At 56.9% G+C, this 57552-nt stretch carries 52 protein-coding genes, 1 pseudogene and 1 CRISPR repeat array; of the genes and pseudogenes, 11 read left to right on the top strand and 42 right to left on the bottom strand.

Annotation, left to right across the window (positions count from 1 at the left end):
• Positions 1-149 precede the first annotated feature (149 nt).
• Positions 150-1448: a CRISPR direct-repeat array (repeat unit 30 nt; unit sequence GTTTCAATTCCTCATAGGTAGGCTAAAAAC).
• A gap of 368 nt (positions 1449-1816) precedes the next feature.
• Genes cas2 through cas6 form a run of 8 tightly spaced genes read right to left on the bottom strand, consistent with a single transcriptional unit; the run spans position 1817 to position 10803 of the window.
• A complete protein-coding gene (cas2, locus tag VB144_14465) occupies positions 1817-2080 on the bottom strand; it encodes a CRISPR-associated endonuclease Cas2 (GenBank protein ID MEA4884832.1) in 264 nt (87 codons plus the stop codon).
• A 10-nt stretch (positions 2081-2090) separates the two neighbouring features.
• Entirely contained in the window at positions 2091-3086 is a 996-nt protein-coding gene (gene cas1b, locus VB144_14470; protein MEA4884833.1) for a type I-B CRISPR-associated endonuclease Cas1b, read from the bottom strand.
• A gap of 15 nt (positions 3087-3101) precedes the next feature.
• Positions 3102-3608 (bottom strand): CRISPR-associated protein Cas4, encoded by a 507-nt coding sequence (cas4, locus tag VB144_14475; protein ID MEA4884834.1) that lies wholly within the window; start codon positions 3606-3608, stop codon positions 3102-3104.
• A gap of 55 nt (positions 3609-3663) precedes the next feature.
• Positions 3664-6153, bottom strand: coding sequence for a CRISPR-associated helicase Cas3' (gene cas3 / locus VB144_14480; protein MEA4884835.1), 2490 nt, complete (start codon positions 6151-6153; stop codon positions 3664-3666).
• Positions 6153-6866: a CRISPR-associated protein Cas5 gene (cas5, locus tag VB144_14485; GenBank protein MEA4884836.1), complete on the bottom strand. Its 714-nt coding sequence runs from the start codon at positions 6864-6866 to the stop codon at positions 6153-6155. The genes cas3 and cas5 overlap by 1 nt, the downstream gene beginning before the upstream one ends.
• Positions 6860-7822, bottom strand: coding sequence for a type I CRISPR-associated protein Cas7 (locus VB144_14490; GenBank protein ID MEA4884837.1), 963 nt, complete (start codon positions 7820-7822; stop codon positions 6860-6862). Before VB144_14490 ends, cas5 begins: the two co-directional genes overlap by 7 nt.
• Before the next feature lie 22 nt (positions 7823-7844).
• Entirely contained in the window at positions 7845-10055 is a 2211-nt protein-coding gene (locus VB144_14495) for a hypothetical protein (protein ID MEA4884838.1), read from the bottom strand.
• Complete coding sequence (gene cas6, locus VB144_14500; GenBank protein ID MEA4884839.1) at positions 9991-10803, bottom strand: CRISPR-associated endoribonuclease Cas6; 813 nt, start codon at positions 10801-10803, stop codon at positions 9991-9993. The genes VB144_14495 and cas6 overlap by 65 nt, the downstream gene beginning before the upstream one ends.
• A gap of 477 nt (positions 10804-11280) precedes the next feature.
• Between cas6 and VB144_14505 the strand changes: the two genes are divergently transcribed.
• The 5 genes from VB144_14505 to VB144_14525 all read left to right on the top strand — a co-directional run bounded on the left by VB144_14505 (position 11281) and on the right by VB144_14525 (position 14387).
• A complete protein-coding gene (locus VB144_14505; GenBank protein MEA4884840.1) occupies positions 11281-11406 on the top strand; it encodes a hypothetical protein in 126 nt (41 codons plus the stop codon).
• 59 nt (positions 11407-11465) lie between these two features.
• Positions 11466-11591: a hypothetical protein gene (locus VB144_14510; protein MEA4884841.1), complete on the top strand. Its 126-nt coding sequence runs from the start codon at positions 11466-11468 to the stop codon at positions 11589-11591.
• Positions 11592-11862: 271 nt separating this feature from the next.
• Complete coding sequence (locus VB144_14515; GenBank protein ID MEA4884842.1) at positions 11863-12939, top strand: DUF3298 domain-containing protein; 1077 nt, start codon at positions 11863-11865, stop codon at positions 12937-12939.
• A 313-nt stretch (positions 12940-13252) separates the two neighbouring features.
• Entirely contained in the window at positions 13253-13387 is a 135-nt protein-coding gene (locus VB144_14520) for a hypothetical protein (GenBank protein ID MEA4884843.1), read from the top strand.
• A 7-nt stretch (positions 13388-13394) separates the two neighbouring features.
• Complete coding sequence (locus VB144_14525; GenBank protein MEA4884844.1) at positions 13395-14387, top strand: radical SAM protein; 993 nt, start codon at positions 13395-13397, stop codon at positions 14385-14387.
• Positions 14388-15120: 733 nt separating this feature from the next.
• On the opposite strand, the gene VB144_14530 is transcribed toward VB144_14525, so the two are convergent.
• The gene (locus tag VB144_14530) at positions 15121-16032 is read right to left on the bottom strand and encodes an HNH endonuclease (protein MEA4884845.1); all 912 of its coding nucleotides are present in this window, start codon (positions 16030-16032) and stop codon (positions 15121-15123) included.
• A gap of 290 nt (positions 16033-16322) precedes the next feature.
• On the opposite strand from VB144_14530, the gene pepF reads away from it, so the two are divergent.
• On the top strand, positions 16323-18122 hold the full coding sequence (pepF, locus tag VB144_14535; GenBank protein ID MEA4884846.1) for an oligoendopeptidase F: 1800 nt from the start codon (positions 16323-16325) through the stop codon (positions 18120-18122).
• Between the two features lie 126 nt (positions 18123-18248).
• On the opposite strand, the gene VB144_14540 is transcribed toward pepF, so the two are convergent.
• The 11 genes and pseudogenes from VB144_14540 to VB144_14590 form a co-directional block, all read right to left on the bottom strand.
• Entirely contained in the window at positions 18249-19661 is a 1413-nt protein-coding gene (locus VB144_14540) for an FAD-linked oxidase C-terminal domain-containing protein (GenBank protein MEA4884847.1), read from the bottom strand.
• A 5-nt stretch (positions 19662-19666) separates the two neighbouring features.
• A pseudogene (locus VB144_14545) lies at positions 19667-19948 on the bottom strand (electron transfer flavoprotein subunit alpha/FixB family protein).
• Positions 19924-20160, bottom strand: coding sequence for a hypothetical protein (locus VB144_14550; protein MEA4884848.1), 237 nt, complete (start codon positions 20158-20160; stop codon positions 19924-19926). The pseudogene VB144_14545 and the gene VB144_14550 overlap by 25 nt, the downstream one beginning before the upstream one ends.
• Positions 20157-21104, bottom strand: coding sequence for a MurR/RpiR family transcriptional regulator (locus VB144_14555; GenBank protein MEA4884849.1), 948 nt, complete (start codon positions 21102-21104; stop codon positions 20157-20159). The genes VB144_14550 and VB144_14555 overlap by 4 nt, the downstream gene beginning before the upstream one ends.
• Positions 21105-21107: 3 nt before the next feature.
• A complete protein-coding gene (locus VB144_14560; protein MEA4884850.1) occupies positions 21108-21908 on the bottom strand; it encodes a 2-amino-3,7-dideoxy-D-threo-hept-6-ulosonate synthase in 801 nt (266 codons plus the stop codon).
• Between the two features lie 51 nt (positions 21909-21959).
• Positions 21960-22994 carry an alcohol dehydrogenase catalytic domain-containing protein gene (locus VB144_14565; protein ID MEA4884851.1) on the bottom strand — a complete coding sequence of 345 codons (1035 nt, stop codon included), beginning with the start codon at positions 22992-22994 and terminating at the stop codon, positions 21960-21962.
• A gap of 39 nt (positions 22995-23033) precedes the next feature.
• Complete coding sequence (locus VB144_14570) at positions 23034-23825, bottom strand: sugar phosphate isomerase/epimerase family protein (protein ID MEA4884852.1); 792 nt, start codon at positions 23823-23825, stop codon at positions 23034-23036.
• 132 nt (positions 23826-23957) lie between these two features.
• The gene (locus VB144_14575; protein MEA4884853.1) at positions 23958-25253 is read right to left on the bottom strand and encodes an ABC transporter substrate-binding protein; all 1296 of its coding nucleotides are present in this window, start codon (positions 25251-25253) and stop codon (positions 23958-23960) included.
• Between the two features lie 115 nt (positions 25254-25368).
• Complete coding sequence (locus tag VB144_14580; protein ID MEA4884854.1) at positions 25369-26253, bottom strand: carbohydrate ABC transporter permease; 885 nt, start codon at positions 26251-26253, stop codon at positions 25369-25371.
• Between the two features lie 25 nt (positions 26254-26278).
• Entirely contained in the window at positions 26279-27163 is an 885-nt protein-coding gene (locus VB144_14585; protein MEA4884855.1) for a sugar ABC transporter permease, read from the bottom strand.
• Between the two features lie 74 nt (positions 27164-27237).
• Positions 27238-28254, bottom strand: a complete 1017-nt coding sequence (locus VB144_14590) for a DMT family transporter (GenBank protein ID MEA4884856.1) — start codon at positions 28252-28254, stop codon at positions 27238-27240.
• A 1062-nt stretch (positions 28255-29316) separates the two neighbouring features.
• On the opposite strand from VB144_14590, the gene VB144_14595 reads away from it, so the two are divergent.
• Positions 29317-29529, top strand: coding sequence for a hypothetical protein (locus tag VB144_14595; GenBank protein MEA4884857.1), 213 nt, complete (start codon positions 29317-29319; stop codon positions 29527-29529).
• 326 nt (positions 29530-29855) lie between these two features.
• On the opposite strand, the gene VB144_14600 is transcribed toward VB144_14595, so the two are convergent.
• The 13 genes from VB144_14600 to VB144_14660 all read right to left on the bottom strand — a co-directional run bounded on the left by VB144_14600 (position 29856) and on the right by VB144_14660 (position 42538).
• Positions 29856-31352, bottom strand: a complete 1497-nt coding sequence (locus tag VB144_14600) for an aldehyde dehydrogenase family protein (protein MEA4884858.1) — start codon at positions 31350-31352, stop codon at positions 29856-29858.
• Between the two features lie 26 nt (positions 31353-31378).
• On the bottom strand, positions 31379-32668 hold the full coding sequence (locus tag VB144_14605) for a glycine/sarcosine/betaine reductase component B subunit (GenBank protein MEA4884859.1): 1290 nt from the start codon (positions 32666-32668) through the stop codon (positions 31379-31381).
• 33 nt (positions 32669-32701) lie between these two features.
• Complete coding sequence (locus tag VB144_14610; protein ID MEA4884860.1) at positions 32702-34009, bottom strand: glycine/betaine/sarcosine/D-proline family reductase selenoprotein B; 1308 nt, start codon at positions 34007-34009, stop codon at positions 32702-32704.
• A gap of 65 nt (positions 34010-34074) precedes the next feature.
• Entirely contained in the window at positions 34075-34716 is a 642-nt protein-coding gene (wrbA, locus tag VB144_14615; GenBank protein ID MEA4884861.1) for an NAD(P)H:quinone oxidoreductase, read from the bottom strand.
• 237 nt (positions 34717-34953) lie between these two features.
• Positions 34954-35526, bottom strand: coding sequence for an XRE family transcriptional regulator (locus VB144_14620; protein MEA4884862.1), 573 nt, complete (start codon positions 35524-35526; stop codon positions 34954-34956).
• 292 nt (positions 35527-35818) lie between these two features.
• Entirely contained in the window at positions 35819-37549 is a 1731-nt protein-coding gene (ptsP, locus tag VB144_14625) for a phosphoenolpyruvate--protein phosphotransferase (protein MEA4884863.1), read from the bottom strand.
• Positions 37550-37559: 10 nt separating this feature from the next.
• On the bottom strand, positions 37560-37826 hold the full coding sequence (locus VB144_14630) for an HPr family phosphocarrier protein (protein MEA4884864.1): 267 nt from the start codon (positions 37824-37826) through the stop codon (positions 37560-37562).
• Complete coding sequence (locus tag VB144_14635) at positions 37819-38238, bottom strand: PTS sugar transporter subunit IIA (GenBank protein ID MEA4884865.1); 420 nt, start codon at positions 38236-38238, stop codon at positions 37819-37821. The genes VB144_14630 and VB144_14635 overlap by 8 nt, the downstream gene beginning before the upstream one ends.
• Before the next feature lie 36 nt (positions 38239-38274).
• Positions 38275-38748 (bottom strand): PTS sugar transporter subunit IIB, encoded by a 474-nt coding sequence (locus VB144_14640; protein ID MEA4884866.1) that lies wholly within the window; start codon positions 38746-38748, stop codon positions 38275-38277.
• Between the two features lie 163 nt (positions 38749-38911).
• Positions 38912-39769 carry a class II fructose-bisphosphate aldolase gene (locus VB144_14645; GenBank protein MEA4884867.1) on the bottom strand — a complete coding sequence of 286 codons (858 nt, stop codon included), beginning with the start codon at positions 39767-39769 and terminating at the stop codon, positions 38912-38914.
• Positions 39770-39805: 36 nt separating this feature from the next.
• The gene (locus VB144_14650) at positions 39806-40864 is read right to left on the bottom strand and encodes a zinc-binding dehydrogenase (GenBank protein MEA4884868.1); all 1059 of its coding nucleotides are present in this window, start codon (positions 40862-40864) and stop codon (positions 39806-39808) included.
• 92 nt (positions 40865-40956) lie between these two features.
• Positions 40957-41793, bottom strand: a complete 837-nt coding sequence (locus VB144_14655; protein ID MEA4884869.1) for a PTS system mannose/fructose/sorbose family transporter subunit IID — start codon at positions 41791-41793, stop codon at positions 40957-40959.
• Complete coding sequence (locus tag VB144_14660) at positions 41783-42538, bottom strand: PTS sugar transporter subunit IIC (GenBank protein ID MEA4884870.1); 756 nt, start codon at positions 42536-42538, stop codon at positions 41783-41785. The genes VB144_14655 and VB144_14660 overlap by 11 nt, the downstream gene beginning before the upstream one ends.
• Positions 42539-42808: 270 nt before the next feature.
• Between VB144_14660 and VB144_14665 the strand changes: the two genes are divergently transcribed.
• Entirely contained in the window at positions 42809-43756 is a 948-nt protein-coding gene (locus tag VB144_14665) for a sugar-binding domain-containing protein (GenBank protein MEA4884871.1), read from the top strand.
• Between the two features lie 56 nt (positions 43757-43812).
• Positions 43813-44082 (top strand): hypothetical protein, encoded by a 270-nt coding sequence (locus tag VB144_14670; GenBank protein MEA4884872.1) that lies wholly within the window; start codon positions 43813-43815, stop codon positions 44080-44082.
• Here VB144_14670 and VB144_14675 read toward each other — a convergent pair.
• The 6 genes from VB144_14675 to VB144_14700 form a co-directional block, all read right to left on the bottom strand.
• The gene (locus VB144_14675) at positions 44056-46017 is read right to left on the bottom strand and encodes a cellulase family glycosylhydrolase (protein ID MEA4884873.1); all 1962 of its coding nucleotides are present in this window, start codon (positions 46015-46017) and stop codon (positions 44056-44058) included. The two genes, VB144_14670 and VB144_14675, sit on opposite strands and share 27 nt — an antisense overlap.
• 47 nt (positions 46018-46064) lie before the next feature.
• Complete coding sequence (locus VB144_14680) at positions 46065-46913, bottom strand: carbohydrate ABC transporter permease (GenBank protein MEA4884874.1); 849 nt, start codon at positions 46911-46913, stop codon at positions 46065-46067.
• 15 nt (positions 46914-46928) lie between these two features.
• Entirely contained in the window at positions 46929-47831 is a 903-nt protein-coding gene (locus VB144_14685) for a sugar ABC transporter permease (GenBank protein MEA4884875.1), read from the bottom strand.
• A 59-nt stretch (positions 47832-47890) separates the two neighbouring features.
• Positions 47891-49159, bottom strand: a complete 1269-nt coding sequence (locus VB144_14690; protein ID MEA4884876.1) for an extracellular solute-binding protein — start codon at positions 49157-49159, stop codon at positions 47891-47893.
• Between the two features lie 7 nt (positions 49160-49166).
• On the bottom strand, positions 49167-52796 hold the full coding sequence (locus VB144_14695) for a DUF5060 domain-containing protein (GenBank protein ID MEA4884877.1): 3630 nt from the start codon (positions 52794-52796) through the stop codon (positions 49167-49169).
• Between the two features lie 107 nt (positions 52797-52903).
• Entirely contained in the window at positions 52904-53929 is a 1026-nt protein-coding gene (locus tag VB144_14700; GenBank protein MEA4884878.1) for a LacI family DNA-binding transcriptional regulator, read from the bottom strand.
• A 340-nt stretch (positions 53930-54269) separates the two neighbouring features.
• On the opposite strand from VB144_14700, the gene VB144_14705 reads away from it, so the two are divergent.
• Positions 54270-54929, top strand: coding sequence for an alpha/beta hydrolase-fold protein (locus VB144_14705; GenBank protein MEA4884879.1), 660 nt, complete (start codon positions 54270-54272; stop codon positions 54927-54929).
• 134 nt (positions 54930-55063) lie between these two features.
• Positions 55064-55711 (top strand): lysoplasmalogenase, encoded by a 648-nt coding sequence (locus VB144_14710; GenBank protein ID MEA4884880.1) that lies wholly within the window; start codon positions 55064-55066, stop codon positions 55709-55711.
• A gap of 117 nt (positions 55712-55828) precedes the next feature.
• On the opposite strand, the gene VB144_14715 is transcribed toward VB144_14710, so the two are convergent.
• Genes VB144_14715 through VB144_14725 form a run of 3 tightly spaced genes read right to left on the bottom strand, consistent with a single transcriptional unit; the run spans position 55829 to position 57413 of the window.
• Positions 55829-56266: a TRAP transporter large permease subunit gene (locus tag VB144_14715; GenBank protein MEA4884881.1), complete on the bottom strand. Its 438-nt coding sequence runs from the start codon at positions 56264-56266 to the stop codon at positions 55829-55831.
• On the bottom strand, positions 56226-56657 hold the full coding sequence (dctP, locus tag VB144_14720) for a TRAP transporter substrate-binding protein DctP (GenBank protein ID MEA4884882.1): 432 nt from the start codon (positions 56655-56657) through the stop codon (positions 56226-56228). Before dctP ends, VB144_14715 begins: the two co-directional genes overlap by 41 nt.
• Before the next feature lie 33 nt (positions 56658-56690).
• The gene (locus tag VB144_14725; GenBank protein ID MEA4884883.1) at positions 56691-57413 is read right to left on the bottom strand and encodes an aldolase/citrate lyase family protein; all 723 of its coding nucleotides are present in this window, start codon (positions 57411-57413) and stop codon (positions 56691-56693) included.
• Between the last annotated feature and the right edge of the window lie 139 nt (positions 57414-57552).

Below are 57552 nucleotides of genomic sequence, written 5' to 3' on the forward strand. Positions count from 1 at the left end.
CCGTCAACGCTCAGCAGTTTCGCAGATGTGACGCACATACCGGAAGAGCTGGGACAAGCGATGAGACTAGAGGAGATTCGGGAGTCTGGATCTGAGGAGAATCACAGCGGCAATTTACACCACTTGACAAGACGTGACCGCCGATGCCAGTTTCAATTCCTCATAGGTAGGCTAAAAACGTTGCGCGCGTGTCGGCAGTATCGCCGCAGATTGAGGGTTTCAATTCCTCATAGGTAGGCTAAAAACCTTGCTGAGGATGGAGCAAGGTACACCCAATGCTCCAGTTTCAATTCCTCATAGGTAGGCTAAAAACCGTAGTGGGGCAAGTCTGGGGGCGTAAACAAGCAGAGTTTCAATTCCTCATAGGTAGGCTAAAAACGCATCTGCCGCGGATAGGCTGGAGTGCGGATTACCGGTTTCAATTCCTCATAGGTAGGCTAAAAACCAGGGCATCCAAGACGGTTCTCGTTGCCCTTGCGATGTTTCAATTCCTCATAGGTAGGCTAAAAACCCAACATATCCGGGCTGCACAACGCGCATGATCGGCGGGTTTCAATTCCTCATAGGTAGGCTAAAAACCGGACCGGCGCGACTCTCTACATCAGAGAGGAGGGCAGGTTTCAATTCCTCATAGGTAGGCTAAAAACCTGTAGAGCGTCCTGCGCTCATCCATATTGAGCACGATGTTTCAATTCCTCATAGGTAGGCTAAAAACCTGCGAGAACGACCCATACCACGAAACGATGTCCCCATGTTTCAATTCCTCATAGGTAGGCTAAAAACGACTCCTCCTTGGGGGCCAGCTTGCGCCAGCCCCCACAGTTTCAATTCCTCATAGGTAGGCTAAAAACTCGTAGTAGGGCCGGCCCGACAGGGCTCGCCATAGCGTTTCAATTCCTCATAGGTAGGCTAAAAACGATCATACGGGAGGCGACCACGATGAGCATTCAAGAGTTTCAATTCCTCATAGGTAGGCTAAAAACGTCTTATCGCGCCGGTGGATCTAGGCTAGTGTGGGCGTTTCAATTCCTCATAGGTAGGCTAAAAACTCATCATCAGCTTCGGGACGCGCCAGGGCCTTGCGAAGTTTCAATTCCTCATAGGTAGGCTAAAAACTCGTTGATGCCGTAGCTCTTGTGCGGGTTGTTGGTGTGTTTCAATTCCTCATAGGTAGGCTAAAAACCTCATTGGCTAGGCGCACAGCAAGGCGACGTGATTGGTTTCAATTCCTCATAGGTAGGCTAAAAACCATATGACGAGCTCGTGCACGGACGCAACATCCGCGTTTCAATTCCTCATAGGTAGGCTAAAAACACTGCGCTGTAAGAGTCATATCCAATCCCCATACGGAGTTTCAATTCCTCATAGGTAGGCTAAAAACCCACTGCCGGCGGAGTGCATTGAGGCCCTCTACCATCGTTTCAATTCCTCATAGGTAGGCTAAAAACCGATTTGAGCAGGCATTCGCCGCTGCACAGTCTCCGCATTCTGCGTTTAATCCAGCAAAGATACCTGTGAAACCCTGCTAAAGCGATATTAGCATTCGGTTCTTCAGTTGTCGATCCCCGGGGGTTTATACGCTACTACAGGTCGACAGCACAGCAAATCGCCGCCCTGCACACCAGTAGAAGACCACAGCACTGGCGTACGTCATCTGCAGGCGGCGCAGACCGCATTTCTGGCGAGACGGCCTCAAGAGCCACCTCAGTGAGCCCGGAGTATGCCACTACGTGACTACCTGCATTATCGCTAGCTTACAATCTGCTACATGCCGCACCCTCGCTGGCCCACTCAGTCAGCGTTCAGCGTTGCTTCCTCAGATTATCTGATCCATCCCGCCCTTTTCCACGCCCATGATCTCGCGGGAGTAGTACTTGGTCGTCCTAAGATTGTAGATAATCACGGAGTCCTCCTCTGGGTGCATGATGTGCCCAAGCTCCATTTTCAGCTTCTTAAGGCCGGCCCCGGTAATCTCACCTTCGAAGACGGAATTCTGGACCCAGTAGAGATACTCTCGGCACTTCTTCAGCACCTTGGTGACCCGTACTTGTTTGATGTCGTAAACGAGTATCACAAACATTAATCTGCACCTACCAAGCAGCAACATAGGGGTCATACTGCTTTTCACCCATGAGGTGCTTCTCCAGCTTGTAGAGCTCCAGCCGAATGAGATGTCTGTACGACACCTGGCGGTTGAGGCTCTTGTAGTTCTGCGTGGTCTGGAGTTTCTGGTCGAATTCCTCAACAAACATCTTGCGAGCGTTTTCCTTCATTACTACGCCCTCAGTGCCCTTCACGAAGTCGTTCTCAGATAGTTGCCTTCTCCCAAGCAGAGTGAATATGATACGGTCCACTATGATGGGTTTGAAGATCTCGGCAACGTCCAGGTTCAAAGTGAACCTCCTGAAGTTCGTTGCATGAAGGTACCCGATTCTCGGGTCGAGATGTGTGCGATAGATCTGGCTCAGAACTACTGAGTACATCATCGAGTTTCCGAAGCTGATCAGTGTGTTCATGTAGTTCCTCGGCGGCCGTCTGGTTCTGGACTCAAACGCGAACGCAGGCTGGCCAACTATGGCGTCGAACGCTTCGTAGTAGGTGTTCCTGACATTGCCCTCGATCGCCATCAGCGTTTCGCCGTTATCGCAGTCAGAGATGTCCGCCCGACGCCGTTCGATCTCCTCCCGTACATTACTGATGTCCTTCTCACGTTTCTCGTAGTATTTCACCACGCGGAGCATGTTGTCCGCCGCGCCTTTAACGAACCTCTTGGCGAGATCCAGCCTCTTAGAATCATCGAGATAGTGCTCGGCCTGCCGCAGCGTCATGTATCCGGAATTCATGTGCTCTCTAGGATAGAACGTGCCCATGTAGTATCCGTAGTAGTTGAAGTAGTGAACGATGATCTCACTTTGTGACAGGAACTCGAGGAGTCGCTTGTTCAGGCTTACCTCGCCGAAGGCCATGATCTCGCTGATGTCCTCCACAGGCAGGAATCTCTTTTCACCGTTCTCCGTCTCGAAGTAGATGGTGTTGTCTTTCCGCTTTAGCTCGCCGTTTGAGAAAAGGTAGAAGGTGCGCTTCACTGAGCAACCCACCTTTCATGACCAGCACAGTTCCGCATAGCCACAGCCCCGGCAGTACCTGATCTTCTCCGGCGCCGGCGGTTCCGAGAGATACATGATCCGGAATATGTCACGTCGCGCCCTGTCCAACTCTGTGTGACTCGCCTCGTCTAGGGTTACGCGTTCCCGTTTGCGCTGTTCAGGAAATCGAAGCTCCCCGACAGCGCTGACACCGGCGCGGTCAAGCTCGTCCAAATAGAACAGCAACTGCATCCTAGCACTCTTCTCGCCGCGCATGCTCTTCTTGATCTCCCCTACCACGAGCCTGCCATCCTTTTCGGACAAGACATCAAGCCTCATCCCTGGAAGGGAGATCTCCTTCTTCTCACGCTCGTACACGTGCTCATGAAGGAACCTGCCTAGGTCTATAGACGGGTTGTCCTCATCCGGATTCACCTGATGGGCCATGAGCCACACTTGGCGTTGGCAGATGTAGTAATACCATACTAGCGTTCCAGTAACGTGCATGTCATCACTTGCCATCTCACCCACCCATGTCGCCTCCGTTTCAGGTACGAGCACAACCGCTGAGCTCTTGTCAGATCATGAACCTGCCCGATGGATCCTCCTCGCCGGGCGCCGCCTTGAACTGAGCGAGGCCGGTGGCCCGGGAGTAGCTGTTCACATCGGACAGGATGCCAATGGGATGTTCCCTGTCGAACGCGACCCGGCCTACGGTGGCTTTGGCATCCAACGGGACTATGAAATGCTGCAGCACGGCCATGAACTGTTTGCGCTGGCGGAATGACAGGCTATTGCGGTAGTGCGGATCCAGATATCGCTCATAGAGCTGCATCAGGCCTGACGGAGCGAAGAAATCGAGAAGAGCCCTTACACGACTCCCCAGGAGACTCACGCCGAAGGGCACGAAAACGCTAGCTTGTGGGTAGTCTTGGCCAAAGGGGTCCGGGCGGCCTAGAGCCGACCATTCTCCGAGTGCAGCGTCCACCAGTCTATCGAGCGGACCGGTAGCAGTAGTCCGTGCCATTAGCTCTGCGTAGTAGTCGCCCACTATCTCCCTAGACTCAGGTTCGTCCCAGCTCGAGTGGGATTTGGTGCATGCGTCGGTGGCCTGCAGCAGTGCCCTGGGCCGATAAATGAACTCCCGAGTATCCTTGCCATCGGAGCTACGGGCGAACGGAAACACCGTAACCACACCTCCTGCCATCTCCCCATGGCGGTTCACTCGCCCGGCGGCCTGAACTATGGACGGGATGATGGGAAGTGCCCTGATGATCCGGGGGAAGCTAAGGTCCACACCGCACTCGATTATCTGAGTGCATACGGCCAGCAAGGGTTTGCGGCGGCTGAGGTCTCGCTGGAGTCTCCGTATTTTCGAAGCCTTGTGGGGGCCCGTCATGCATGCGGTGAGAAGCCGACACGACCGACTTCCGACGAGCTTGCATGCCTCGCTATACACTCGATAAGCGTCACCCACGGTATTCATCACAACTGCCACAGCAGGGAAATTGTTCTCTTCCATCAGCTTACGAAGGGCTTCAGCTGCCATGCTTGCTGCACCAGCCTCATCGACCGCGATTTCACTCACCTCGATCTTGTATCTGTTATGGCTCGGCAAGTCTATGGCGTCAGGGGCTAGCGCAACCGCTGGCTCAGAAAGGCCAAGCTGGAGGGGAGGCAGAGTGGCGGTTGAGAGCAGCACTCTCGCGTCACATGATCTAGCTGTTGCCTCCAGCATGGCCAGGAACACCGTCCAAGAAGCGTGGTCAATGACCTGCGGTTCGTCGATGACTATGAAGGCTCGACGGAGGGCCTTGATCCGCATGGTTTGCTGAGCCCTTGATGGGAAGAGGGCGCGGAAGTACTGATTGAAGGTGGTGGCCACCACGGACGCCGCCCATGAATCCAACATCACGGCGCCTTCATCCTCGGAGACACCTTCTTCGTATGCACGTTCCTTTCCATCAGGTCCGATCACTGAGAGATGGTGATGCTCCATGGCTCGTATGCCGGTGGCCCTGCGTATCTCTCTGGACGCTTGAGACAGTATCGACATGTACGGAGCCACGTATACTATCCGCTCGCATAGCCCATCCTTACAGGCTTCGAGCGCAACACGCGTGGACGTGACGGTCTTGCCCATTCCGGTGGGAAGCACGAGGGTGAACACGCGAGCATCAGGCTTATCGGCTAGGGCGTGGTGGAATCGCTGGACGCACTGATCCTGGAGGGCTCCGCGGGTATCCACTATGGACTGCGAACTGCCGCCAAACGCCAGCGCTTCCGCTCGGGAAGTGCAATAGTCAGATAGAAGACGTAGAGCCTTATCGGCCTTCTTCGCTGTGATGATCGGATACTCGAAGTCCGCACTGACGCCAGCCGCGTCCAAACGATCAGCGGCTACCATAGCCGCAGTGTTCATCCTGACGCACTTCGACGCGGAGTCTACATAGCGCTGCCTAGAGTTCGACAATGCTGCCCGGCACTGTATTTGCGAGGATGCATGCCACCGGCGCCATGCATCCTCGGCCTCTTCCCGAACCCAGTCGGGGAATCTGTCCACGTCGAACAATACACCCGAGAGGCATGTGCCAACGAAATCGGCGAAACCATCTAGGTCGCATTCGGCAGCGTGTCGGTAAACGTCTATGTTGATCCAAGGGGGTTCCTCGTTTATGTCACGCAGCTCGCCGTGGTGGTCGTAGATGTCTCGGGATATCTGCAGGACGAGCCTTCGAGTGTCCGCGTCAGCGTCAATACCACTGTCCCGCCAGATTCCCCGCTGATCGATAGTCTTCATCGCTACGTAGAAGAAGAGGGCAGATCCTAGTGGGGAGTGATTGGAAGACTCCCTAGATTGCCTGCGGATGTATCTTTGCCAGCTGGCCCGGGCTTTGCCCGCATCGTGCATGAGCCCGCCCAGAAAGCGGATTCTCGACAGAGCATCGCCTTCAGGTTCTCCGCATCCACGGGCCACATAGAGCAAGTGGTCTGAAAGCAACCTGAACTCGCCCTGTTCATTACGAGGACGTGCCCAGCACTGATCGAACGGGATGATTCCTCTCATCACCAAAGCGCGGCCACCGTCCCATCATGGAGTCGCACAATAGAGCACAGCCCCTGGGCTCTCTCGGTGTTTGCGACAGGCATGAACCGGATAGGCTTACCCGACGCCTCATATACCAAGTTGACCGCGCCGCGGAATCTCCGCTGGTCTGGGTCGACGCATTGATGCAGCATTCCGCCGACACGACCGTATCGGGCGCCGCTTTCTGGGATGAGTCTGTCCACCACGTAACTCGGTAGTACTGTGCGGCATGAAAGCTCATCGACAGTAGCCAGCGGGATTTCCCGGAATTCGTCAATCACTGGGCTATCAGGAACCGTGGGGCAGAACGCACTTCCGAGGTAAGTGTGATACACGCTCTGCCCGGCGGCCATCATCCCGGCCAGCTTCCCAGCATGCTGGCCGGAGTAGTACACCCTGTAGTGGGGGTTCACCACAAACTCCACCGAAGTAGGCCTGCTGAACGTGCTCTTTGGTTCCCCCATCCACCCTTTGCCGAGGAGCGACATCTCCTGTACCACTGTAGCAGGGGGAGACAAGAGCTCGATCCCCACCACGTTCTCGCCCTCGAGGGATGGTTTACCCAGGACCGACGCCATCATGCCAAGGAGCGCGGTCCTGGAGATAAACGGGTAGGTGGCGTGGGTCACCGAAGTGTCCGGACGGCGGAAATGCGCCATCTTCCCTCTGAGTTCGAAAACGAGTACTACCATGTCGACGCGACCTCTCCTGGCAGTTCTCCTACGATACTAGTTTCCGGATTGACCCATCGCCTCACCCTTGCCACCTTGGGACAGTCCTTCAATGCCTGGCCAAGCTTGGAGATATCCAGCGTTACCTCGTTGAGTGACGTCGGAGGACGTGTCCCGAGCCACGCGTCGCGGTCAGGCGAAAGCCTTATCCGGTCCTCCAAATATCCGATACGGAAGAATGGATCGCTATACTCTACATGGACCATCATGACGGGCTGCTGAAAGCCCCGTCCCCTGGCCTGCCTGTGCAAGGTTCCGCGCCAGAGCCCCTCGAGGAGCAGCTCAACGTCGTCTTCGGTCATGCCGGTGTTGTCGGCGATAGTGGCGTTTATCACAGCCGGCATCGCAAATACTGCAAACGGAAGAGTGTATGTAGTCCAGATGGTGCCTTGAGCCTTTCCGCCCTCTTCACCCTGGTCAGTAACGCGCCCTTCGTCGCTGGGCATGACTACCGTGCCCTGGACGTACTTTGTCTCCACAGGATGCAGAGAGTGCGCCCAACCGAACTGGACAGGACCGGTCTGATGGAACCCAGCATCGCCCTTCACGCTGTACACCATTCCGAAGGTTCTGGCATCGAAGGCACTCTTCATGAGAGCTTGTCGGGCATTCTTGTCGTCGGCTCGGCCAGCACGCTCAAGTATTGCCTTGGCCAAGCTTTCCCTGCCGAGCAGCTTACCGTCGTCGCGCCGTTCCTCTCGGCAGAACACAAAATACCGTTTGCCCGGCCCGCCGTCGGAGTACTTAGCAAGTACATAGTCGCGGACGTCTCGCTTGATGCTCACATCAGACAGGGATATTCTTCCGTCTTCCTCCCCAAAGATCCGCCTGGCATCACTCTCGCCGAGAGGATCCCTGTTCGGGATCCCATCCTTAACGCTCTTCACAAACAGAATCTCACTGGTCCTAACGTTCACGATTCATCCCTCCGTTTAAGAGTCATTGATTCTGCAAACTCGCGATCGCGCTCTCTGTGGCCACATCGTCGGACTGGACCGTCTTGGCGAACCCGCACAGGTTATATCCCGACCAGAATGCTGCAATGAAGGAGTGAGGGTCTCTCGCGACAACGTCCTTCATCCTCGGATACTCCGCTAGGGCGATGCCAAGCCGGGTTCGAAAATCCTCTGACAGGTGAAAATCGAGCCTCCTCGAGAGCTCTTCCATCCTAGCGAGCCCTCTAGAGTACAGAACACTGGGGGTGAGGTCAGTTCCAAAAGTCATCACTCGGTGTTTGAGGAAGTCCTTGCCCCTATCGCCAACCTTTGTCTTGATCCAGTACTGCCGCGAGAAAAGCCCCGTTAGGTATCCACATGCGAAACCCAATTCCTCGGAATCTCCGAAGTGCATGTCCGCAGGTGCGCCCGACGACATCATTCGCACGAGTTCTCTCCAATCGCGCATGGCCTGAACGTCTCCCTCCTTCGAACCTCCAGACAGCTTCTTCTCATATTCGCCCAGGAACTCCCTGAATGCCAGGTAGAACATCACTTCATCCTGCAGTCTGGCCCTGGCCTGTTGCTGGTTTCCGGTCGACCCACCGGCCCCATGGCGCGCCGCAGCGCTCATGCGCAGTGCGCTGTTCATAATGAACCTCGACCGGCTCAGAGGTTCTCTGTGTAGGGCTCGCGAAAGAGAACTCCAGAGATACGGGCCCCCGTAGGCCGTAGCCAACATGTACGGCAGCGAGCCATACCGCGACAGTAGGTAACCCATCTCCTTATCGGTCGCCTCTCTGCCCTTCACCGCTGAGATCAATGGCTCGGCCATGTACGACGCCTTCCGCACTATCCGAGTGAGTTCGATCGCAGTGGACGGGATCACATCCTCTATCGTAGACCTTAGGTGAATGTCGCCCTTGGACACGCTCCCACTGAAGTAGGTTACGGTGAGACGGAAATCATCCCTGTCGAAGCCCTCCGGCAGGTAGCATTCGAGGCCGGTGATGGCCTTCAAATGCCTTTCCTCTCTGGACTTGGCACGGTCTCTGGAGAGCAACTCGCCTACGGTGGTGACAAACATCTGCTGCTTATGGGGATCGTCGATGAACCGGTCAAGAATCGGGAGGGCAATGGCCGAGCCCAGTATGGACTCCACATTCGCCGACTGCCGGGCAGTCTCTTTGCCTCCGGGACTTGCAGACGGCGAGAACAGCTCTTTCACGAGCCAGTTGTCTATCCTGGCAGCGAGTTTGAGAAAGACGTTGGCTCCATAAGTGAGCGCCTTATAGCAGCTGTCGCAAAGAGCAATCCCATACACCATTCGGTCGATATCGTTGCCCTTCTTCTCAGCCGCCCATACAGCGGCAAATGGAGGTTCCCATGTTGGGGACATCCATGGCCAGGCCTTGCAGTAGGACGATACAACGTGGCCGGTGCTGCCACACACCGAGCACACGGCGTCGACCCCGGTGAGTTCCCCGCCGGTGGCGCCCTCTTCGATCTTCGCTGCCCAGAAAGGCTCCACCACTTTGTCGAGGTCAGTCACGATGTATGCACCGGGATGGAGCATCGAGTTCCCGACTAGCGCTTTTCCAGATCCGGGGATGGGCATCCGGTCCATTCGGGAGAAAGGGCCATTGGGGGTTAACACCGCCAGTATCACCAGGCCATCAGGCGCCGTCTTGTCGTCTGTCGTTATACCAAGGGACCTAACGGCCTCTGCGAGTCTCTTTCCGATGATAGTCAGCTGGGAATCTGTGAGCTTCAGCGTGGATGTACGCTGGGCACGAAGGGCAACGAAGTCTCCTGCCAGTTTGGCTGCGTCGTCATCAGACTGAGCCTGAGCTATGGAGCTTACGGTGTGAGAGTAGATAGGATACACCGGCACCCCGTAAGCGCCCTGGGCGAGTGTGGGGTTCCCCCCCATCGGCAGGACAAAAGGAGCCCCGACAGCCCTCGTAAGATCCGTTACGAACCTGGTCTTCTTGGAAGTCGGACTGATTGGCTGGTACTCCCCCCATTGCTGGGTGGGAAGCGCTGCCGCGCTGAACTCCCCTGGCGACGGATCTATCTCTATCGCGAATACATTGCTGAAGAAACGTGCAGCTCTGTCCTGGGCAACATCGGTGATCTGTTTGACGATCTCATCCGCGTTGCTGCCGCCAGCCACCAGAGGCCTTCCAAGCCTTATCAGGCTCTCGATTAGCATGGGATCCCCCCTCCGGAGCGTATTCCAAACATCCGAAACCCTGGGAATTTTTAGAACCTAGCCCTGCGTCGAGCGCCATTTGAAGCAGAACGCTGGGCCCTTGAAGGCCAAGACGCCCTGAGTAGCCCTTTATGACTGTTCCTTTATAATCTATAATGCTCATCCTGAGCTGTTCCACAGGACGGACTGTTGCCTCGCCCGCAATCGATGTGAGACCGGCTAGCGCCTGGGCCTTTTTGATCAGATTAGCTGACGCCAGCCTGGCGAATTCCGGTTCGCCAGGCTGATAGTAGACAGTGTATCGCGACCCGTCAGCCTTCTGCATGGTGCTGTATGACACTACCGGAGAGAGGGTGCGCACAGCGATCGATTCAGATTGGACCTTCGGTTCACTTGCCGTGACACTGACTGTGCGGACACTGGAACTGTGTAGCCGAACGCCGCCGCCCACCAGAAGGCGAGTAGCCAGGGCATCGCAGAATCCCTTTATAGGTGAAGAGATCACAAGACGAAGCCGACCAGTGAAGACTATGGCGCCTGCTTGTGGTTGCAGGCTGAACTGCCCCATTAGCCGCGAGAACGTGAACCCCTTGAAAACGCGACCGCCAGCAGAAAAGCCTACGTTGTGAAGGAATTCTGCCTGGGCCAAGTCAAGAAGAGAGTATATCGCAGACTGAACGACGTAGTTGTAATGAATAGGAAGCACAAGCTCCGCCGATTCCGGTTCAAGGTAGATCTCCAGACGCACTGGTCATCACTCCGATCGGATGTGACTCTATGCTTGTAATGTGTGGCAATCAAATGGAGTATTATCACATGGGCATTGGGTTTACTTAGGCAGTCGAGTGGTCCACCTCTTGATCGACGCACCCGATAGACGCCTCTGGAATGCATCGGGAAATCCCCAAGATCATGGAGAAGGCCCGGGGCGCGCCCGTTTTCATTGGCGTTCAGCCTGCGGTCCCTAATCTGGAACTAATGGTCTTATGTGCATTATTCGCCAGTTTCCTTGGTTCATCCTCTGCATTTTCAGGATATCATCGTAGATTCGCGCTCCATCGCAATTTCCCAAGAACTGTGAACCCGGCATCCTGAGACATATCTGCCCCACCCCATGCCCCCCACACCGAGTGACAACTGAACTGCATGGTTAGTCCATCTGTACTGTTCCATGTGCTGATGGGAGGCATAACATGAACCACACTAGATGTGGAGGTGAAAACAGATGGCTGATGTCAAGGCGGAGAAGTTCTGTTTCCTCTGGTGGCTCAACTGGATAATCCGCATCCTGCTTATACTTCTCACGATCGCCATACTGCTGTGGTTCATCTTCGTGATCCTAGGCATATAGCCTGGTCGATAGCTGATTGACTTGACCCGAATTCACATCTTCGCGGAGGTGAGCAAATAATGTCGGATGCGAAGGCGGCATGTGTCTTCTTCGTTCCCTGGTGGCTCTGGTGGCTGATCGCGCTTGCTGTGATCTCGCTCATCATCCTGTTCATCCTGATCTTCTTCTTCGGCATCTGCATCTAGGGCGACGACGTCTTGGTCCTGCTCTCAGCCCTCTTGGCCAAAGCGCCGCCGAGGCCAGCAGCACTCCACCGTGGGTCTGGATCAACAGAGGAGGCGGACAGTCCCGCCTCCTTCTGCGTGGGCGGCGGGCGGTCCACGCCAACCCGGCCTCTGTTGCGCAGCCTCTGGATGAATGGCCTGTGCATGATGGGTTTGCCTACGGGATCTTTCCGGCGCTCGGCATCGTCTCACAATGGTGTACAGTATTCGTGAGATAGCGAGGGATGGTGGCATGAGAACACGGACGGTTCAGATCATCGCAGCAGCGCTCCTGGCCTTCATGGTGTTCGGGGCCTGCAGCGGCGCCAGCGTGGCCCACGCGGCAGCGGCTGACGCATGGACAGGCATTCCCAGAGGATGGCGCCTCGCCGGGAGCATAGGAGACTCTAAGGCCTCATATGCCATTCAGGCGGATATCAGGATCATCAACTCACAGGTCATGGGAGAGTACTACTACCTCTCGTCCGGGAAGCTTCTGGAGATATACGGAGACCTCAAAGGAACCGCATTCGACGCTTCGGAGTATGAGAGATGGGATCACGTCACTGGCAAGTGGACGGGAAAGATAGACATGGCGACGGGAAGAGTCACAGGAACCTGGACGTCGCCAGATGAATCGAGGTCCTTCAGCATCGCCCTTGAACCAGTCGCCTCATACGTATGGGATGCCCGGGTGGAGCACAGGATCGTAGATGTAGATAGCTCCCTGCCGGTATTCTCGGCGAGAACCCGGATCGCCTCATCTGCAGAGGATCTGGCGGCATCTGTATCAGCAGCAGCCCAGAAAGCCGCTTTGGCTGATCTCCCCTTGGAGTACGCCCCCGACCCCAGCGACCCTGATAGAGGCGATCAGCGCTGGGCTGTGTCCACATTTGGCAAGGTCGTCTACTGGTCGGACAGTGTGATCAGCATGATGCACGAGATCTATACATTCTCCGGCGGCGCGCATGGTATGACGGCCTACGAATCGATCAACACATGGATGCAGAACGGCACTCCCAAAAGGGTGTACCTGCAGGATGTTCTGTTGAACGGATCTGGCTATCAGAAGGCCATCGAGAAGCATATTCTTGCCGATCTCAAGGCCCAGGGCGCGGCATTCGTGGCCAGCGGAGAAGTGCAGAGCGTGCCTGAGGAGTCCCTGGAGCGGTTCGTCCTCCTCCCCAAGGGGATCGCCTTCTACTTCGGACCGTACGAAATGGGTTCTTACGCAGAAGGCGTGTATGTTTCCATCGTCCCGTGGAAGACCCTCACGCCATACCTGAATGCCAATGGGCCAGCAGCGGACCTGATGAAGGTCAAGTTCTAGTCGCTGTTCCACCCAGAGGCAGGAGCCCTAATCCCACTGGGTTAGGGCTCTTTCGGTTTTCTCGGGACGATGGGAATCGGCGCTGCCCTCCCCGCGGGCTCCCTGGGTGGAGCAATAGTCGCTCTTGCACAGTTGATGAGAGGTGTGCCAACCTGCAACGCGAATATCTAGTTGATTCGTTCAACGCCAACGAATCCGGGCGATTCCGGCAGCAGCACTTGCAGTCCTCAGACGATCTAGAGCCAAGTCGCCTTTTCGAGCAACGTCCGTCTTTAATGCATCGGTCACGGTGATGGAAAACGGGTTCACCGCAATGGAACTCACCTTGATGCTTGAAATAGCCGGGCTTACTGTAGAGCATATCTGGGGCGGCACCGCGGGTCAGTGGGGACGCAGGCCTCTTCTTATGGATGAGATGGAGCTCATGATCGTGGCCAAGCTGGGCTAGGAAGGCTGTGTGTTCAGATGGGGTGACCATACAGGAGACTTCATGCAAGTCTGCGCTGACCCGCACTGGAATCCCAGGGGTGGAGTACGCTCTCAACCCGTACGTTGGATGTGCCCATGCATGCGTGTACTGCTACGCATCGTTCATGACCAGGTTCTCGAGCCACACTGGCGCCTGGGGGAGCTGGGTGGATGCCAAGGTGAACATCCCGGATGTCCTCGAGAAAGAGGTCACGCGCCTGATCTCGCGGCAGAGCAAACGGAGGCCAGACGGCCAGGGAGTGCTTGTGAACATCCCCGAGGCATCGGCGCCGCCAGTCGCACCCACGATCACCATCTCTAGCGTAACCGATCCTTATCAGCCTCTCGAGGGCACTTGCCAGCTGACGCGCGCCTGTCTCGAGGCGCTGGCCAGGGCTGCCAACTGCAGTCCGGGAGCAGATCCTGGGGCAGATTCTGTGGCAGATTCTGTGGCAAATCCCCGGGCGAATCTCCGGGCGAATGCAGTTCGTCCCGTCATTCCCAGAGCATCCATACTGACCAAATCCGCTCTGGTCGTGAGGGACATCCCCATACTCAGGGATCTCCCCGGCAGTGAGGTTGGCATGACCATAACCACTCTGGACGATTCCCTTGCTAGGCTCGTCGAACCTGGCGCATCCCCTCCGAGCTTGAGGCTTCAGGCCCTGGAGCGGCTGTCCAGTGAATCGATTCCCACCTGGGGTTTCATCAGTCCTGTTCTTCCCTACTACAGCGATTCACTGACGGCGCTGGAGGCCATGATGAAGCGCTTGTCGGAAGCGGGAGTATCCAGGATTCTGGTAGACCGGATGAACCCGTACCCTGCGGCAGTATCGGGATTCACCAGGGTAGCGCGCCCGGAAGCAATAAGGGCCCTCGCAGGCTACAGGTCCTCACCAGAAGCCTACCTGGCCCGCCTGAAAGATGCTGCTCTCACAGCCTCATCCGGACTGGACGTGGAGATCCGGGTGCTATTCTAGCGCCTCTCTGCCTGCTGCCTGGTCGAATCCTACCCGGAGCAGACGCGCAAAGCACCGCCGCCGCGCCGCCTTCCTTCATGTCCAGCTACGCGCGTTCTGCCCATCGCGGGCATTCTTGCACTGGCGATCCACTAACGGCATTCAGTCGCGCCTCGATGGCGCGCGCCCGGAGAACGGGCGGAGTTTCCCATTTTTGAGTGTGATCCGCCGGAAAATCCTCACGGATGAGTATCTCCACCCGCCATTTCACTCAAAAATGAGAATCCCGGCGCCGTCACCCGCGACTGCTCGCCCGAACGAGTACAAGCGCATATGCGGTAGGCGGCGCCGCCGCGCCGCCCTTCCCCCGCCATTCCTTTGTGTCCAGCTACGCGCGTTCTGCCCATCGCGGGCATTCTTGCACTGGCGATCCACTAACGGCATTCAGTCGCGCCTCGATGGCGCGCGCCCGGGGAACGGTCGGAGTTTCCCATTTTTGAGCGTAAGCCGCCGCGAAATCCTCACGGATGAGAATCCGCACCCGCCATTTCACTCAAAAATGAGAATCCCGGCACCGTCACCCGCGACTGCTCGCCCGAACGAGTACAAGCGCATATGCGGTAGGCGGCGCCGCCGCGCCGCCTTTCCTTTTTCATGCCTGCGTTTGATGGGTCTGCGTCGGATGAGCCTGCGTCGCATGGGTCTGCGTCGCATGGGTGTAAAGTTGCATGGGTGTAAAGTTGCATGAGCATCATCAGTGCTGGTTGCGCGTGTCGTCGAGGGCCTGTGGCTCAGCTGCCTTGGGCAGATGTCTCAGGTCGGCGCGTGTCACGTTCAATGCAGCAGCATCTGGTCCGTTGGAGGGTGTGACGACATGTAGTGTATCTGGGTCTATGGCAAACAGCCCTGCTTCGTATGCTCTATGATGTAGTGCGCAAAGCACAAGCCCATGCGTGGGATCGTCGTCCGCCTTGCGGCGGTTGGGCTTCAGGCTGACGACATCGAGCAGCTCTGGAACTGCGATGTTGCACACAGCGCATTTGTAGCCATAACGCCTGAACACGCCAAATCGAAACCTGGTGCTGGAGGCTCTGCGCTTGCTGGAATGCGGCAGGCAGTCGCAGGCTGGCTGAGCTGGTGGAAATAGCCGTCCAGGGTCTTGGGCGACGCAAGCCATTGGCTGTTCCACCGCGCCGAACATGACAAGGAATGCCCCGCCGGCATCGTCCCAGTCCTCCACCCAGCCTATGCGCACGTCGCGAAGGGACTTGCCCGGCCCGGCCGTCGTGACCACGAAAACGGGGAGCCTCAAGAGGCCAGCATTCTTCGTGGCGCTGATCTCCTGAAGATCTCGGCCCAGTGGACGAGACGTCCTGGCATAGTGATAGATGACTCCGTCAGCAGATAGGTAGTTGCGGTGCTCACCGGTGTGGAGCAGACCTACAGTGACACCGCGTCCGTCTGGCGACACTGAGCCTGTGATTGCCTTGTCCACCCAGATGCCCTGGCCGCCGCCGTAGACTCTTAGGTCCCTGAGCAGGCCTGGATGAACGTCGTGAGGCCCACGAGCCTCTTTCAGCTTCGCCCACATTTCCAAACGGCGTTGGTATTCCGCTGCAACTGGGCCTTCATGGACGCACCTAATCGACTCTTCCAACTGCAACACCACTCAAACTCCACTGCTAGGTGGGACTATTCGTCAAAGTAGTCCACAACACCTCCGCAGTTGTGCATTCCTATCCATTGACGAAGCCGTCGATAGGCACAATTGTCACTTCTTCGCCCAAGCGCACGCTTAACCACGCTCTCTGGACCGCATACGAATATACCCCCGTGGCCATAGGAGGAGACGGCGTGAGACTCTCGAACACATCAATTGACCCCGCTGGTCAGTGATTCGCGGTCCTGAGGGCAGCCGATGCCCTGAACGTCATGGAAACCATCGGAGGTGTTCGAATGGCTGGAAGGTTAACTCGGAGAGAAGTGCCAGAGGATGAGACATGGCAGCTTGAAGACCTTTTCCCGACTATCGCCCAGTGGGAAGCGGCGTTAGCAAATGTGGACTCGGAAATCGCCACGGTAACGCGCTACCGCGGTCGACTCGCAGAAGGGCCGATTACGCTAATGCAATGCCTCGAGGCGGCCGAGGCCCTTGCTCGGCGGTTCTACCACGTGGAGTTATATGCAGAGATGCTCTTATCAGGCGACGGAACTGATCCCGCGAACCAAGCCATGGCGGGACGGGCCGCCGCCGCCCGCGCGCGCGTCGGAGCCGGGCTGTCGTTCATCGAACCCGAGGTCCTAGGGCTTCCCGACGGAACCATACAGCGATGCCTGGAGGCCGAACCCGGTCTGAAGTCGTTCCAGCGCTACCTGGAGAAGGTCCTCAGCAATAAGCCTCATGTCCTCTCCCTGCAGACCGAGGCGATCCTGGCCTCCCTCGGCGAGGTCATGGAGGCGCCATACTTGCTCTACAATCGAGCCAAGAGCTCCGACATGCAGTTCGAGCCGGTCACCGATTCGACGGGGCGCGAGGCGCCAGTTTCGTTCGCTGCCTACGAGGTTACGCTGGAGAAGTCGTCCGATGCCGTCCTCCGGCGCAACGCATTTGCGTCTTTCACGCGCGGCCTGTCTGCCTACCAGAACGTGCTTGGAGGCGCGTTCGGAACGGAGATCAAGAAGAACGTTGTGCTCGCGAAGGTCCGCGGATTCAAGTCGGCAACCCACATGTTCCTGCACCATCAGGAGAGCTCGATGGCTGCATACACCGTTCTGCTGGACGTGATCCAGCGGGACATCGCCCCTCACATACGCCGGTATGTTGAGCTCCGCAAGAGAGTGCTAGGCCTGGACAGGATCATGTACTGCGATATCGAGGCGCCGCTGGACCCCGGGTTCGACCCCGAGCTGAGCTTCGAAGAAGCGGGCAAGCAGATAGTCGAGTCAGCCAAGATCATGGGCGAGGAGTACACCCAGGTCATCCGCACCGCCCTTGCCGACAGGTGGATCGACCGCGCCGACAATGTCGGCAAATCCACAGGAGCCTTCTGCGCTAGCGCCTATGACGCACATCCTTACGTACTCACCACCTGGGGCAACCGTGCTCGCTCCATGTTCACCCTTGCGCACGAGCTAGGACACGCAGTTGCGGATGTGCTCACCGCCCGTAACCAGCGCTTCGCGAACATCGACATGTCCATGTTCATTGTGGAAGGCCCATCCACATTCAACGAGATGGTTCTGGCCAAGTATGTGCTGTCGCAGAACAACGATGGGAACGTGCGCCGCTGGGTGCTCATGCAGGTGCTGGGCACTTACTACCACGACTACGTCAGGCACATGCTCGAAGCTGAGCTGTTGCGGCGAATCTACGATCTCGCCGAAGCCGGGACCCCCATAACGGCATCAGTGCTCTCTGCGACCCAGGGCGACATCCTGAACAGGTTCTGGGATGGACTTGTTGAAGTAGACGAAGGCGCCCGCCTCACATGGATGCGCCAACCCCATTACTACATGGGGCTATACCCCTACACCTACTCCGCCGGCCTAACCTGCTCAACGCTGATGGCGCAGGCCATCGACGAGGAGGGGCAGCCCGCCGTGAACAGGTGGCTTGAAGTGCTGAAATCAGGCGGCTCCGTGAAGCCCCTTGATCTGATGCGCCGCGCAGGCATAGACCTTGAGGACCCCGACACCGTCACAAAAGCCATCGCTTACGTTGGTCAGCTTGTTGATGAAGTGGAGAAGTCATTCTGAAGTGCACCGAGATGCACGCGTAGGACTCCATGGAGTGCCCGAGGCACAGGCATGGGCAAGGGCATAGGCGCTGGACACTGAGGAACGACTTCAATGGCCCCCGCCGTTCCGCTCCATTCCCCAGGTCTAGCGCACTACCTTGCCCGGGTTGAGTATGCCGTTAGGATCCAGGGCGGCCTTGATGGACTTAGTCACTGTGATTTGCGCCGGGTTAGCGAACTTGCTCCATGAAGCAAGCCTCTTGGCGCCGATGCCGTGCTCCCCTGAGAGGTTGCCGCCGCGGCTGTATGTGGCGGTGTAGATCTCTTCCAGCAGACGGTCGCGCACACGCTCCCACGTGAGCTCGTCCATGTCGCCCCGGAGCAGCGTCGCGTGGATGTTCCCGTCCCCTGCATGGCCGAAACATGGTATGGCCACCCCATGCCTTGAAGACATGGCGGTTATCTCCGAAAGCAGACCCGGTATCTCGGATGTGGGAACAGTGATGTCCTCCATGCAGTACACCGGGCTCACCAGCCGCAATGCCTCTGCGATGCACTTTCGGGCCTTCCATATCCGATCATGTGTCGACAGATTGTCGGCCACGAACACCTCGAGCGCGCCGCTTTCCGCGCACAGCTTCCCGATGAACTCGTATTCCGACTCCACTTGGGTTTCCGAGTTGCCCTCAAGCTCGATCACGATGTAGGCGCCGGCATCGCTATACGGCAGCGACGAGTTCAGGTAACGCTCAGATGCTTTGATGGAAGGGCTGTCCATGAACTCCACGGATGTCGGGATGATGCCGCCGGCAGTCATGATCTTCGGGACGACCTCTATCGCCGTCTGCATCGACTGGAACGGGACCAGCAGAGCCACGCTGAACCGCGGAAGCGGGAGAAGCTTGAGCCAGGCCCGCGTGATTACACCGAGCGTTCCCTCCGAGCCCACCATCAGGTGGATCAAGTCGTATCCGGTGACGTCCTTAACGCATTTGCCACCCAGCCTCATAATCTCGCCGCTGGGCAGCACCACTTCCAGCCCATAGACATGTCGTGCTGTGGTCCCGTACTTCACGGCCTTGTTGCCGCCGGCGTTCTCGGCCAGATTCCCACCTATCTGTGAACTCTCTGCTGAGCACGGATCTCCTGCGTAGAGCAGTCCTTCCTCTCGTGCCTTCCTTTGGATCTCCCCCGTGGTGACCCCAGGTTCGACCACGATGAATAGGTTCTGACGGTCCAGATCGATGATCCGGTTCATTCGCTCCATGGACAGCACGATCCCGCCGCACATTGGCACGCATCCCCCGGAAAGCCCCGTGCCTGCGCCTCTCGGAGTAACGGGAACCATCTCTCTGTTTGCCAGTCTCAGTACCTCCGAGACCTCCGCGGCGTCCTGCGGCTTCACCACGACCTCGGGCATCCGAACGTAAGCCGCCTCCGAAGTCTCGTCATGAGAGTACACACATAGCCTCTCCGGGTCGGTGACCACGCCGCGAGGGCCCGTTATGCTCTCCAATTGCTTGAGGATCTCCGGCGTCACCGGATTGTAGCGATTCACCGCAGTCACCTCCCCGTCTCCTTGCGGAGTTTCTCGATCATCTCCGGGACTACGTCGAACAAATCCCCCACTATGCCGTAGTCGGCCACCTTGAGGATCTGCGCATCTTTGTCTTTGTTGATCGCCACGATCGTTTCAGACGTCTGCATGCCTGCCAAGTGCTGTACTGATCCGGATAGGCCGATGCCGACGTAAAGACGTGGCGACACCGTTTTGCCTGAAAGGCCTATCTGATGGGGATAGCTGATCCAGCCGAGATCCACTACATCGCGCGTGGCGCCAACCGCAGCGCCTTCACCGCAGGCTGAGGCCCCATGCTCATGGCGATGACTGTGGAGCCGGGTATCGACTCCCTGATGCGCAGCGCCTCTCCGAGAGCATTCTCGTCGAGCGGGTTTGCCACATTCTCATGCTCTGTCCGAATCATCGTGCCGGTCTTCTCGTCCATCTTGACGTTGGAGGTCCCCGGCACTTGCTTCATGAGAACGAAGATATTCATCGGCCACTCCCCTGTTCCTGCCTCTCGTTCTCCTTCCGGGGCAGCGCTCGATCGCTCCTATTCGACTGCGGCGAGGCGTTTGAGCAGCCCCTCAGCTTAGCGAGAAGTGCGGCCCTGGTCTTGGCGAACTGACCGGAGAACACATCGGGCCTCCTGCTGACTGTGCCCACGAAGATCAAGTCGATCACAGCCAGCTGAGCCGTGCGCGACGCCATGGCGCCTCCCTGGAAGAGCGACTCATCAGCACTGGTGCATATGACGATATCCGCCGCGTCGCATATGGGCATGTCGTGAAAATTCGTCACCGCAACCGTGGTCGCCCCGGTGTTCCTAGCGATGGTCAACGCGTCGATGGTGTCTCGAGTAGAACCTGAATATGAGATCCCGACCGCCACATCCAGCGGTGTCAGCACTGCGGCCGAAACGGCCTGCAAGTGGGCGTTGGAGTTGTACCCTGTTGACAATCCTATCCGCATGAACTTGATATACGCGTCCATTGCGACAACGCTGGAGGGGCCTGCCCCGTAGAAGTCCACTCTCCTAGCACTGGCCAGCGCATCGATTGCCCGGTTTACTGCCTCGTAATCCAGCGAGTTCAAGGTGGCCTGGAGGGCCCTGATATTGTTGGAGAACACACTCTCAGCGAGTGTTCCCATCTCGCGCGCCGTGTCGAGCTCGCCCACGACGAGCTCCGGTATCAGAGCCCCTAATTCCTGAGCTATGGCAATGCGAAATTCCTTGTATCCGTCCAGACCCAGGTTCTTACAGAATCGCACTACAGTCGATTCCGAGACGTCACACTCGCGAGCCAGTTCGGTTATTGTGGACTGAACGACTTTCCTCGGGTGCTCCAGCACGCGCAGAGCCACCCTCTGTTCACTTGGAGGCAATGTGGCCAGCACACCTTGCACCTTTAGGAGGCAAGCCCCCTCAACCTTGCCCACACATCAACCCTGCCTTCCGCAGTAGCTATCCGCCTGTTCCGCGCTCCATCCCTCATGTACGATGCCACGAAGCGCCTCTATCATCCTCGTTGGGTCGGGCTGGCCCCACACGTTCCTACCCATGGCTACGCCCGCTGCGCCCGCCTTCATAGCCGACTCGACCATCTGGAATGTCTCAATAGGCGCATCGACCTTCTCGCCTCCAAGCACCACCACAGGCACAGGGCACCCCGCGACCACCTCGGCACAACCCTCTTCGGAGCCAGGGTAGAAGGTCTTCACGATATCAGTGCCGAATTCGGCCGCAGCCCGGGCGCCCAGTTTCACTGCTGAAAGATTGGAAGGCTTATCTACATTCTTGCCTGCCGGCCACACCTCGGTCATCAGCGGCATGCCCCAGTCATAGCAATCGTCAGCAACAAGCGATGCCTGCCGCGTGAACTCGTCTTCCCTCTCATGGCCGTACTTCACAGTCACGGCGACCCCAGTAGCGCCGAGTTTCAGCGCGTGCGAAACCGAACTGATCAGCGCCTCCTCGAACTTGCCTCCGAGAACAGTGAAACCTCCAGTGATGCGGATCATGAGGCCAATTGCGGGATCGAGCGCTTCCCAGCCCCGCTCCACCATGCCGCGCGTAGTCAGTATGGCGTCGGGTTTGCCCTTGACCACGCGGCGGAACGCTTCAAGCGGGTTTTCAAGCCCATGCGCGGGCCCTATGATCTGTCCGTGGTCCATGGCGACAATGACCGTGCGCCCGGTTCGGGGGTTGATGAGAGACTTCATCCTAACGTTTTTTCCGATCATGACTATCACGCCTTTCGGTCAAGATTGCAGTTTGAGGTCGCCGGCCCCGAATCACTGAGCGTCCATAGAGAGCACCACGCGCATTGTGTCAACGGATGCATTCTCCGACAGAGCCTTCGCAACATCGTCAAGCGGAACAACTTTGGAGACCATGGATCTCACATTCACGATGCCAGACGATATGGCGCGAACCGCGGTGAGGAAGTCCAGCGGTGTCCGACTCTCGCTCCCCATCACCTGTACTTCTGAGTAATGGATCTTGTTAGGATCCGCGTCCCACATGGCGCCTTTCGGGAACATGCCGAAAAGCACTATCCTAGAGGTATTCCCCGCCACCGCCAAAGCCGAGTGAACAGCGGCGATCACTGGAGCAGTGACGATCACAATATCAGGCGATGCTCCGAATCCATCAGTCACAGTCTGCTTGAGCTCAGCATCAGGCCCAGATGCTGCGGCGAACCTGGCGCCTAACGACAAGGCTATCTGCCTCCTCGCCGGATCAGGATCTACAACACCCACTTCGAGGCCCATCGCAGCTCCAACGATGACGTGAAGCATACCCATGGGTCCCACACCGTACACCAGCATGGTCTCTGTAAAGCGTGCCCCGGCCTTGTTCAGCGAATGGATGGTGCATGCCGTGGGCTCAGCGAGGGCCGCTTCCTCGAAGCTAATGGATTCGCTTATTTCAAACACCTGCTCCGACGGCACGGAAACGTACTGGCCGAAGCCTCCGAGCAGATTCAGGTGACCCCGGTACATATACTTGCACAGATTGCCCCTGCCAGTGCGGCAGAACTCACATTCACCGCACCTGTTCAGCAGGTCTAGCGCCACTCGAGTCCCAGGCGCCAGAGTACGTCTTACCGCCTCTCCTACCTCCACGACCACGCCCGACGCCTCATGCCCCGGAACCACCGGGTACCCTATGCTCTTCTCCCCGCTGTATAGCCGCCTCTCGAAACTGCATATCCCGCAGGCTCTCACCTTTACGAGAACCTCGTTGGGCCCCACTGATGGCATCTCTCTCTCCTGAATCTCTATCTTGCCCGGTGCAAGCAGAACCGCAGCCTTCATGGTAGACATAGTAGAGTCCCTCCCTCCGTGTTCGAGCCACCCCAGAACCTAATCGAATAGCCGGGCCAACTTCCGCTTTTCATCAGCCAGGGCGTCTTCATCACCCGGTATGTAGGTCTCAAGCGAGTATATGCCCGAAAATCGATGCTCCTCGAGTGATCGCGCAATGGCCGGCAAATCCAGCGTCCCTTCGCCTATTCGAAGGTGGAGGGCCTTGTCAGTGGCGTCGCTCACATGCACGTGAGCGATCCTCGGTCCGAGGTTCTCTATGAACCGCAGTACGACCTTGGTATCCCGCATGTGCGCGGTATCGAGGGTTATCTTGAGATCCTCCACGCCGCAGTCTTTCACGACCCTCAGCATGTCGGGGTAATCTGTTACGGACGCTACACCCTTGTCGATCTCCATGTTTTCCAGGGCCAGCGTCACTCCAAGCGACGCGCCCTTGTCGAACGCACGTCCAAGTGCCTCCACCTGTGCCTTCCAGTGCTCCGTGAAGGGCTCCTTCACTGAAAACCGTCTGCCTGGGTGAACGACCACGAGTCGGGCGCCTATCTCGTGCGCGAACTCTATGCAGTCAAGGAGCTGCCTGATGGATTCGTTCCTTATGCCGATGTTGGGCGAGGTGATATTCACGTCCATGACCGGGCAGTGGACGGTGGCCCCAATTCCGGACTTCTCGAGCACCCGGCGCACGCCCTCTGCGGGGCGGCTGGGGAAGTCCCTCCATACCTGGTCCATCCAAAGCTCTGCGAAGTCGTACCCGCACCTGGCTATGGCTTGAATGGCCTCATCGAGCGGCCTTGAGTAGAACACCATTGTTGTTACGCCGAATTGCATGTGTTAATCACTTCCACGATTCCAATTCACGGTTCCGGGCGCCAACCCCGGTTGCCGGGGCTACACCCGGAACCGTGAGCATTTTGTCGAACCGACATCATGTCGGATTAGATGTTGCTTTCACCGTCAGTGCTACTTCTTGACAATGGACTTGATGGCCTCGTTGGCCTCTGCTGCGGCCTCGTCGAGCAGCTGCTTTGGATCGGCCTTTGAGAACAGGGCTTTCTCAACCGCCAGCCCCAGAATACGCGATACCTCGGGGTAGGTCTCGTTGTTAGGACGCGGCTTGGCGAATGCCATCTGGGCAGCCATCGTGGCCACCTCCGGATTGGCCTTGAGATAGTCCTTGTAGACCTGGGAGTTGACCACAGATGTCCTGAGTGGTGTGTATCCCGTCATGGTGCTCCACCTGAGGTTCATTTCCGGGCTGCTCATCCACTTCACGAACTTCCAGGCTGCAGCTTCCTTCTCGGGGGAGTTCTTGAATATGGCCAGGTTGTTTCCGCCCACTCCGGTAACCTTGTTCTTCCCAGCCGGCATGTGCGCCACACCGATGGGGAACTTGCACTTGGCCTGCCTGGTTTCTAGAGTTGATGAACTCGCCATTTCCATGGCGATTCTTCCCACCGTGAAGCCCTCGGTCGGCGGGGCCACCGGGAGGACGCCATGCTTATTAACGAGATCGACCCAGAACTTGAGCGCCTCCACACCGGCGGGGCTGTTGAACGCAACCTTGCTGAAGTCGCTGTTGTACAGCTCTCCGCCCGCCTGCCACAGGAAGGCTATGTAGTAGTAGACGGTTCCGGCGTCCGCCTTGACTGGGAATGACAGGCCCCACTCGTCGACCTTGCCGTCCCCGTTCACATCGCGGGTAAGTTTCTTGGCGCAATCCACCAGCTCCGTCCATGTGGTCGGAGGCTTCTCCGGATCCAGTCCGGCAGCCTTGAAAGCGTCCTTGTTATAGTAGAGTACAATATTGCTCATGGCATATGGCATGGTCCATATCTCGCCGTCCACAGTGGCGGTCATCCACGCGGTCTTGTTTACATCCGCCTTGTCGATCCCGTCGGAGCCGTCAATCAGCGTCTGCATCTTGACGATGGCTCCGGTGGACGCAAGTTGAGCCGCCCAGAACTGATCGATCATCGATACGTCCGGGGGCTGCTTCCCTGCTACAGCGGTGAGCAGCTTGTCCCGCATGGTCCAGGCGTTGCCAGAATAGAGCGGCTCCACCTCGATGTCGGGGTTTGCCTTGTTGAACTCCTTGATCAGCGTCTCATGACGTTTGCCCATATCTCCGCCGAGGAAATGCCAGTAGCTCAGCTTGATCCTGGCGGGTCCCGCCGCGACGGAGCCCACACAGAGCGCCAGAAGTGCAATCGCAGCGACGCAAGAGATCACGATCCGTTTCGCAGCACACCGTCTCATTGAGTCCAGCTCCTCTCGCAAGATAGTGTTTGATGCGCCTTGGGCGCCATGGTCAGCATCTCCGAAGGATCCAGGGAATACTGCCCTCCTCTCATCCGTGACAGTCGAATGCGCACTAGTACTTCAGCCCGGTGAAAGCGATACTCTCGATAAATTGCCTCTGTGCGGCCAGGAAGGCCACCAGTACTGGCACTGTTGCCAAGACCGTGGCAGCCATGAGCATCGGCCAGTTGGTCGATGCCTCTGCACGCAGCAGAGCCAGACCAACTTGGAGGGTCCTCATGGACATCTTATTTGTTACTATCAGTGGCCACATGAAGTCGTTCCATGCAAACATGAACTGGAATAGTCCTAGAGTAACCATTGCAGGTTTGCACAGAGGCAATACTACGTGTCGTAGAACTCCGAATCGGGAGCAACCATCGATGATCGCTGCTTCCTCCAAAGACCTGGGCATTCCCAGGAAGAATTGCCTTAGCATGAACGCGCCGAAAGGTCCGGCTGCAAATGGAAGTATGAGCGCGGAGTACTTGTCGACCATTCCTAGGTTCCGAACCAGTATGAACGAGGGTATGACAGTGGCCTGGTGCGGTATCATCATGGCTGAGAGGTAGATCATGAAGACCGTGTCCCGGCCGGGGAAATCCAGCCTCGCGAACGCATACCCCGCCAGAGCGCTCGTGATGAGCTGGCATATGGTGATGCCCCCTGCCACAATGAAGCTATTCAGATACATGCGCGCAAAAGATATCTCCGTCCATACCTCTTTGTAGCCGTCGAAGTTGAGTTTGGATGGAAGCCACTGGAGCGAATACGTGAACACTTCGCTATCGTCTTTGAGCGACGTAAGTATCATCCATACAAACGGCAGCGCCATGAATATCGCGCCGACTATCAGCACTGCATGCACCAGCGCCGTGCCCGCGGTCTTGGACACAACACGCCTGGCGTGGGCGGCGTTGGCTCCCCTGCTGTTGCCCATGATTGCGTTTGTAGGCATCCCTCTGGCACCTCGTCCTTTCTCTTCAGTCCTCAGCCTTGAGGAGTCTCTTCTGAAGCATGGTCAGAACAAGTATCAAAGCGAACAAGAACCAGGCCACAGCGGAAGCGTACCCGCTCTTGTAGAACTCAAACGCCTGCCTGTAGATATAGTAGACAAGGACCATGGTCGAGTTCATGGGCCCGCCGCCTGTCATCACGTAGACCTGCCCGAATACCTGGAACGACTTGATAGTGCTCATGACCAACACGAACCCGATCGTCGTGCGCATCAGCGGCATAGTCACATAGAGAAACTTCTGCCAAGCCCCGGCGCCGTCTATCTCAGCGCTCTCATAGTACTCCGCGGGCACATCCTGCAGACCCGCCAGGAAGATCACCATGTTGTAGCCGAGGTTTTTCCATATGCCAAGCATTATCACCGAAGGCAATGACCAGCGCGGATCGGCGAGCCACGCAGGCCCCGAGATTCCAACTTTCTCCAGAAGCGCGTTGAATAGGCCGTAATACGGGTCGAACACCCACATCCACACGATGGCCACCGCCACCATCGATGTGACCACCGGCATGAAGTAAGCTACTCTGTATAAGCCGCGGCCCCTCAGCTTCATGTTGAGCAATACTGCCACGAACATTGAGAGCGTTGCGCCGATTGGAACTGTTCCGATGGCGTACTTTGCGGTATTGGCCAGCGCCACCCTGAAATCAGAGCTCGCCATCATCCTCGCGTAGTTTCCGAAGCCTATGAACGTCTTCTGACCGCCCAACAACGAGCAGTCGAAGAAACTGAGATAGAGGGAGTAGATGACAGGATACACAGTGAAGAGACAGAAAATGGCCATCGACGGCAAGAGGGCCACAAACGCCGTCTTCCTCTCCTCGGAGTGCAAGCGAGCGCCGCACGTGTTCATCGACCTAGTCAACCCCCATGCAACGTTTTCCGCGCCGATCGCGGCAACCAGCGGCAGGAGCCGGCGCGGGTCCGTCAGTCGTTTTCCACCTGAGTCCACACACATGAAGACGTTACTAACAGTATCCCGACGATGCCCGTTACTGTGACCGATTCACCGAGGAAAGCCCATGAGAGTACGTTTACGATAGCTGGATATGACGCGCTTATCAACATGACCTTGGAGATGGGGCACATCGCCAGCGCCCTGTACATGAAACCCATGGCCACCACGCCCGCCAACACGCCAGCGCACATGATCATGCCTATCCTGGCCAGGCCGAGAGAGGCAAGGGGCGCTGGATCGGCAGCAGCTCTGGCCGCCAGCAGAATGGATGCTGTGAGGTACTGGACCACGAATCCGATTCCCTGATCGGCTCCCCTGGATAAGCCTCGCCTGATCAGGACGGATGACCCGGCAAAACAGAGCGAAGCCAGCACCGCCCAGGGAAGGCCGGACGACAGGAAAGCGGACACATCAGATAGACTCTGCTGCTGAGTGGATATTAAGAGTATGCCGACCAGAGACGCGGGAACACCGATCGCAAGCCGCCAGCTGCCCTTCTCTTTGAGCAGCAGTATACCCATGAGTATCGCCCACAGGCTCCATGTTTGGACGATTGCTACAGTGAACCCGACCCCTCCGAGCCTCATAGCAGTGAGGAAGCTATGGGTTCCGGTGACTGGCCCCAGAAGCCCTGCTGCCGCGAAGTGCCAAAGCTCAATGGTGCGCGCAGCGGGACGCCCCTCAGCCTTCACCGCGCTTCCTGCCCCATCCGCACGTGCCTGCAACCTGGCCTGGACCCACCGAAACAGAATCGACACGGCAGCAGTCGTCCAAACCTCGATTGATGTGACCGCTGCCGGAGGCGCCGCCGCCACAGCTACCCGTTCGATCATGTTCGCGGCCGAATTGGACAGAACATACAGGGCCATGCAAGCGCGCCCGCGACGAAACCCCTCGGCGTCTCGTTCGAGGGGCAGCGGGCCATCCAGAAAGCGGGCGCCCGTTCTGTTACGGGCAGTTGAGCTTCCCTCACCTCGTGCTGCCATGAGAGCATCACTGCTCCTTTCTGGCTTGCTCCAACCTATGTATCAAGTACAAGCTCAATTCGGCGGCGCGTTCGGAAATTCCTTCTGACACTTGGAACTTTCTTTGCACCGCGGTGAGTTTCGCGAGGAGGCGCCATGCCGACCAACCGACCGGAGGCGGTTTGCACTCATGATTGATAGACTCTCGGCGTTGGTCACGTTCTGACTTTTGGACTATAGCGTATGCCTCATCATGACCTTCAACCCTGTACCCCATCTTCGGCGCCCTTGACGGGATCGGAACGGAAGTTCTTCCACTCGAACACAGAGTCCCAGTTTCCTCCCGGATTCGCGCGCGCCGCATACCCAACACGGTATCCAGGTGCAAGCTGGACGCGGAGTGACCAAGTTCCTGCGGGAGATGGGCGCTTACAACCCAGGTTTACCGCCACAGTGCATGCCTACGGGGGATTTCGGACCCGGCAACGCCCCAAAAGCGCTCCCAGCAATCTCGTTTCGCCTAGATTTTGTCATATCCGCGTCTACTGTGGCCAATTTGAGCCAACTCGAGCCGTCATATACCCCCCCATTCCGCACGATCCAGCGTGAGAATGAGCCCAGCTGATCCGATTTCAACCACCTTGCGGGATAGCCTGGGTCAGATCCGTACACCTTAGCGGGAAACCTCACAGAAACGCGCTCGGGCCGCTTCGGGCCCTCCAGGCTTCCGGAGAGCGCCCAGGTTTGCGACCGCTGTGTGGCTCGCTTCGTCGTGATCGCCGGGGGCGTTGCTGCCAGACTGCGAGACTGCCAGGCCAGAGGCGTGTGCAGGGCTGCACGCCCGCGCTGCCTGACGAGGCGCGACCGGCACGACCGAGTCCTGGGGCGATGATATCGACGAATCCAGCAGTGAGACGAGCTCAATGTCGATGGAATCGACGTTGAAACGCCCGCAATGTCGATGGAATCGACGTTGAAACGCCCGCAATGTCGATGAATCCAGCATTGAGGCCCTCTAAACGTCAGCTCTCGCAGAATCCGGGACGGGGAGCTTTCGCGGCGAACCGCATGGCATAATGTGGCGTGGCTGACTCGCAGGTAGACGCGTTTTCAGGGATGGGCCGGGTGCGCGATGCAGTTCACGTGTACCTCGACAGCGGGAGCCGGACCGTCAATGTCGACGAAATGGACACTGACCCCGTGGTCAATGTCGAACTGAGTGGCATTCAGCTCGCGACGATGCCGGTTTGGTCGGCATTGACCGCCTGCGAGAAGACGTTGAGTTCGATGTGGTGAACAATGAGTCGGTGCATGTGGCTGATGGCGCTCGGACTCTTTCGGAATCAAAGCTGTTCCCGGATAAGACGCTCCGCGCCCTGGGAGTGTCGCCGTCCGTCTGTGTTGCGGCCCCACGGAACGTTCGTTTCCCTTGAGAAACGAGCGGTTGAATGCCCAAGGGTGCGGAATATGGGACAAAGGGAGGCTGCCGATGCTCCGGCAGCCTCCCCGAGATTTCCGTATCGCCGGACCTTAGTGCATGAAGAGTCTCGGCAGCAACAGCACAGTATCCGGCGCCAGTAGGATGACCACTACTGCAACAATCATCACTGCACCAACAGACTTCATTGGGGCGGCAGAGTTCCTTCACTCATATCCATGAACACCGTTTTAGACCTCATGTATTTCTGAATGCCGGCAATGCCGAGACCGCTCTCTTTCCAGCCGGCTCCGGGAGACTCGTTAATGGCTTTGCTGAAGTAGGTGTTAACATAGATTTGACCGGCCTTAATCGCTTCCGCTACCCGTAAAGCCCGTCGGCAATCATTGGTGAACACGGCTCCAGCTAGTCCAAAAGGCGTACCGTTGGCCAAATCTATCGCTTCTTGCTCAGTTTCAAAAGGCGTTACTGTAAGAACTGGACCAAAGATCTCTTCCTGGAAAATGGTCATTTCCGGAGTAACATCCGCAAATACGGTAGGAGGAACGAAGTTGCCCTTAGCCAGCGCCGGGTCGGTGTAGGGCACACCACCGGTAATCAGGCGGGCTCCCTCTGCTTTGCCCTTTTCAATGTAACTCCATACCTTGGCGGCATGTTGCTTATGAATGAGGGGCGGTAGGTTTACCCCTTTTTCATAGTCGAAACCGTCGCCGGGGATCATCTTCTCGCATTCGATCTTCAGTTGGGTCAAGAATTCATCATATATGGATCGATGCAAAATGAGGCGGGCGCCGGAAACGCAAACCTGTCCGGAGCTTAGGGTAAAACCGAAACGAGTCCACTTGACAGCGGATTCCCACTCAATATCCGGGAAAACGATGTTGGGGCTTTTGCCGCCCAGCTCCAAAGCAATGTCCTTGACAGTCTTGCTGGAATCAGCAATGACCTTCTTGCCTGTCTCGGTGCCGCCGGTCATGGATACCATATCCACTAACGGACTTTCAACCAATGCGCTGCCGACTTCACCGCCGGAACCGGTTACAACGTTGACAACTCCCGGCGGGAATCCGGCTTCGTGAAATAGCTCCGCCATGGCCAGGATGCTTAAGGAAGCCCAAGACGAAGGCTTGATGATGACAGTATTACCGGCAGCCAAAATGGACGCAACTTTGAAAGCGCCCATCATCAGTGGACCGTTCCAGGGCAATATCTCACCAACGACTCCCTGGGGTTGCCAGATTACATAGTTGAAGTATCTGCCTTCTCCGTCAACCGGCACGACCTTGCCTTCCAGGCAGCGAGCCTTGCCAGCACTATACTCAAAACCGTCTAGTCCCTTAACTGCTTCATAGTACAAGGAACTGGTAAAGATCTTGCCACAGTCCAACGCCTCCAGCGCGGCGAATTCCTCCAGTCGCTGCGACATTAGGTCTCTGGTCTTCAGCAAGAGCTGGCTTCTCTGGTAGTTGGTCGTCTTGCCCCAAGGACCGTGGTCGAAAGCATCCCTGGCTGCCAGAATCGCTTTTTCAACATCTGCTTTGCCGCCTCTGTAAGCTGTGGCAAATCTCTCGTTATTGACAGGGTTGATGATATCAAAAGTCTCTCCGGATGCAGACGGAACGAATTCGCCGTTGATATAAAGCTTATAGGGTTCCTTCTTAACATAATCATACGGGTTCATCGCCTGTGCCCCTTTCGAAACTGTTCTTAGTGATCACGTGCCGCAATCAAACCGAAGCCGGTCTGGTTGGCGCCGCAGTACATCTCGTGAGAGATATCAAACTCCAAACTGCCGGATGCGTCCATCCTGATCCCACCCAGTTCCCTTGCCAACCTCAGTTCCCCGCCTCCAACCGGCGTGAGCGGCGGAAGGACTATCTTCTTCTCGATACTCCCCGCACTCACTATGGCATCGGCCTCTTCCACGCTGTCCAGCAGGGCAATGGCATCCCCTTCAGGTCCACCCATCTCATAGGCAATGATCACCGCCTTGATGCCCACTTCTTCACATGCCTTGACTGTCTGCATCGCCTCAATTGCCGAGTTGCCGCCTCCTTCCCATGTTATGATGGCGCCCTGGGCATCCAGTTCCTTGGCCAGTTTGGCTGCATATTGTGCAGAACGAAGCTTCTCGTAGAATGTATAGTTATGTCCCCGGGCAATAACCACTCCGGCGAAATTGTGGTTGATCCCGTGCCCTTTGTATAGCTCCAACACCACAGGGTTGTTACAGTGTAGATAGGTCGGTGTCTTGAAACAGGCATAGGCATAGTTCCCGCTGACCAGGCCACCGTCAATCATCTCATTGGGGTTGATCACTGTAGGCAAGTTGTCGTACATATCCTTGCCATAGCAATATGTATGGGCATATGTTCCTTGCGATTGATACTGGTGGATATAGACTACATTCGGAAGATCACTTCGCCTGTTCTCAGTACTGAAAACATCCATCACATCGGGTGTTAAGCTCCGGACGGTTTCCGCCAGGTATTTCGATACCTTGATGCCCGCCAGGCGAACAGCGACATCATACTCCATATCTGACCTGCCTTCAGCCAGTTCAAAGGAGAGGACGATGTTGATCGTCTTGTGGAATGGACTGTAGTATTTTCCGGGCCCAACCATATCGATTATTCCTTCTCGGGGTATCAGCAATCCCCCAGCATCCCAGGGCAGTTCCGCGCTTTCCATCACTGCGACTCCACTTAGCCGATGCGTTGTCCCTCTCCCAACTGTTATGGGGGCGGACATGAACCCCGGAAAGGATTCCAGCCCACTGTCTAGTTTGATTCGTGGCTCAATAACATCAAGGACATGAATGATCCTTTTTCGCTCCCCTGGTTTTACGATGTCTACTCGCACACCAGCGAGATTGCCGTCCTGCACAACCAGGTCCTTGATCTCCTGTTCATTGAGCCTAAGAACACCGTCCGCGAATGCCGTTTCACTATCGAACACAACGTCTTCTACTTCGAAAGCGCCTAGATTCAGCTTCATAAGGCCCTTCCTCCTCTCAATGCCTTAGTCGTTTCATGCAGAGAATACTGTCGGCTTTTCGACTTCGGTACACAAGGCATCAAGTGCGGCCCTTACAAGCTTCCTCCTATACTCGATTTCTCGTTCCCATGGAAGAGAAGCATTACTGCACGTATAAGGAATACGACCGCCAATAACAATCCTGCTCGCTCCAACTGCTTCTGCAATTGAGCTCATCGCTGTAATACATGCCGCAGGTATTCCGGCTTTTTCTATTTCCTTGGTTAGCGTTGCACCGCAACGCGTGCCAGTCGCTCAGGTGGAGGGGATGAGAACGCCATCCACCTTTGCCTCCAGCAGTTCCCTGGCAATTTCCTCACCGAATCTCATGCTTCTATCAACCGGTGTACCGTTGCCCACAGTAGCGTAGTAGATATCATGCAGTTTACCAATATATCCTTCTCTTTCGAAATACCTCAAAGCGTCCACAGGCAGAACCCTATCTGGGTCCTCGTTGGCGAAACTGGCATCAAACCCTCCGTGAACGGCTTCATACTGTCCCTTTTCTAGATCGGTGATCCCCCTTAAGGAATATGACGCCCAGTTCGTTGCATTGGCATGCCTAATCCTATCCGGATTCCCAAAGGGGACAATTCCCGCTTCAGTCACCAAGGCGATGGTTGCTTGTGAAAGATCCTTGATCGGTTTGGCGGGCGCCACTTCCTCATATTTCTCTACTACCACCTCTGTCTTGAAGGGCTCGCCTTTCAGTTTCTTCTGCAGCATCTGCACGGCCCTCACGGCTGCAGGCTCATCTACTATCTGGTTAAGCCGTTTGCCGCGAGGGATATGGCCTTCCTCCTCGGCCGACAGAATCTCCTCGCCATTCATTATCTTTTTTCCCAACCTCGCCATATTGCGTATGGCGTCTTTCATGCCGGCTGCCGAGGCTGCCGCAGCTACGATGAGCAGGTCCTTCCTATAGATCTCCACTGCAGGGTTTTCAGGGTGCATGGCCGTAATCACGGGGATGCTGAGACGCTTGGCGACACTAGTACAGATCCCGCCGCAAGCCAGCCCATATCGTCCAGCATTGAAAGCTGGCCCTGCTGCCAGCAGATCCACACCCTTCTCACCAATTGCCTTGCAGACCTCATCAATAACTTGCTCACTATTCTCGCTATAGTAGTTATCACCGCAGATGATGGTTATCACGATCTCGTAGCCATCGCCCAGTTCTCTTTGCAGCGCTATGCCCGGCCCAATATGCCCTTCTTTGATCGTAAGCGGCGTACCAGCAGCATCTTCACCGCCAATTCCGCCGTAAAACTGGTTGATATAGTGAGCTATTCGTTTCGTCATATGGCTTTCTACCTCCGTTGCACGTTCTATGCCGGCAGCAATGGTTTCAGTCCTCTGCATTTCGCCTACATCTGCTTGCGCCCCAGTTCCAGGGCTAGGGCCACCTTTGCTATGAACTCGCCATGCAGCCTGCCCAGGTTCTTTTCGTAATCGTGCACCGGACGCATCGCCTCTCCTCCACCAACTGCGCAACTCGCTCCGTACTGGGTCCCGCCGACAACAACATCGATCTGTCTCATTTCGAATATGTCATGCCGGTTCGGCATTGGAACAACCACCATTCCAAAGTGCATCAGTGTAGTTTGCATCCCTCTGATGGTTTCTTCAGCTCCACCATTCTGGCTTGCGGTTGAGGTAAAGGCGGCCCCAACCTTGCCGATCAGATCCCCGTTCAGCCACGGCGGAGCGGCGGTATGGTCCAGATAGTCCTGAAGCTGTGATGACATCCTGCCAAAATGCGTTGGAGCGCCCAGTATTATGGCATCTGCTTCCAGGATAGGTTCCGCGTCTCCCCACTGAGCCACTGGAATATGATCAAAACGTTCGCTCTCCGAACCCAATCTGGTCAAAGTCTCTTCGTCAAAGGTTTCTGGAACACGATACAAACTGGCTTCACAACCTGGAACTCTCCTTACCCCTTCTGCTATCGCCTCAGCTAGGTCGTATGTGTGCCCGCCGATACTGTGAAAGATGATGTGCGCTCTCATTTGCTCCAGCCTCCGTTACTGATGTTGACTTCTCGATTGCTCAACAGGTTTTTCGCCGCAGTACACATCAATAAGCATTTGACGCGCCTGTTCTTGCGTCGGCGTAGTCGGCGCCAGTTTCGCGGACACCACATCAAGAGCCGGCTCATGGCCATACCCTGCCATGCTGGCGGAACTGAGCAATCCAGATTCACTCAGCCTCCTGCAATCGTCTATTGACTAGAGAAGGCTACGCCCTTACAGGAGGAAATCGCCATAGGGAGGGCTAGCTACCAAAAGGAAACGCGCTGGCAAATCTTCAGTGTAGATCGAGTGCCTCATACTCGAACTGAACATGATAGGATCTCCCTTTTCCAGCTCATACGTTGTATCCTCTACCATCACAAAGAGCTTTCCTTCTAGTACTGTGATGAACTCCTCACCTTCCTGATCGTGACAGTAGACCCTTCTTTCAGATGGGGTATGGGGTGGATGGTATACTTCCATGACCTGCATGTTCTTCGAGCGCCCTGAAGTAATGAGGTTGAACCTCAATCCATCCTGTGTGTGGTATGTCGTTGTGTCGTCTCTGCCCACAAGCGAGACAGGACCCTGACTTGCAGTTTTGAAGAAGTACACGAGGTCTACGTTGAAAAACTCCGATAATCTTTGCAGATTAGCAATTGAAATCGAGTGCTTGCTGTGCTCCAAACCCCACAGATACGAATAGCTCATGCCAGTCGCTTCTGCTGCCGCCTTCAAGGATATTCCTTTTACCTGCCGGAGCTTCTTCAGTTTGCCTCCGACATCCACATTCTCGGCATTGCTCACTTTCAATACTCCCTTTTTACAGGCTATACTGTTAACTAGCAACTGTCAACGCTATTATACTATCAATAGGATGACTGCTTGTGGCATTTGGCATTACGAGTATCTACATGTCTTATCAATGAGATAGTTCTCTGGACATAATCAACAACCTTCCCTCCTTGGTGTTTCTCGATCAGTCCGTCTCTACGCGATCTGCTCGTGAAACCGACCGCAGCGAAGCGCAATGCGCGACGGTGCGGTCGGTTAGTTATCTGTACTCGTTATCCAAGACTACCTTTGAGGACAAGCCGCGTCAGCGCATGCCCGGCAACCCTTCCAGATATGACCGTATCTCACCGCCGGTGCTCATGGACTTGATTCGTTCCCAGATCAATGACGCATTCCGGGAATCGAGGCTTCTGACAATCTGCTTTGCCTTGGGCAAGGAAGAGGATGCCATGCTGAGTTCATCTATCCCCATTCCCACCAGAAAGGGAATGGCCATGGGCATCCCAGCCATCTCGCCGCACATGCCCACGTGCATCTGGTTGTTATGACCTTCCTGAATGGTTCTGGCGATGAGCCTCAGCACTGCAGGGGATAGGGGATCGTTGAGGTATCCAACATGCGGATTTCCACGATCACATGCCATGGTGTACTGGACTAGATCATTGGTGCCAATACTGAAGAAGTCGCACTCCTTCGCCAATATGTCTGCGGTCACGACCGCGGACGGTATTTCGACCATGATGCCGACAGGAATGTCGCTCTGCACCTCGACTCCCTCGCATGACAGCTCGCGTTTAACGCTCTCCAGCACGAACTTGGCGGCTCTGAGGTCTTCGACATTCGCAACCATGGGGAACATTATCTTCAGGTTGCCGTAGACTGATGCTCGCAAGAGGGCCCTGAGCTGAGTTTTGAAAAGCCGCTCCTCCTTGAGGCACAGGCGGACAGCCCTCAGCCCCAGAAAAGGATTGGCTTCGTTGGGCATGGCCAGATACGGGATGAACTTGTCGCCGCCCGCATCTAGAGTTCTCACAATCACCGGACGGGGGTCCATCTCGCAGAGCACTTGTTTGTAGGCCTCGAACTGCTCGTTTTCATCTGGGGCAGAGGTCCTATCAAGAAACAGAAACTCGGTGCGGAACAGGCCCACTCCTTCGGCGCCTGCAGCCTTCACCATCTTCGTGTCATTAGGTCCACCGATGTTGGCAGCGAGCTGCACGCGCCTGCCATCAGCCGTGACCGAAGGCAGGTTGCAGAGAAGCATAAGCCTTCGCTTTTCCTCCCTGATGGCCTCGACTCTTACTTGGCAATCTGCGCACTCTCTATCATCAGGAGTCACGATCACCTCACCGCTGTCACCATCCACTACCACCACATCACCATCGGCTATTGCCTTCGTCGCAGCGCCTACTGCCATGACAGCCGGAATGCCTAGGGCTCTCACAAGGATGGCCGTGTGCGATGTGGCTCCACCTCTATCCAAAACCACCGCTGAAACCCTTGTTGCATCAAGGCCTGCAGTATCAGAAGGAGATAGATCATCGGCGACGATGACTGGGTTTTCGGGCATACCTGTTCCCGGAATCCCCATAGCGCCGCCCGTAAGGCAGCAGACTAGTCTTCGCCCGATGTCTCTGATATCCTGGGCTCTAGCTGCAAGATACTGATCCTCAAGCGCCTGAAGCGTCTTGGCGTTCTCCTCGCACACCATCGTGCAGGCTATCTCAGCGGAAACAAGATCATGCCGTATTCTGTCCTCAACCGACTCTTCAATAGTTGGATCCTGCACCATCAGCAGTTGTGCTTCGAAGATTGCCGACTCATGCTCGCCAACTCTAGCCAGGGTTTCCCTCTGGATCTCCGCGAGCTCACAACAGGCCCTCTGAACTGCATCCTTGAATCTTGCTATCTCGGTTTCCGCTTCCGCCTCAACTATGTGTCGTCCTACGTCATCCGCATGAATGGCCCTCAGCACAACAGCGCGACCAACGCATAGCCCTGGAGATACCGGAGTGCCCACTAGCTTCCTGCTCATCCATACCCCCCTATATCCCGTCGGCTGACTCATTTACTATTGACACGAGCTGCTGCAGTGCTTCAACTTCTCCTGTGCCGTCGGTTCGAATCACGACCTCCTGCCCGCATTGAACTCCCAAAGCCAGTACCTGGATCATGCTCCTGGCATCAGCCTTCTTCCCTGAAGCCATGAGCGTTATCTTGCACCTGTGCCTCATTGCTTCCTGAACGAGGCGCGCGGCAGGCCGGGCATGCAATCCCACCTTGCTCTTGATAGTCACCATGGCCTCAGTCAATGTGCGTCTCCTCCGTTCCTCCATCGCTCAGGTTCACAGCTTGGATTCCCTCAATGCCGGCACCACAGGCAAGCCCGGAGAGATCGTCTATGTCCACTCCTTCACGGGATAAGAGCACAGTCACAAGCATCGGAACATTGACTCCAGTCACTACGCGGCTATTTCTCATAGTTGAGGCCAACGCAGCAACATTGCACGGCGTCCCGCCCTGCAAATCAGCAAGAAAAAGGGCTCCGTCACCGCAGTCCACCGTTTCCGAGGCCATGGCCACTGAATCCCTGTAATCTTCCAGGCTCATGTCGGCCGTGAATGGAACACTAGCGACTTGAGCATGTGGCCCGACTATCATCTCGGCAGTCTCGAGGAGAGCCTCTGCCATTCGACCGTGGCACAACACTACTATGCCAACCAAGACGCACCCTCCCCCACAAATAGGATATGTGCCATGCTAGAGCTTGTGGCGAATGTCGTTTTTGGGAGACGAAGGAGTCATCTGAGAGAACACGACGATGCCCGCTCCCAGCATCTCCCTCAGAATCTCTATCTCCTCGGGATCCGCGCAAACAGACTCGTCCAGTCTGGCCCTTCCAGGGCCTGAAGGCATGTTGCCGAGGTTGACCTTCTTGATGTTGATGCCCCCATCGACAAGGCCCTTAACATCTCTTGGCGTTCGCGCTATCAGCATCACCTTGTCCCCGGAATTGTCCTTGTTGATGACGCCTATCGCCTGGGCAACAGTCAATACGTCAAGAGTCGCGATGCTCCTTGGCTTCGCCATCTTCAGAAGCGCCCTCTCCATTGGGTCATTGGCTGCTTTGTCGTTGACCACCATGAGCCTGTTGACGCCTGTGCCGTGAACCCATGCGGTAGACACTTGCCCATGAATGAGCCTGCTATCGACTCTGACAAAGACCAGTTCCATCCGTTTCATATCCTCCTATGTGAGTAGGTTCATTTCCAGATGGACCTCCATTGCACAGTGCCAGCGCGCCGTGCCCGAAGACCTGCTCACGTCATCCCATGATGATGAGCAGGTCCCACAGGCATTACGACGGCTTCTCCGATCACGCCTGGGTCATCCAATTCTAGCGGTCGAGGGCGCCGCTAGACCCAAATACCGTAATATAGTGCATTACCATCTTCTTGTATGCTTCGACGCCCGCTCCGTAAACCATGCTCAATGGCAGGAACCCAAGGGCGGTAGTCTTGCCGCTTAACAGAAGTGCTTTGATGGCATTGGCGCCCGCCGACGACAAGTCGCTGAACAGATTTATCTTGCTGATGCCTGTTCTGACCGCAAGGGCAAGCTTGTCGTCGCCTGTTGATGAACCGCCGTGAAGCACCAGGGGCACGGGTACGGCTTCGCGGAGTTCCGAAAGACGCCCAAAATCCAGTTGAGGCGTCTCCCCTTCATACAGCCCGTGCGCGGTTCCGACTGCAACAGCCAGGCAATCCACTGAAGTCAGTTTGACAAACTCAACTGCCTCAGCTGGATCAGTAAGAGGGGCAGTACGATCCTCAGCATAATTGCGGGCGCTTCCAACTCGACCGAGTTCGGCCTCGACCGAGATTCCTGCTGCGTGCGCCATTTTCACGACCTCAGCCGTGATCTTCACGTTCTCTTCGAAGGGCAGCTTGGAGCAATCGATCATCACCGAAGTGAACCCGGCTCGTATCGCCTTGGCGCAAACGTCAAAGGTGTGCCCGTGGTCGAGGTTGAGAGCAGCAGGGACCTCCGGATATCTTGCAGCGAAGAACCTGGCGATGTCGGCTACTGCCTCGAAGTCGTTCATCTCAACGCAGTCTAGGATGATCGGAGACCTCAGTTCACTCGCAGCCTGAAACACCGCGTTCACTGTTTGCATGTCGTTGACTCCCGGAGCTGCTACGCCGTACCGCTTCTGCCGCGCATCCTGCAACAACACATTCATAGTTGTAAGCATCAGATTAGTCCTCCTCAATTAGCTCATAGACGGCTACTACATCGTAATCACAATACGATAGGTGTCTGCCTTAATCGCTTCTTCAAAGGCTTGCTGAGCCTCATCAAGCGGCATGACCTTCTCGATCATCGGTTTGACGTCGATAATGCCGCGCGAAATCAGCAATGCGGCCTGATAGAGGGCCTTTCGGTTCTTGCTCGTTGATCCGGTGATCCAGATTCCTGACCTGTGTACGAAATTGGGGTCGATTGATATGGGCACAGCCGGATGAGCCGATGCAAACAGCATCATCTTGCCGTGAGGCGCCAGAAGCCTTAGGGCATCGTCATTGGCCGGCTTCACGCCTATCGCCACTATAACTACGTCAGCTCCACGCCCGTCGTTTACGGCCTTCAGTTGCTCAACGATGTCGTCGTTGATAGGGTCGAGAACAGCGTGCGCTCCAGCCTTCAGGGCATGCGCGCGCCTGTTGGGATCCAGATCGCTTACCACAACAAATGCGCCCCTCGCCCGAGCAACCAGGACATTGGCTAATCCCATGGCGCCTGCTCCGATTACCACAACTGTTTGACCCAACTCAATGTCAAGCTTATCGGCGCTGTTGACAGCACAGGCAATCGGCTCTGCCAGAGCAGCCTCCTCAAAAGGTATGCTCTCCGACATCTTGACGAGGTCATGCGGATCCACGGAAGCGTACTCCGACATGCCAAAAATGCCCGCTATCCCATCTGGCCTGCCCGTATTCTGCTGTTTCTGCAGGCGTTCTTTCTCAGCTGGGCAAAAGGAGTCTTGCCCCACAGCGCACTCATGGCACTCACCACAGGCACTTCCTCCGCCGCGAGCTACATGGTCTCCAACCTTCAGAGGAGTGTGGGTGTCTGGGCCTATTGCTTCAACGATGCCCGACACCTCATGGCCCCAGCATCCTGGATAGCGAGGAAAGACTCCAGTGAAGAACCTCTGCTCCAAGGTGCACAGTGCCACGGCCTTCTGCCTAACGAGCACCTCCCCTCGCTTTGGTGCAGGCATGTCGATCTCCCGCATTTCCACCCTTTCTTGTGCTACGATCACTGCTGCTCTTGACTTGACTAACATTGGTGAACCCCCTCTACACTATCGGACTCGGTGTGGGCCCGGCCTTCTGGTGGGGCCCACACCGAACGATACTCCGCCATGGAAAACGGAAGCTATGCCAAGATACCTAAAGCGCCAAGGATAGTGCCAGCCACGAAAACGCCCCAGATGATGTTGGTGACCTTGGCGCCCTTCTTGAGCAAATGCCATATGATCAGCACTGTCGCCAGGGGCAGGAGCCCGGGCATCAATCTGTCGAACACCTGCGTCTGGAGGCTGAAAGCGGTAATGTCTGAGATCTTCAGCTCATATGCGAACCTGAAGTTCACGTATCTGGCTGTTAAGCCGCCTGTAGCGATAAGGCCCACGAACCCCGCGGCATCGGAAAGCCGCTCGAGTAGGCCGCTTTCGTACATGCGCTCAACCAGATTGCCGCCATGTACATAGCCCTGCATGTACGCCCAATACGAGAATGCGTATGCGTACGCCGAAGCACCCACCGCGTAGATCAGTGGGCCTAGGCCGTTGCCCTCCAGGCCAAGAGAGATGCCTATTGCGAGCAGAATCGGAACCACCATGCCCTGAGTAATGGTGTCGCCAAGGCCTGCAAGAGGGCCCATGAGCGAGGTCTTCACTGAGTTGATAGTGTCATCATCCAATGGAACTCCGTTAGCGCGTTGCTCTTCCATAGAAGCTGCCAGACCTGCCGCCAGAGCTCCAACCTGAGGACTGGTGTTGAAGAATACAAGGTGGCGTTTGAGGGCAGCAGATATCTCTTCCTTGGTTTCATACAGATCCTCGATGATGGGAACCATTGCGTGAGCGAATCCAACCGCCTGCATGCGTTCCCAGTTGTAGAGACCATGCAGAAACGCCGACCAGTTGAACCAGGATTTCAGCAGCGCACGACGGGAGATTTTCTTCCTCGCCTGTGTTTTCTCAGCCGACATTCTCAGAGGCCCCCTTCCCATCATGCCTGAAGTACAGAAGAGCGGCAGTGCACATGCCTAGGATTACGATTCCGATGATGTCGAGCTTGAGATACGCTGCAAAAACGAACCCTATCAGGTAAATCGACAGATCCATAGTGTCGCGAGCCATGTAGCGGAACAGCATAGCGTAGCCTACGGCTGGCAGAAGCTTGCCAGTAACGCTCAAACCAGTCATTAGTTTCACCGGCATGGCCGAAATGAGGGCCTGAACTGGCTCGGCGCCAAACGCCACAATAAGGAATATGGGAATGGCCGGATACAGGAGCGCGGCAATCGTGCCTGGAATGAGGTTCAATCGCACAATGCCTCTGAGATTGCCCTCTTCTGCATATGCATCAGCCTTGTGAACGAACAACGACTTGACTGCCATCATCAGAGGATTCACTGCATTTCCCAGAAGTCCGATGGGTATGGCAAAAGCTAGCGCGGTCTCTACGCTCATGTTGGCGAGAATGCCCATGGCGGTGCCGACGATGCCTGCACTGGTCATATCTCCGGTAGCTGCGCCGCCAACGTTCATGTAGCCAATGTAAACAGCGTTGATAGCTGCGCCAATCCGAATTCCCTTGGCGACGTCACCGAGAATGAGGCCTACGACGGCTCCAGAGACCAATGGCCGCATGAACACCATGAAGCTTAGGTTGATGCTGAAAGGACTCGCTACCCACCAAGTGAACAGCCCGATGAGCAATGCTTGAAACAACCTCTGCCTACCTCCTTTGTGTTGTGCCTGCAGCACGACTGAGTAGACACCCTGCCCTCCTCCGCATTTGCGCTAGCTGGCGCTCACCTCCCTCGACTTTTGCCTGATAATGCACTCTATTCCACACTGGTTTTGAAATTCCTTTCTGACATTTGTTCAAACCGCCGAAATCCCGTTGATCAGCAGGGAAGGAATTTCAATGACCATGTCTAATAGTCAATCCACGAACTGCTAAAGCGTTCGCATTGATTCACTGCAGGAGGGGCTTGAGTGTCAGACAATGACGGCGCGGCTGAACACGATCTCAGCATTCTCGTGTTGATAAGCGAGATGTACTATATTCACGGAAGGACGCAGAAGGATATCGCCGACGACCTCGGATTGTCTCGACCCGCTGTATCAAGGCTTCTGCAGACGGCTAGAGACCAGGGAATAGTCAACATATCCATCGTTGACCCTTCGAAACGGCTGAAAGAGCTTGAAGAGGAGCTCATGTTGGCCTTCGGCCTCAAGGGTTGCAGGCTCTGTCCATCAGGCGAAGACTGCGGAATCCTCAAGGCACGCCTTGGCTACCGCGGAGCGGAGCTGCTTCGCGCAAGCCTGCAACCGGGTGACGTAATAGGAGTCGGAGCCAGTTCCACTGTTTATGAGGTCATCAAGGCGCTCTCCGAAACAAGGGATTGCCCCTGCCTACGAGTTGTTCCACTGTCAGGCGGCAATCTTGGCATCGACGGCCAGCCTCAGATCAACCAGGTGGTGCACGTGGCGGCTCAGCGGCTGAATGCAGAGTTCAAATACCTCAATGCTCCCCTCTATATCGGTGAACCCAGCATCGCTGAGTCCTTGATGGAGGATGCATCCATCCGGCAGTGCACTAGCCTGTGGGACCAGCTTGGATGCGCCTTGATTGGCGTCGGCAATGGCAACATTGCCGACATCCATGATCCTTACTTCATGGCGGCCCTTGAAGCAGTTGGGCACTCGCGTGTGGCAGCTGCAGTCTGCGGGTGGTTTCTTGATGCAGATGGCCACGGAATCAAGGGCAAGAGCACCACATCGGTAAGTCCTGATCAGCTGAAGAAGGCGCGCAACGTGTTTGCCATCGCAGGTGGAAAGGCCAAGGCGAGGGCGATCCTATCAGTTCTGCGAAGCGAGTTTGTAACACACCTCGTCACCGATGAAGACGTGGCTCGAGCGGTCTTGTTCATGAAATCGTAGCCTACGATGAGTTCTACACCAAGCACCATCGGGCGGCATATGAGTATCTGGGTGGCTTGCTTGCCAGGCTGGGCGAAGCCTATCAGGTTCTCTCCTCTGCGCCCCACTACTCGCTCGAGGCTGCACGGCAGGAGATGGGGTGGATGCAGGCTTTGCTCCCCGCAGTGTGCGAGCTGGAAGAGAAAGGCCTGAGGCACATGTGGGAGGCTGAGTACGGCGGCAGTTCGTCAATGGCGGCGAGGTCCTTTCCACCTGCAGCCTCTGACCCAGGCTATCCCGTCATAGGCGCCGTTCAGAGCCTATCGCGCTCTCACTCTCACCACTAGAACGCTCTTCTCACCGAGCGCCACCTTCAGCCCGGCTCCCGCCCTGATCGTGCCGAGCCGCTCCCCGGTCAAGTAGTTGTCGGCCTCCCAATCTCCGCCCCTGTTGTCTCTGGGCGCGATTTCTCCTTCCACAGGCTGCCAGAGGTGATTAACCGCCCAGACCAGGCGGCAGTCAGGGTCGTACGTGCTCAGCACGGACGTCTCGACGCCAGTTCCATACTTGGGTTTGCCGGGCCGAAACTCCCACCCCCCGGCCAGCCCCGCCTCGCGGAAGAGAGCCCGGTATATCGTCGCGCATTCCGCGCGGTTCGGGGAGTCCACCGAGGCGGCAAGGTAGTATTCGATGGGGTAGGTGCAGAAGTACACTGTTCCCTTCCCGAGCGCATTTTTCAGCAGAACCGGCCATCCGCCCTGGTCGCGAGCTATCACCCGCGCCGAAGTGGGCTCCACCGGGCAGTATGCCTGGCCGGTCCATGATCCCTCAGGGTCCAGCACACAACTGGCGCCGGGGCGGATATCGCCGAAGCCTTCTTCGAATTCCACTTCCACCGGGCGGGGCGGACTATCCACGAGTCCGTATGTCAGCCGGTGTCGGCAGCCGAAGAGCCTCTCGAAACCGAAGGCCCACATCCCGACATGCACTGGAACTGCTCCTGCGAAGTAGGAGCAGTAGAACGTGCCTCCTGCCCGGACATACTCCTCTATCTGTTTCCAGTAAGACGCTGTGAGCTTCTGCGTGCTCGGGGCCATAACGAGGCGCTTCTCACCCGGGCGGAGCGGATCAGCGTCTTCCCTAATGAAATTGGTCCGGACCCCCGCACACCTTGTCAACACATGCGCCTCGAGCATGATCGCCCTCATGGCATCTCGGTCTTGCCAAGAGAACGGGTAGTCAACGTGGTAGTATGACGGCACGATGATGTCTGCCTCAGGATCGCACACCCTCCCCCGGTCCGCCTCGACCCGCCGGACCAGGCCGGCGAACTCCCCAAGCTCGAGGCCTGCCGGCTTTGCAGTCCCGTCTGTGCGGGTGACCCCGAAGGATAGCTCGAATGGGTGATGCGAATATGGCGCCTGCTCGGGAAGGTCGAAATCGGAGTAACACCAGCCCAAGGCCCCGGACGCCCCGGCCAGCAAGGTGGAGTGAAGGCATGTCCGGTAGTACGCAGCTGCGTTGTCGTCGCTGGCATGATCACTCGAGCATCCGAACTCCTCGAGGATGCATGGCTTCCCATACCGTCTGACCGCAGCCACGAGGGAAGATGCGGTGAAAGAGTGCCTGAGCGCGTCCCTTTCCACTGGATAGGTGTGAGGCCCGAGAAAGTCAACAACCGGCGCGATCTCGTCAAGCGAGAACCCACTCTCCCGGCCCGACACCTCCGGACCCCAGGCGCCGTCGCCGGCGCCCACGGGATGAACGGGGTCGACCTTGCGTATGGCCTCCGCGAGCCTGCTGGCCCATGCCGCCACGTCTGCCCTCTCGCCCGGCCCGCCGTAAAGGGGCATCTCGTTTGAGAGAATCCAGCCGCGCAGGGCCGGGTGATTTCCGTAACGACTGGCAACACGTGTGCAGAGCAGTTCGAAGGCGCCCACTACCTCCGGATCAGAGTAGAGGCTCCGGCCTCCACGCCATGGAACGTCCCAATTCTCCCCGGACATGTGGCCCACTATCAGAGTGGGTATGGCGCCGATCCCAGTCTCTTTGCATATGTCGAGGAACTCCCCGAGGCGCTCCATCATGACCTCGTTCACCTCGACCGGAGAAGGCAAGAAGTCGGGAGTGAAAAGGAAGAACCTCACCACGTTGAGGCCCATTTCAGCCATCTGCCTGACTTCGCCCCGGATGAGGCCGGGGCGCCAGTCCCTCCACATGAACGGCCCTGAGTGCCTGGGCCAGTAATTCAGGCCCACCAGGTATTCCGCATTCTCTGCCACTCTACCACCTCGTCGCACTGCTGATCTTCCTGTGCCCTGACTTCAGTTTAGCCCTTGATGCCTGTGAGCGCGATGCCCTTTATCACCTGCTTCTGGAACAGAAGGAATATCACCACAAGCGGAGCAGTGGCTATCACGGACGCGGCCATCAGCCGCCCGAAGTACCACCCGTACTGCCCGTTGAGCACGGCGAGCACCAGCGGGAGAGTTCTCCGCTCGTTCGACTGTATCACGATGAGAGGCCAGGTGAAGCTGTTCCAGCTGCCCATGAAGGTCATGATGCCCAGCGTGGCGAGGCCCGGGCCGGAGAGCGGCATCACTACCCGCATGAAGATGCCGAACTCCCCGCACCCGTCTATCCGCGCCGCGTCGAGCAGGTCATCGGGTATCGTCAACATGAACTGGCGCATCATGAACGTTCCGAACACGCCCCAGAGCCCGGGTATTGTGAGAGCTTTGAGCGAATCTATCCATCCCAGATACTTGTAGAGTATGAACCCTGGAACCAGCGTCACCTGGGACGGAACCATAAGAGAAGCTAGAAAGGCCCCGAAGATGAAGTCTCGCCCTGGGAACTTCCTCTTGGCAAAGGCGTAGGCTGCAAGGGAGCAGAAGAACAGCTGGCCGATGGTTACGAAGCACGCAACAACCAGGGAGTTCATGAAGTATCTGCCGAAGGAGATCATGCTGAAAAGCTCAGTGTAGTTCAACAGAGTGGGGTGTACCGCGTAGAATTTGGGCGGAAATGCCATCACCTCAGCCTTGGGCTTGAAGGAGGTAATCACCATGTAGTAGAGGGGAATGAGCTCCAGTATGGCCCCAACTACCAGGATAGCGTAGAACCATCGCTTCGCCTGCCTGCTCGAGGTCCTGGCTATGTCGGTCTCGCCGGCCATGAGCACCGTCTCCCCTCAGTAGATGTCGTGCGGCTTGAGTATCTTGAGGTTGATCACCGTCATCACCATGATGATGAGGAACAAGATCCAAGCTATAGCGCATGCATAGCCCATGTTGAACTGGTTGATCCCCTGGTAGTACACGTACATGACCACCGTGAGCGCGGAATGGAGCACTCCGCCGAGGGCGTTTGAGCCGCTGAATATGTATGCGGATTCAAAGGTCTGAAACGCCCCGATCACAGATGTGACCACCACGAAGAGGAGCGTGGGCGTGAGGAGCGGGAGGGTTATGCCAAAGAACCTCTGGCTGGCCGACGCTCCATCGAGCTCAGCGGCTTCGTAGAGGTCCGACGGTATCGCCTGAAGCCCGGCCAGAAAGAGTATCATGTTCCACCCGAGCCCGCCCCAGATTCCCATAGTCATCAGTGACGGCTTAACAAGCCTTGGATCGCCGATCCAGTTGTATGGTCCGAGCCTCGCGAAGTGCAACAGGTAGTTCAGAAGCCCGTACTCCTGCGGGGAGAGGAGCCATGTCCACATCACCGACATGGCCACTGCAGAACACACCCCGGGCAGGAAGTACACCGCTTTGAAGAACTGCTTGAATCTGTCGGTGTTGTCGATGGCCACAGCTAGCAGCAAGGAGAGGGCTATCCCGATGGGAAGCCCCATCATCAGGAACACCGTGTTCCCAAGAGCAGTCCAGAAAAGCTCGTCGTGAACGAGTTCCACGTAGTTCCCGAGCCCCACCCACTCAGGAGTGGAGAGGAAGTCGTACCTTGCGAAGCTCAGAACCAGAGAGGCTATGAGTGGGCCTATCAGGAACACTACGAAATACACGATTGGAAGGGCCACGAAGAGGTATGAGTACCCGTGGTCGCGCAAGACCCTCCTCCTGTGCATGCGGCTCACCATCCTCTCACCTCCAGCAGGCAGCTACTCAGCCACTGCCGCCGCCTACGCCCCTACTGTATCTACCGCATCTCCTTGATCTTCCGGTTCATCGTGGCCGTCAGCGAGGCCAGGGTCTCGACCGGGTCGGCCCCGTTCACGATTATCTTCTGAATGGCCTCGTCGATGTATCTCTGCGCCGCCCTGAACGACAGCACAGTCACGTCCGGGCCTCGCGAATCCTTGAGCTGTCGGTATAGCGCGTCCTTCAAGGACGGGTCGGGCAGCTCTATCTCTTCCCAGGCCTTAAGATTAGACGGCAGCAGGAGCGAGTCTTTGAGCATGGCTTTGTAGTAGGCCACCTGAGCTTCGGGGCTCATAAGATACTTGATGAGTTTCCAGGCGGCCTCAGGGTTCTTAGTCTTCTTGAACATGGCGATCTGCTCTCCGCCGAGGAACGTCGTTCTCCTTCCAGATGGGCCAGCGGGCATCATGGCTATGCTCCACTTCCCTTTCATCTCGGGGAAGCCCTGGTCGAGATAGCCTGCCACCCACAGGCCGGAGATTCCTATCGGAATCTTGCCGCTCGTGAGGCCCTTTTCCATCTCAGGCCAGCCACCCTTATCCACGCCGTACTTGAGCCATAGATCGCCATATTGCTTCATGGCGGTCAGGGCCTCAGGCGTGTCGAGCGTGGCCACGGCGCCGTCCTTGCTGTAGAAATCGCCGCCTGCCTGCCAGAGAAACGGCGCGAACGACATCCAGCCCATGTTGCCCCACTGCACCGTTACGCCCTTCATGCCCTTGGCCTGCATTTTCTCGACGCACGAGTTGAACTCGGCCCAGGTGTCGGGGAACTGGGTGTAGCCCAGGCTCTTCAATATGTCTTTGCGGTAGTACATCACCATGAAAGTCCCGTCGGCCGTAGGAAGGCTGTATGCAGCTCCCCTGAACCTCGGGATACCCTGCTGCACGAGGTCGCGCGTGGCCTCTTCGAAGTCAGGGAAAGAGGTGAGGTCATACACAATCCCTTTGCGGCCGTACTCGATCCAGTTTCCCGAGGTGGCTATGTCGGGCGGGTTCGCACTTACCGCAGCCGTGAGCATCTTGGTTTCTGCGTCATTCCATGGAACCGTTCGGATCACGAGGTGGATCCCGTTCGCCTCGCACCACTTGGCCGTCACGGCCTTCCAGGCCTCGGCCTTCTCCTCGGCGTCCACCTTAAGCCAGGTGATAGTAGTTTTCGGTGCAGCCGCAGCCGGAGCCGTGGCCGAAGCTTCTGTCGCAATCGGGGCAAGGAGAAGCGTGAGAACTGCCAGGGCCGCCGCAAACCAAAGCGCCCGCTTCGTCATACCCAAATCACTCCTTGATAAGCTTAATTGCGATATCGCCGTGAATCGGCACAAGAACTACTCGGACCTCTCCCGAACTCGACCCTACACAATCCGTACCCACAATCTCACCTGTGAGAGTGTTCCAGAATTCAACCTTGTACGCCCCTGGCGCCATGCCCGAAAGCACCAGTATGCCACCTTTCACAGTGGGGAATTCCACAGCTAATCCGGCGCCTTTCTCCGCACCAGTCAATTGCCCGACCGTAGCCTGCGTAGTGCTCCCCTCCGAAGTGCTAGCCTGCGAGCCGCTCTGCTCCTGCCCTACCTTTTCCCAGAGAGCATCCTGGAGCAGGCGGTTGTATCCGTCATAGGTGTATGCCTTCGACGACACCCGAATCAGGCTCCGGCCTGGGGAGGTGATGCCGTGCGCCTCGAGCTGGTCCGTGCCGAGCACCTCAATGCGGCTCTGGGTGAACTCTTCAGTGTTCAGCGGTTCGCCCGCTACGAACCTGGCCAGGCCTGCATACTGGGGGTACAAGTCGTTCGGCTCTACGTAACTATCCCACCACCAGAGCATGCCAGTTCCGGCAGATCCCGACGTAAGGCCAGCCCAGAGCCCATCATGGAGGTGGATCCCGCTGGGGTCTATGGGCTCCTTGCTTGGAACGCCGAATTCTGCGAAGAGCACGGGCTTGCCGTACTCACTCAGTTTATCGACTGTGCCACCGAAAAAGGCGCCCCACGCAGTGTTGGAGTAATCGTGGACCTGGCAGTACGAGATCTCAGGCATATCCCACACCGATCCTCCCGAAGCGCCGGCCCCGGCGTACGACAGGCTGATGAGATGGGAATATGGATCGACCGACCTCATGTACGCGGTCATCTCTTTGACCCACGGCTTGAGCAGCGCGTCATTGGAAAGACCGTCGGTGAGGTCTACTTCGTTCCACCACTCCCAGGAGAAGAGATGAGTGGAGTAGCCCCACCTTGCGGCGATGTACCGCACCTTCTGCTCAAAGAGCCTAATTGACTCCGGATCAGTGAGGAAATCCACAGGCTGAGCGAGAGGCCCGCCATTCTTGGCGTTGTATGGGTTGCATGCCCACTCAGAGTCAACTCTCGTTCCGAACTGCCCATGGCTTATGAGGCATAGCATCAGGTAGATGCCCTTCTCCTCTGCGAGTTCAAACACGTGATCGAGCTGGTACGCCCTGTCTTGCCGGGCGTCGTAGTTGCCAAGGCGAGTATTCTGCCATTCCGGGGCGAAGCCCCATGATGCAAGCCAGATCCGGGCATAGTTGGCCCCGTTCCCCGACATCTCGCGGAACCACTTGTCGTAGGCCGCGGTCCCCCGCGCATCATACCAGGCCACGTTCTGCCCTATCAGGAAGGCTGGCGAGCCGTTGTCGAACTCGAACATGCGTGGGTTGGCGCAAGACACCCGAACGAACCCCGGATCCCAGGTATCGTTCGCCATGAACGGCATCACGTCGCTCTCCACCTGCCCCGTGCGGTCTTTCGCCCGCACAGCGCACTGCCATATTCCTACCTCGGTGGGAGTGAACCTCACCTTCCACACCGGCTGGCCGGCCTTGGTCAGGAACTCGCGCCCAGCCGATACCTTGCGTTCGAAGTCCTGATAGTAGAAGCCGGGCGCCTCTATCACTGTACCCGACGGAGATGTAAAGACCCCGATCACCTCGATTTGCCTGGGGTCATAGGGGTTATCGAAATTCGCGTCTATCTTCGCAGTGACCTCGAACTTGTGGCAGGCCTCCACGATCAGGCTGGCATCCAGGTTGTTAGCCACGGATTTGATCTCCAACTTCACATCAGCCTTCTTTGCAGGCGCGAGCTTGCTCAGCCTGACGTTGTCGATGAACAGCGAACCCGAGACGGCCCCAGACATGAAGAATTTGAACACCAGCCTGTGGACGTCCGTGGCGTCGGGAAGGTCCACTTCATTTCTCCAGCCGCTTGCGGAGTTTTTCCATGTCTTGGCCGTTATGTCAAACGTGATATCGCGGTTCCACCCCGGCGCGATGGCCACTGCAGGAGTCTCGTTCCAGCTCCAACTGGAGCCTGTGCACGCCGCCATGCTAAGCTGCATGGGAGCGCCTGTGGGATTGAAGATGTCTACCTTGAGAGTGGTCACTTCACTCCAGTTGGACCAGCTTGACAGGTCCTCAGTGATGAACGTGGCGGCTCCCTGTTTGGGCAGGGCGAAGACGGCCTCGAGCGAATGGCTGCCTTCCGAGGCGTTTTCGGCAGAGATGCGGGCCTCTTTCGACTGATCCCCATCGCCCCATGATGCGCCGACCGCCTTCCACTTGAGGCTCTTCTCGAAGCTTTCTGAGTACAGAAGCGCCTCCTCCATGGGGCCTCGCTTGCCCGCCCCACTCTCTTCCGGCCCCGGTCCGGCCTCAGGCAGAGGCAGCGTTCGGGCCCTGTCTACGAAGACCGATCCACCGTTTGAGTCTGCGGGGAACACCATTATCACCAGGCGCTTGATCTCACCCGCATCGACGAGTGTTGCAGTGTTCTGCCATCCCGACGCGGCTGATTTGAACTTGGGCGCAGTGAGGTCGAACGACACTGCCGTATTCCAACCCGGAGCTGCTGGCACAGGCGCCGACTCTTGCCAGGTCCATGCCGACCCCGTGCAAAGCGCGATCGAGACCCCGACAGGCTTCTCCCCCGGGTTGAAGAGGTCAATCCGCAGCTCGCCTGCGCCAGAGAGGTTGATGTCACGATTAACGTATGCGATTCCCCGGCCTTCTCTTGCGCCCCACGCTATCTCGAGAGAATGGCCGCCCTCGGTGAAGTTCTCCGTCGCCACGGCCACCCTTTCAGTGGCGTTGCCTTCCCACGACGCCTCGGCCGCGACCCACGCCGCTGCACCCTCGAACCCGTCCAACAGAGTCGACCCGTCGACCATTGGGCCAGCGGGCACATCGGTGTTCTCATTGAAGCCCACGGTGACGAAGGTCATGGCGAAGATGTGCACGTCGGGCATTTCGGGCAGGCTCACTTGCACGAGTTCCCTGTTCGAGTCCACGTGGAAACTGACCCTGAACAAGCACGGGGCTGGGGAGTTGTCTTTGTCGTTGATCCCATCATGCCTGTGGTCCATCCTGATCACAGCAGCCTCGCCCTGCTGCGATTCGCGGCACCAGTCGGTGATCCCCACCTTAACTGCCTCTGTGGACCCATCCGAGTACCCGAGAACGATCTCAGGCATGAAGCTGCCATTAGACGCAGCCGCCAGCAGGCAGCATGCCTTATACGTCCCAGTTGGCACTCGAATCTCCTGGCCCATGGCCGACACCATGTTGAGAGCATCGCTAGCCTTATCCGGGAACCTGAAAACCACGTTCCCGTAGGTCACAGTCGACCCTGAAGCCGGCAGAAGCTCGGCGGCGAATGTGCCCTTCCACCCGTCGAAATCGCCGTTGGATCTTTCGCGGTTCGAGGAGATCCCATCGCCGTTGAAGCAGGCAGCCAAATCCACCATCACCTGGGATTGCGCCTCGGCAGCAGCGAAGGCAGGCGCTCCGCCGATAGCGATCGCCAAACCCATCACCAGCATCCCAATGACGATAGCCGTCGTGACAGTTACAGATGCCTGTGAAGCTGACACCTTATTGGCTTTCAATTCTGTCACCTCCAACCTTGATCCCTGCAGGGATCTATCATGCCGGTGCACAGTCTGCCCTCCCCCACCCGCGCCTTGGCTCGGCCCCGGCGTGGGGCAACAGCAACTCACCTCCCATCGTTACAGCCACAGCTTCTCCGCAGTACCAACGACGTGTCGAGAATCTCGGATCTCTTTTGCGGCTCTTCCCCGGAGATAAGCGACAGCAACATCCTGGTAGCGTGTGTCCCAAGCTCATATACGGGTTGATGCACTGTGGAAATGGGCGGGTCGGTCTGCCCGGCGAGGCTGGCATCGTCGAAGCCCATCACGGCTACGTCCTCCGGCGCCCGAAGACCTGCGTCACGCAGCGCCATGATCGCGCCCATAGCCATCAGATCACTCGCCGCAAACACCGCCCTCACTGCTCTGCCGTTCGCAAGGAGAGCCTGCATGGCGGTGTATCCACCTCTGTGGGTGTAGTCGCCCTGCGCGACAAGGCCCTCGCTGTAGTCGATAGATGCCTCCTTGAGCGCCCGACGGTATCCCTGCAGCCTATCTACTGAGTTCGCATATGCTGGAGGCCCGGCGATCATCCCGATTCTGTCGTACCCGTGACCGATGAGATGACGAGTGATTTCGTAGCCGCCCGCTGTGTTATCAATATCCACACTGAAGACATCGAGCCCCGCGCGCGGCCTGCCAACGAGCACAAACGGAAACCTTACCTTGCTGAGTTCGCTCACGTATGCGTCGTCAAGACGAGAGCAGATGAGCAGAAGACCGTCGGCCCTCTTTCCTTTGAACATCTTCGAGTAGGCTGACTCTGTTTCGGCCTCGGTGGTGGCCGTGGAAAGGAGTATCACATGGCCGCTCGGGGCCAGGGTATCGCCGATGCCCCTCAGAAGCTCCGAGAAGTACGGATCGGAGAAAATGTAACTCGCAGTGTGCGGTATCACGATCCCGATGGCATCGGTCCGTTGCGTCGCGAGAGCCTGGGCAAGCACATTCGGCTCGTAGCCCAGCTCGGCGATGACCTTCAGGACGTTATCTCGAGTGTCGACCCCCACCCTGTTGGTGCCGTTGAGAACGTATGATACGGTGGCCGGCGAGACCCCGGCCGCTGCCGCGACATCCTTGATGGTTACTGACATATCTTCAACACCTTCTTCAACTCTCAGACCAGGCCGATCTACGAAGGCTTGCTTAATCGATTCAGCATCGCACGCAGCACCCCGACTTCTCCAGAGCCATGAGACACGCGTTGCCTTCCCTCAAGCACTGTGGTCCATTGTTTTGATTCGCCTACCAACGGGAAACTCCTCTCTTCGCAGGCAGCAGCTTAATCGGATAAGCATCCCAGGCCGAGACCGCCATCTGAATGTTTCCGTGCACACTACATCCGGGCAGCGGCAGGAGGGGTCGCTGCCCGGATGCCGAATATCCTTGCCAACATCGTCGACCCGATCCGCGATCAGAGGGAGGCTTGTATATATGACCCAGAGCGCGATGAGGCTCGAAAAAGAGATCGTTCGGAAGATCAGCCTCGACTGCCTTCTCTATGTTCCACAGAGCTACGACCGGGCAAAGGCCTGGCCTCTCGTGGTTTTCCTGCATGGCTCTGGGGAAAAGGGCAACGACCTCGATCTTGTGAAGGTGCACGGCATCCCGAGAGTCGCCGAGCATGACCCGGACCTGCCTTTCCTCGCGGTTTCACCGCAATGCCCGCATAACTCCTGCTGGGATGCGCTTCTGACCGAGCTGTATGAGCTTGTCTGCACCGTAAAGGGTGAGTACAGCGTAGATGCAAATCGGGTGTATCTCACGGGCCTGAGCATGGGAGGCCACGGCACATGGCTGTTCGCCCTGGAGCACCCACGTGAGTTCGCCGCCATCGTGCCCATCTGCGGCTGGCTCGACAATCTGGAGGATGTGTGCAAACTCAAAGGCATTCCGACATGGGCCTTTCATGGCGCCATGGACCCAGTAGTTCCCTTGCGCGAGTCCGAGCGAGTAGTCGACGCATTGAAAGGCTGCGGCGGCGATGTGAGATTCACTGTTCTCCCCAAGGCAGAACATGATTCCTGGACCGCAGCGTATGATGACCCTGCCCTTTACAGCTGGATGCTCGCCCAGACTCGAGTGAGCCGCTGAATTCCGGCGGCCTGGCAGGAATATGCGGCCCGATATGCAATTAGTAGGTTTACCGACACGGAGGGCAGTTTTTATCGCCCGCATTGAATGAGCTGGTGTCGTATTTCGCGACTACATAGGGGGTCATATCAAAAATGGCCAACGTAGTTCTTGGGGTCTTCGGGGGAATTCTGGCGATCCAGCTCTTTGCGGCAGCGGCGGAAAGCACCAGAGCGCGGCAGATCACGAAGCCCCTTCTGATGCCGCTTCTCCTTCTGTTCTACTGGCTCCGGGCCGCCGAGCCCGCCGCTCTGGTCATGCTTGCGCTCGTCTTCAGCACCATGGGCGACGTCCTCCTGCTCCGGCCCAACAAGCAGGGTACGTTCATCGCCGGCCTGCTCTCCTTTCTAGCGGCCCATGTTCTGTACATCGTCGTATTCGCAAGCAACATCGCGCGCGCGGATGGGCTTCCGGTGTGGTTCTACATCATAATCGTTCCCTACATGCTCTACTGCATAGGGCTCTTTCTGGCGCTCAGGCCGCATCTGGGCCCGATGAAGGCGCCTTTCGTCCTGTATTGCCTGATAATTTCGGCCATGAGCCTCATCAGTCTACTTCGCGTTCCCAGCTTCTCAGGTGCAGGTTTCTACCTGCCATTCATCGGATCGCTGCTCTTCATGGCCTCCGATTCCATACTGGCAATCGACACCTTCAGGTCAAAGATCCCTTACGGCAACATGTACATCATGGCCACCTACGTTGCAGCCCAGGTCCTGATCATAACCGGCATGATCATGTCGTAGACGTATCAGGGCGCCTGTGTAAGAGCGCAAATGGACCTAGCTATGCTCGCCCGACCTGCACAAAGGGAGGCCGCCGATGCTCCGGCAGCCTCCCACAGATTCTCGTGTCGTCTGACCTCAGTGCATGAACAGTCTTGGCAGCAACAGCACAGTATCTGGCGCCATTAGGATGACCACTAGTGCGACAATCATCACTGCGCACACCCACAGAATGTCGGGGAATGTGTCTTCAATGGATATGCCGAGTATCTTCGTGGATGTGAACAGGCTGACTGCCAGCGGAGGCGTTGCACCGCCTATTGCCAGGTTAAGCATGAGCGCGACGCCGAAGTGAACCAGATCAATGCCAAAGTGCTGGAGCACTGGCACAATGATCGGCGTCATTATCAGAACCACCGCAATCGTCTCCATGAAGGTTCCAAGCACCAACATCAAGAGGTTGATCAGAAGCAGGATCACGATGCGGTTCGTAGTTATCGAAAGGAGCGCGGAAGTCATGGCATCCGGTATGTGCTCAAAGGCCATAATCCAGCTGAACGTTGCGGCTGTTGCCACAATCGTATGCTGCATACGCCTGCTCTCTGGAACTCCAGAGGAAGGGCAGCTCTTCTATGGCGGTCACAGGCGCCATGCCCTGGAACAGCGACACTCCATATAGCAGTGCGAAATCGAGAGCCCCCATCTTGATCTGGTCGATTTCGTCCTTCTCTCCTCCAAGGGCGCCGCCGCTGATGATGGATATCTGTATGCGGCCGTCTGTTTCTTTCTTTACAGCTTCGGCGAACTGTGTCAGAGCCAGGTGGCACGGGTGGCTGGACGCAAGAACGTGGGCAAGGTTCAGCTTCTCGACGCGAGGGGCGGCCTCGCCTAACCCAGAGCTAACAGCGATCAGGATTATACATGCCATCATTGGTACGATTCTTCTTGTTAGTCCTGCGTTTTTCACTGCAATGGCCTCCTTGAAGTGTAGATGCCTGTACTACTTGAATTCGCCTGCGGCTTCAGCAGCGAGTTTCATAGCGCTTGCAAGGAACATCTTGTCTCCGCCCACGATCGCGACTGATGAACCCATTCCGGTCCACTTCTTAAGCTGGGCCTTTATGTCAGACGGCTGCAGCTCAAAAACCACGCCTGCCAGCGCTACACCGTTCTTGCTAGCAAGCCGGCACATAGACGCGAGCTTCTCCTCCACCAGGGGATGATGAACCTGTCCTCCAACTCCCAGTGACACGGAAAGGTCAAAGGGCCCCAGTATGACCATGTCGACACCGGGAACCGTTATGATCTTCTCGAAGTTCGCCACGCCTTCAGTGCCTTCTACGAGCAGACACACCATGTTGTTCTCGTTAGAGTCCTTGGCGTGCGCGGCCCAATCCCATGCGGTATGACCCGCTGCACGAACGTACGGACATGCTCCGCGGTCTCCCTCAGGAGGGTATTTCGAGGCGCGAACTGCCATTTCAGCATCTTCCCTAGTTGACACGCCAGGAACAACGATGCCCCTCGCTCCCATGTCCAGCGATTTCATAATCAGCGTGGGGTTCTTCTCCGACACCCTGATGAATGGGACTATGCCCGTTGCGTCAGCAGCGCGGACGAGATTCTCAGCTATGTCGAGCCCGAAATAGCCATGCTCAGTATCCATGATGACGAAATCGAACCCCGCCTTGCCAGCCATCTCCACAGCTTCTGCACTGGCCATCTATAGTGGACCCGGGAATTTGGACACTGCAGCGAGGAGAAATAAGATAGACTGTGGCCATGAGGAAGAGCTATACACCATCGTTCAAGGCTGAAGTCGTAATTGCGCTTCTCAGGGAGGACAAGCCCCTATCCAGGAT

Source organism: Clostridia bacterium, from assembly GCA_034926675.1.
Classification (GTDB): Bacteria; Bacillota; DTU025; order DTU025; family DTU025; genus JAYFQW01.

Excerpts from the sequence above, each read along its gene's own strand:
- cas2 (MEA4884832.1), bottom strand. The coding sequence starts at position 2,080 with ATGTTTGTGATACTCGTTTACGACATCAAACAAGTACGGGTCACCAAG.
- cas4 (MEA4884834.1), bottom strand. The coding sequence starts at position 3,608 with ATGGCAAGTGATGACATGCACGTTACTGGAACGCTAGTATGGTATTAC.
- cas3 (MEA4884835.1), bottom strand. The coding sequence starts at position 6,153 with ATGAGAGGAATCATCCCGTTCGATCAGTGCTGGGCACGTCCTCGTAAT.
- cas5 (MEA4884836.1), bottom strand. The coding sequence starts at position 6,866 with ATGGTAGTACTCGTTTTCGAACTCAGAGGGAAGATGGCGCATTTCCGC.
- VB144_14495 (MEA4884838.1), bottom strand. The coding sequence starts at position 10,055 with ATGCTAATCGAGAGCCTGATAAGGCTTGGAAGGCCTCTGGTGGCTGGC.
- VB144_14505 (MEA4884840.1), top strand. The coding sequence starts at position 11,281 with ATGGCTGATGTCAAGGCGGAGAAGTTCTGTTTCCTCTGGTGGCTCAAC.
- VB144_14510 (MEA4884841.1), top strand. The coding sequence starts at position 11,466 with ATGTCGGATGCGAAGGCGGCATGTGTCTTCTTCGTTCCCTGGTGGCTC.
- VB144_14515 (MEA4884842.1), top strand. The coding sequence starts at position 11,863 with ATGAGAACACGGACGGTTCAGATCATCGCAGCAGCGCTCCTGGCCTTC.
- VB144_14520 (MEA4884843.1), top strand. The coding sequence starts at position 13,253 with ATGGAACTCACCTTGATGCTTGAAATAGCCGGGCTTACTGTAGAGCAT.
- pepF (MEA4884846.1), top strand. The coding sequence starts at position 16,323 with ATGGCTGGAAGGTTAACTCGGAGAGAAGTGCCAGAGGATGAGACATGG.
- VB144_14550 (MEA4884848.1), bottom strand. The coding sequence starts at position 20,160 with ATGAATATCTTCGTTCTCATGAAGCAAGTGCCGGGGACCTCCAACGTC.
- VB144_14560 (MEA4884850.1), bottom strand. The coding sequence starts at position 21,908 with ATGATCGGAAAAAACGTTAGGATGAAGTCTCTCATCAACCCCCGAACC.
- VB144_14565 (MEA4884851.1), bottom strand. The coding sequence starts at position 22,994 with ATGTCTACCATGAAGGCTGCGGTTCTGCTTGCACCGGGCAAGATAGAG.
- VB144_14570 (MEA4884852.1), bottom strand. The coding sequence starts at position 23,825 with ATGCAATTCGGCGTAACAACAATGGTGTTCTACTCAAGGCCGCTCGAT.
- VB144_14575 (MEA4884853.1), bottom strand. The coding sequence starts at position 25,253 with ATGAGACGGTGTGCTGCGAAACGGATCGTGATCTCTTGCGTCGCTGCG.
- VB144_14580 (MEA4884854.1), bottom strand. The coding sequence starts at position 26,253 with ATGCCTACAAACGCAATCATGGGCAACAGCAGGGGAGCCAACGCCGCC.
- VB144_14585 (MEA4884855.1), bottom strand. The coding sequence starts at position 27,163 with ATGAACACGTGCGGCGCTCGCTTGCACTCCGAGGAGAGGAAGACGGCG.
- VB144_14590 (MEA4884856.1), bottom strand. The coding sequence starts at position 28,254 with ATGGCAGCACGAGGTGAGGGAAGCTCAACTGCCCGTAACAGAACGGGC.
- VB144_14600 (MEA4884858.1), bottom strand. The coding sequence starts at position 31,352 with ATGAACCCGTATGATTATGTTAAGAAGGAACCCTATAAGCTTTATATC.
- VB144_14605 (MEA4884859.1), bottom strand. The coding sequence starts at position 32,668 with ATGAAGCTGAATCTAGGCGCTTTCGAAGTAGAAGACGTTGTGTTCGAT.
- wrbA (MEA4884861.1), bottom strand. The coding sequence starts at position 34,716 with ATGAGAGCGCACATCATCTTTCACAGTATCGGCGGGCACACATACGAC.
- ptsP (MEA4884863.1), bottom strand. The coding sequence starts at position 37,549 with ATGAGCAGGAAGCTAGTGGGCACTCCGGTATCTCCAGGGCTATGCGTT.
- VB144_14640 (MEA4884866.1), bottom strand. The coding sequence starts at position 38,748 with ATGGAACTGGTCTTTGTCAGAGTCGATAGCAGGCTCATTCATGGGCAA.
- VB144_14645 (MEA4884867.1), bottom strand. The coding sequence starts at position 39,769 with ATGCTTACAACTATGAATGTGTTGTTGCAGGATGCGCGGCAGAAGCGG.
- VB144_14650 (MEA4884868.1), bottom strand. The coding sequence starts at position 40,864 with ATGTTAGTCAAGTCAAGAGCAGCAGTGATCGTAGCACAAGAAAGGGTG.
- VB144_14655 (MEA4884869.1), bottom strand. The coding sequence starts at position 41,793 with ATGTCGGCTGAGAAAACACAGGCGAGGAAGAAAATCTCCCGTCGTGCG.
- VB144_14680 (MEA4884874.1), bottom strand. The coding sequence starts at position 46,913 with ATGGCCGGCGAGACCGACATAGCCAGGACCTCGAGCAGGCAGGCGAAG.
- VB144_14685 (MEA4884875.1), bottom strand. The coding sequence starts at position 47,831 with ATGGTGAGCCGCATGCACAGGAGGAGGGTCTTGCGCGACCACGGGTAC.
- VB144_14690 (MEA4884876.1), bottom strand. The coding sequence starts at position 49,159 with ATGACGAAGCGGGCGCTTTGGTTTGCGGCGGCCCTGGCAGTTCTCACG.
- VB144_14700 (MEA4884878.1), bottom strand. The coding sequence starts at position 53,929 with ATGTCAGTAACCATCAAGGATGTCGCGGCAGCGGCCGGGGTCTCGCCG.
- VB144_14705 (MEA4884879.1), top strand. The coding sequence starts at position 54,270 with ATGACCCAGAGCGCGATGAGGCTCGAAAAAGAGATCGTTCGGAAGATC.
- VB144_14710 (MEA4884880.1), top strand. The coding sequence starts at position 55,064 with ATGGCCAACGTAGTTCTTGGGGTCTTCGGGGGAATTCTGGCGATCCAG.
- VB144_14725 (MEA4884883.1), bottom strand. The coding sequence starts at position 57,413 with ATGGCCAGTGCAGAAGCTGTGGAGATGGCTGGCAAGGCGGGGTTCGAT.